Origin of the sequence: Actinomycetospora atypica (assembly GCF_042653685.1) — a bacterium.
Classification (GTDB): domain Bacteria; phylum Actinomycetota; class Actinomycetes; order Mycobacteriales; family Pseudonocardiaceae; genus Actinomycetospora; species Actinomycetospora atypica.
Map to the genome: position 1 here is coordinate 1 of NZ_JBHSIV010000022.1, position 57,671 is coordinate 57,671.

Annotated in this window: 52 protein-coding genes and 1 pseudogene (1 of these 53 running past the window's edge); 42 read left to right on the plus strand and 11 right to left on the minus strand. The window is 74.4% G+C overall.

The window, feature by feature from the left end; genetic code table 11:
• Positions 1 to 625 (minus strand): hypothetical protein (locus ACFPBZ_RS18900; RefSeq protein ID WP_378037649.1); only part of this gene is annotated, 625 nt, incomplete at its 3' end.
• A 42-nt stretch (positions 626 to 667) separates the two neighbouring features.
• Here ACFPBZ_RS18900 and ACFPBZ_RS18905 point away from each other — a divergent pair.
• From ACFPBZ_RS18905 to nusB, 3 genes and pseudogenes are all read left to right on the plus strand, one after another.
• A complete protein-coding gene (locus tag ACFPBZ_RS18905; RefSeq protein ID WP_378037650.1) occupies positions 668 to 1,792 on the plus strand; it encodes a M24 family metallopeptidase in 1,125 nt (374 codons plus the stop codon).
• 49 nt (positions 1,793 to 1,841) lie between these two features.
• A complete protein-coding gene (efp, locus tag ACFPBZ_RS18910; RefSeq protein WP_378037651.1) occupies positions 1,842 to 2,405 on the plus strand; it encodes an elongation factor P in 564 nt (187 codons plus the stop codon).
• Positions 2,405 to 2,833 (plus strand): annotated as a pseudogene (gene nusB, locus ACFPBZ_RS18915) (transcription antitermination factor NusB); the annotation flags it as partial. The gene efp and the pseudogene nusB, both read left to right, overlap by 1 nt.
• 160 nt (positions 2,834 to 2,993) lie before the next feature.
• Here the strand turns inward: nusB and bldD are convergent.
• Complete coding sequence (gene bldD / locus ACFPBZ_RS18920) at positions 2,994 to 3,482, minus strand: transcriptional regulator BldD (protein WP_378037652.1); 489 nt, start codon at positions 3,480 to 3,482, stop codon at positions 2,994 to 2,996.
• Positions 3,483 to 3,825: 343 nt separating this feature from the next.
• Between bldD and pyrR the strand changes: the two genes are divergently transcribed.
• The 25 genes from pyrR to ACFPBZ_RS19045 all read left to right on the plus strand — a co-directional run bounded on the left by pyrR (position 3,826) and on the right by ACFPBZ_RS19045 (position 31,668).
• The gene (gene pyrR / locus ACFPBZ_RS18925; RefSeq protein WP_378037653.1) at positions 3,826 to 4,410 is read left to right on the plus strand and encodes a bifunctional pyr operon transcriptional regulator/uracil phosphoribosyltransferase PyrR; all 585 of its coding nucleotides are present in this window, start codon (positions 3,826 to 3,828) and stop codon (positions 4,408 to 4,410) included.
• 14 nt (positions 4,411 to 4,424) lie between these two features.
• Complete coding sequence (locus tag ACFPBZ_RS18930; RefSeq protein ID WP_378037727.1) at positions 4,425 to 5,381, plus strand: aspartate carbamoyltransferase catalytic subunit; 957 nt, start codon at positions 4,425 to 4,427, stop codon at positions 5,379 to 5,381.
• A complete protein-coding gene (locus ACFPBZ_RS18935) occupies positions 5,378 to 6,673 on the plus strand; it encodes a dihydroorotase (protein WP_378037654.1) in 1,296 nt (431 codons plus the stop codon). Before ACFPBZ_RS18930 ends, ACFPBZ_RS18935 begins: the two co-directional genes overlap by 4 nt.
• A 34-nt stretch (positions 6,674 to 6,707) precedes the next feature.
• Entirely contained in the window at positions 6,708 to 7,820 is a 1,113-nt protein-coding gene (gene carA, locus ACFPBZ_RS18940) for a glutamine-hydrolyzing carbamoyl-phosphate synthase small subunit (protein WP_378037655.1), read from the plus strand.
• Between the two features lie 5 nt (positions 7,821 to 7,825).
• Entirely contained in the window at positions 7,826 to 11,287 is a 3,462-nt protein-coding gene (gene carB / locus ACFPBZ_RS18945; protein WP_378037656.1) for a carbamoyl-phosphate synthase large subunit, read from the plus strand.
• On the plus strand, positions 11,284 to 12,177 hold the full coding sequence (gene pyrF, locus ACFPBZ_RS18950) for an orotidine-5'-phosphate decarboxylase (protein ID WP_378037657.1): 894 nt from the start codon (positions 11,284 to 11,286) through the stop codon (positions 12,175 to 12,177). Before carB ends, pyrF begins: the two co-directional genes overlap by 4 nt.
• 190 nt (positions 12,178 to 12,367) lie before the next feature.
• Positions 12,368 to 12,685: an integration host factor, actinobacterial type gene (gene mihF / locus ACFPBZ_RS18955; RefSeq protein ID WP_378037658.1), complete on the plus strand. Its 318-nt coding sequence runs from the start codon at positions 12,368 to 12,370 to the stop codon at positions 12,683 to 12,685.
• On the plus strand, positions 12,682 to 13,338 hold the full coding sequence (gmk, locus tag ACFPBZ_RS18960) for a guanylate kinase (RefSeq protein WP_378037659.1): 657 nt from the start codon (positions 12,682 to 12,684) through the stop codon (positions 13,336 to 13,338). The genes mihF and gmk overlap by 4 nt, the downstream gene beginning before the upstream one ends.
• Positions 13,335 to 13,619: a DNA-directed RNA polymerase subunit omega gene (gene rpoZ, locus ACFPBZ_RS18965; RefSeq protein ID WP_378037660.1), complete on the plus strand. Its 285-nt coding sequence runs from the start codon at positions 13,335 to 13,337 to the stop codon at positions 13,617 to 13,619. The genes gmk and rpoZ overlap by 4 nt, the downstream gene beginning before the upstream one ends.
• 30 nt (positions 13,620 to 13,649) lie before the next feature.
• Positions 13,650 to 14,873, plus strand: coding sequence for a bifunctional phosphopantothenoylcysteine decarboxylase/phosphopantothenate--cysteine ligase CoaBC (coaBC, locus tag ACFPBZ_RS18970; protein ID WP_378037661.1), 1,224 nt, complete (start codon positions 13,650 to 13,652; stop codon positions 14,871 to 14,873).
• Positions 14,874 to 15,067: 194 nt separating this feature from the next.
• A complete protein-coding gene (metK, locus tag ACFPBZ_RS18975; protein ID WP_378037728.1) occupies positions 15,068 to 16,246 on the plus strand; it encodes a methionine adenosyltransferase in 1,179 nt (392 codons plus the stop codon).
• Positions 16,247 to 16,366: 120 nt separating this feature from the next.
• Positions 16,367 to 18,463 carry a primosomal protein N' gene (locus ACFPBZ_RS18980; protein ID WP_378037662.1) on the plus strand — a complete coding sequence of 699 codons (2,097 nt, stop codon included), beginning with the start codon at positions 16,367 to 16,369 and terminating at the stop codon, positions 18,461 to 18,463.
• Between the two features lie 22 nt (positions 18,464 to 18,485).
• Entirely contained in the window at positions 18,486 to 19,055 is a 570-nt protein-coding gene (gene def / locus ACFPBZ_RS18985; protein WP_378037663.1) for a peptide deformylase, read from the plus strand.
• Positions 19,055 to 19,978 (plus strand): methionyl-tRNA formyltransferase, encoded by a 924-nt coding sequence (locus ACFPBZ_RS18990; protein ID WP_378037664.1) that lies wholly within the window; start codon positions 19,055 to 19,057, stop codon positions 19,976 to 19,978. The genes def and ACFPBZ_RS18990 overlap by 1 nt, the downstream gene beginning before the upstream one ends.
• On the plus strand, positions 19,975 to 21,447 hold the full coding sequence (locus tag ACFPBZ_RS18995) for an RsmB/NOP family class I SAM-dependent RNA methyltransferase (protein WP_378037665.1): 1,473 nt from the start codon (positions 19,975 to 19,977) through the stop codon (positions 21,445 to 21,447). Before ACFPBZ_RS18990 ends, ACFPBZ_RS18995 begins: the two co-directional genes overlap by 4 nt.
• Positions 21,448 to 21,531: 84 nt before the next feature.
• Positions 21,532 to 22,197 (plus strand): ribulose-phosphate 3-epimerase, encoded by a 666-nt coding sequence (gene rpe / locus ACFPBZ_RS19000; RefSeq protein ID WP_378037729.1) that lies wholly within the window; start codon positions 21,532 to 21,534, stop codon positions 22,195 to 22,197.
• Between the two features lie 119 nt (positions 22,198 to 22,316).
• The gene (locus ACFPBZ_RS19005) at positions 22,317 to 22,985 is read left to right on the plus strand and encodes a riboflavin synthase (protein ID WP_378037666.1); all 669 of its coding nucleotides are present in this window, start codon (positions 22,317 to 22,319) and stop codon (positions 22,983 to 22,985) included.
• Positions 22,982 to 24,253 carry a bifunctional 3,4-dihydroxy-2-butanone-4-phosphate synthase/GTP cyclohydrolase II gene (locus ACFPBZ_RS19010; protein WP_378037667.1) on the plus strand — a complete coding sequence of 424 codons (1,272 nt, stop codon included), beginning with the start codon at positions 22,982 to 22,984 and terminating at the stop codon, positions 24,251 to 24,253. Before ACFPBZ_RS19005 ends, ACFPBZ_RS19010 begins: the two co-directional genes overlap by 4 nt.
• On the plus strand, positions 24,250 to 24,756 hold the full coding sequence (ribH, locus tag ACFPBZ_RS19015) for a 6,7-dimethyl-8-ribityllumazine synthase (protein ID WP_378037668.1): 507 nt from the start codon (positions 24,250 to 24,252) through the stop codon (positions 24,754 to 24,756). Before ACFPBZ_RS19010 ends, ribH begins: the two co-directional genes overlap by 4 nt.
• Positions 24,753 to 25,262 carry a PH domain-containing protein gene (locus ACFPBZ_RS19020; RefSeq protein ID WP_378037669.1) on the plus strand — a complete coding sequence of 170 codons (510 nt, stop codon included), beginning with the start codon at positions 24,753 to 24,755 and terminating at the stop codon, positions 25,260 to 25,262. Before ribH ends, ACFPBZ_RS19020 begins: the two co-directional genes overlap by 4 nt.
• Positions 25,262 to 26,275: a quinone-dependent dihydroorotate dehydrogenase gene (locus tag ACFPBZ_RS19025; protein ID WP_378037670.1), complete on the plus strand. Its 1,014-nt coding sequence runs from the start codon at positions 25,262 to 25,264 to the stop codon at positions 26,273 to 26,275. The genes ACFPBZ_RS19020 and ACFPBZ_RS19025 overlap by 1 nt, the downstream gene beginning before the upstream one ends.
• 50 nt (positions 26,276 to 26,325) lie before the next feature.
• Positions 26,326 to 27,036, plus strand: coding sequence for an HAD family hydrolase (locus tag ACFPBZ_RS19030; protein ID WP_378037671.1), 711 nt, complete (start codon positions 26,326 to 26,328; stop codon positions 27,034 to 27,036).
• Between the two features lie 138 nt (positions 27,037 to 27,174).
• A complete protein-coding gene (locus ACFPBZ_RS19035; protein WP_378037672.1) occupies positions 27,175 to 27,666 on the plus strand; it encodes a Rieske (2Fe-2S) protein in 492 nt (163 codons plus the stop codon).
• 26 nt (positions 27,667 to 27,692) lie between these two features.
• Positions 27,693 to 30,803: a DEAD/DEAH box helicase gene (locus ACFPBZ_RS19040; RefSeq protein ID WP_378037673.1), complete on the plus strand. Its 3,111-nt coding sequence runs from the start codon at positions 27,693 to 27,695 to the stop codon at positions 30,801 to 30,803.
• The gene (locus ACFPBZ_RS19045; protein WP_378037674.1) at positions 30,793 to 31,668 is read left to right on the plus strand and encodes an SWIM zinc finger family protein; all 876 of its coding nucleotides are present in this window, start codon (positions 30,793 to 30,795) and stop codon (positions 31,666 to 31,668) included. Before ACFPBZ_RS19040 ends, ACFPBZ_RS19045 begins: the two co-directional genes overlap by 11 nt.
• Before the next feature lie 9 nt (positions 31,669 to 31,677).
• Here the strand turns inward: ACFPBZ_RS19045 and eat are convergent, their stop codons facing one another.
• Positions 31,678 to 33,135 carry an ethanolamine permease gene (gene eat / locus ACFPBZ_RS19050; protein WP_378037675.1) on the minus strand — a complete coding sequence of 486 codons (1,458 nt, stop codon included), beginning with the start codon at positions 33,133 to 33,135 and terminating at the stop codon, positions 31,678 to 31,680.
• Between the two features lie 116 nt (positions 33,136 to 33,251).
• On the opposite strand from eat, the gene ACFPBZ_RS19055 reads away from it, so the two are divergent.
• From ACFPBZ_RS19055 to ACFPBZ_RS19110, 12 genes are all read left to right on the plus strand, one after another.
• A complete protein-coding gene (locus ACFPBZ_RS19055) occupies positions 33,252 to 33,977 on the plus strand; it encodes a PIG-L deacetylase family protein (protein ID WP_378037676.1) in 726 nt (241 codons plus the stop codon).
• 1,077 nt (positions 33,978 to 35,054) lie between these two features.
• Positions 35,055 to 35,612 (plus strand): MarR family transcriptional regulator, encoded by a 558-nt coding sequence (locus tag ACFPBZ_RS19060; protein WP_378037677.1) that lies wholly within the window; start codon positions 35,055 to 35,057, stop codon positions 35,610 to 35,612.
• Positions 35,613 to 35,724: 112 nt separating this feature from the next.
• Entirely contained in the window at positions 35,725 to 37,779 is a 2,055-nt protein-coding gene (uvrC, locus tag ACFPBZ_RS19065) for an excinuclease ABC subunit UvrC (RefSeq protein ID WP_378037678.1), read from the plus strand.
• Complete coding sequence (gene rapZ, locus ACFPBZ_RS19070) at positions 37,776 to 38,687, plus strand: RNase adapter RapZ (protein ID WP_378037679.1); 912 nt, start codon at positions 37,776 to 37,778, stop codon at positions 38,685 to 38,687. Before uvrC ends, rapZ begins: the two co-directional genes overlap by 4 nt.
• A 65-nt stretch (positions 38,688 to 38,752) precedes the next feature.
• On the plus strand, positions 38,753 to 39,895 hold the full coding sequence (locus tag ACFPBZ_RS19075) for a gluconeogenesis factor YvcK family protein (RefSeq protein WP_378037730.1): 1,143 nt from the start codon (positions 38,753 to 38,755) through the stop codon (positions 39,893 to 39,895).
• A complete protein-coding gene (gene whiA / locus ACFPBZ_RS19080) occupies positions 39,886 to 40,896 on the plus strand; it encodes a DNA-binding protein WhiA (RefSeq protein WP_378037680.1) in 1,011 nt (336 codons plus the stop codon). The genes ACFPBZ_RS19075 and whiA overlap by 10 nt, the downstream gene beginning before the upstream one ends.
• Before the next feature lie 174 nt (positions 40,897 to 41,070).
• On the plus strand, positions 41,071 to 42,087 hold the full coding sequence (gap, locus tag ACFPBZ_RS19085) for a type I glyceraldehyde-3-phosphate dehydrogenase (protein ID WP_378037681.1): 1,017 nt from the start codon (positions 41,071 to 41,073) through the stop codon (positions 42,085 to 42,087).
• The gene (locus ACFPBZ_RS19090; RefSeq protein ID WP_378037682.1) at positions 42,087 to 43,295 is read left to right on the plus strand and encodes a phosphoglycerate kinase; all 1,209 of its coding nucleotides are present in this window, start codon (positions 42,087 to 42,089) and stop codon (positions 43,293 to 43,295) included. Before gap ends, ACFPBZ_RS19090 begins: the two co-directional genes overlap by 1 nt.
• Entirely contained in the window at positions 43,295 to 44,077 is a 783-nt protein-coding gene (gene tpiA, locus ACFPBZ_RS19095; protein ID WP_378037683.1) for a triose-phosphate isomerase, read from the plus strand. Before ACFPBZ_RS19090 ends, tpiA begins: the two co-directional genes overlap by 1 nt.
• 211 nt (positions 44,078 to 44,288) lie before the next feature.
• Positions 44,289 to 44,525 carry a preprotein translocase subunit SecG gene (gene secG, locus ACFPBZ_RS19100; RefSeq protein WP_018333624.1) on the plus strand — a complete coding sequence of 79 codons (237 nt, stop codon included), beginning with the start codon at positions 44,289 to 44,291 and terminating at the stop codon, positions 44,523 to 44,525.
• 54 nt (positions 44,526 to 44,579) lie between these two features.
• Positions 44,580 to 44,924 carry an RNA polymerase-binding protein RbpA gene (locus tag ACFPBZ_RS19105; protein ID WP_378037684.1) on the plus strand — a complete coding sequence of 115 codons (345 nt, stop codon included), beginning with the start codon at positions 44,580 to 44,582 and terminating at the stop codon, positions 44,922 to 44,924.
• 36 nt (positions 44,925 to 44,960) lie between these two features.
• Positions 44,961 to 46,238 carry a TrpB-like pyridoxal phosphate-dependent enzyme gene (locus ACFPBZ_RS19110; RefSeq protein ID WP_378037685.1) on the plus strand — a complete coding sequence of 426 codons (1,278 nt, stop codon included), beginning with the start codon at positions 44,961 to 44,963 and terminating at the stop codon, positions 46,236 to 46,238.
• A 10-nt stretch (positions 46,239 to 46,248) separates the two neighbouring features.
• On the opposite strand, the gene ACFPBZ_RS19115 is transcribed toward ACFPBZ_RS19110, so the two are convergent.
• A complete protein-coding gene (locus tag ACFPBZ_RS19115; RefSeq protein ID WP_378037686.1) occupies positions 46,249 to 46,740 on the minus strand; it encodes an Lrp/AsnC family transcriptional regulator in 492 nt (163 codons plus the stop codon).
• A 65-nt stretch (positions 46,741 to 46,805) separates the two neighbouring features.
• A complete protein-coding gene (gene yczR / locus ACFPBZ_RS19120; protein ID WP_378037687.1) occupies positions 46,806 to 48,281 on the minus strand; it encodes a MocR-like transcription factor YczR in 1,476 nt (491 codons plus the stop codon).
• 137 nt (positions 48,282 to 48,418) lie between these two features.
• Here yczR and ACFPBZ_RS19125 point away from each other — a divergent pair, with 137 nt between their 5' ends.
• Positions 48,419 to 48,712: a hypothetical protein gene (locus ACFPBZ_RS19125; protein WP_378037688.1), complete on the plus strand. Its 294-nt coding sequence runs from the start codon at positions 48,419 to 48,421 to the stop codon at positions 48,710 to 48,712.
• A gap of 57 nt (positions 48,713 to 48,769) precedes the next feature.
• On the opposite strand, the gene pgl is transcribed toward ACFPBZ_RS19125, so the two are convergent.
• Genes pgl through tkt form a run of 6 tightly spaced genes read right to left on the minus strand, consistent with a single transcriptional unit; the run spans position 48,770 to position 56,962 of the window.
• The gene (gene pgl / locus ACFPBZ_RS19130; protein ID WP_378037689.1) at positions 48,770 to 49,549 is read right to left on the minus strand and encodes a 6-phosphogluconolactonase; all 780 of its coding nucleotides are present in this window, start codon (positions 49,547 to 49,549) and stop codon (positions 48,770 to 48,772) included.
• Positions 49,546 to 50,502, minus strand: coding sequence for a glucose-6-phosphate dehydrogenase assembly protein OpcA (locus tag ACFPBZ_RS19135; protein ID WP_378037690.1), 957 nt, complete (start codon positions 50,500 to 50,502; stop codon positions 49,546 to 49,548). The genes pgl and ACFPBZ_RS19135 overlap by 4 nt, the downstream gene beginning before the upstream one ends.
• On the minus strand, positions 50,499 to 52,049 hold the full coding sequence (gene zwf, locus ACFPBZ_RS19140; RefSeq protein WP_378037691.1) for a glucose-6-phosphate dehydrogenase: 1,551 nt from the start codon (positions 52,047 to 52,049) through the stop codon (positions 50,499 to 50,501). The genes ACFPBZ_RS19135 and zwf overlap by 4 nt, the downstream gene beginning before the upstream one ends.
• A complete protein-coding gene (locus ACFPBZ_RS19145; protein WP_378037692.1) occupies positions 52,046 to 53,740 on the minus strand; it encodes a glucose-6-phosphate isomerase in 1,695 nt (564 codons plus the stop codon). The genes zwf and ACFPBZ_RS19145 overlap by 4 nt, the downstream gene beginning before the upstream one ends.
• Positions 53,737 to 54,855, minus strand: coding sequence for a transaldolase (tal, locus tag ACFPBZ_RS19150; RefSeq protein ID WP_378037693.1), 1,119 nt, complete (start codon positions 54,853 to 54,855; stop codon positions 53,737 to 53,739). Before tal ends, ACFPBZ_RS19145 begins: the two co-directional genes overlap by 4 nt.
• 28 nt (positions 54,856 to 54,883) lie before the next feature.
• A complete protein-coding gene (gene tkt / locus ACFPBZ_RS19155) occupies positions 54,884 to 56,962 on the minus strand; it encodes a transketolase (RefSeq protein ID WP_378037731.1) in 2,079 nt (692 codons plus the stop codon).
• Positions 56,963 to 57,478: 516 nt separating this feature from the next.
• On the opposite strand from tkt, the gene ACFPBZ_RS19160 reads away from it, so the two are divergent.
• On the plus strand, positions 57,479 to 57,671 hold the 5' portion of the coding sequence (locus tag ACFPBZ_RS19160; protein WP_378037732.1) for a heme o synthase. It continues 695 nt past the right edge of the window; 193 of the gene's 888 nt are visible here — the first part of the coding sequence; its start codon is at positions 57,479 to 57,481; the stop codon falls past the right edge of the window.

The window sequence follows — 57,671 nt, forward strand, 5'->3', positions numbered from 1 at the left end:
CGGCGGCGGCCTCGCGGCGTGCCCGGGCGGGCGACACCGGGGCGGGCGACGGGGACCGGGGCGGCGCCGGGCGACCGCGCCGGGCGCGGCGCGAGGCGACCTTCTCCGTCGTCGACTCCGGGAGCACCGGGGGAGCGGCGGGCGCACCGGCCACCGTCGTGGGCGCCGCCGGGGCGTCCTCGGCCGCGAGGTCGACGTCGGCGGCCGGGTCCTGGTCGGCCCGTGGGTCGTCGGAGCGGCGCAGCGAGAGCCAGCCGAAGCGCGCGCCCAGGGCCGTCGAGACCAGGACGAGCAGGATGGTGAAGGAGGCCCGCCCGACGAGCGCCGCCCCCAGGTCCTCCACGCCGGTCGCGTCCACGAACAGGGCGAGCAGGATCCACGTGAGCAGGCCCGCGCCCGGCCCGGCGGCCAGGGACGCCTTCACCCACGTCCACTCCGGCGGGATGCGGTCGGCGATCACCTCGGCCCCGGCCCACACCAGGCCCACGAGCAGCAGCAGACCGAGCAGCAGCACGGTCCACAGCAGCGAGAGCGACACGTACCGCGACGACAGGGCGACGAAGACCGTCTGTCCCACGCCGTAGAGCAGCGTCATGATCAGAGCACGCAGCACCCAGGGTCGCACGTCGGCCACCGTACGGTGCGGCGCATCACTACCCTCGCCAGGGTGACCGTGAGCCGCCCGCGCCCGCATCCGGCCGGGATCCGTCGTCGGGAGGCCCTGCGGGTGCTGCTGCGCGGCGCGGGGCTCGACGCGCTGCTGGTGACCGACCTCGTCAACGTCCGCTACCTGTGCGGGTTCACCGGCTCCAACGCCGCCCTGCTGGTCCACGCCGGCGACGACGCCGCGGCCGAGGACCGCACGGTCCTCGCGACCGACGGCCGCTACCGCACCCAGGCCGGGGCCGAGGCGCCCGACCTGCCCCTGCTGGTCGAGCGGGCGTGCGGCCCGGCGCTGCTGGCGGCCGCGGCGGCGGGCCGGGTCGGGTTCGACAGCGCCCAGGTCACCGTCGACGGGCTCGACGTCCTCACCGCGGCGACCGACGGGAGCGGCGTCGAGCTCGCCCGCGCCGCGGGTCTCGTCGAGCGCCTGCGCGCGGTGAAGGACGCCGCCGAGATCGACGCGCTGCGCCTCGCGTGCGCCGCCGCCGACGCCGCGCTCGCCGGGGCGATCGCCGACGGCGTGCTCGCGCCGGGCCGCACCGAGCGCGACGTCGCCCGCGAGCTCGAGGACCGCATGGTCACCCACGGGGCGTCCGGGCCGAGCTTCGAGACCATCGTCGCGGCCGGGGGGAACTCGGCGATCCCGCACCACCACCCCTCCGACGCGCCGCTGGCCGCGGGCGACCTCGTGACGATGGACTTCGGGGCGCTGGTCGACGGCTACCACTCGGACATGACGCGCACCGTGCTCCTGGGCCCCGGCGCCGACTGGCAGCGCGAGCTCTACGCCCTGGTCGACGAGGCCGCGGCGGCCGGCCGCGCGGCCGTCGCGGCGGGCGTGCCGACCGCCGACGTCGACGCCGCCGCCCGGGCGGTCATCACCGACGCCGGCTTCGGCGAGCAGTTCGTGCACCCCGTCGGGCACGGGGTCGGACTGGTCATCCACGAGGCTCCGGCGATGTCCGCGACCGCGACCGCTACGCTGGAGACGGGCATGACGGTCACCGTCGAGCCGGGCGTGTACCTCCCCGGCCGGGGCGGTGTGCGGATCGAGGACACGGTGGTGGTCACCGGTTCCGGCGCCGACACGCTGACCGCGTCGACGCGGGATCTGCTGGTCCTGGGCTGACGGGTGCCCCGCAGACCACACCATCACGAGCGCAGGAGACGACGCGGCAGTGGCGACGACGAACGACCTGAAGAACGGCCTGGTGCTGAAGATCGACGGCAACCTCTGGGCCGTCACCGAGTTCCAGCACGTCAAGCCGGGCAAGGGCGGCGCCTTCGTCCGGACCACGCTGAAGAACGTCATGACCGGCAAGGTCGTCGACAAGACGTTCAACGCCGGCACGAAGGTCGAGACCGCGAGCGTCGACCGCCGCGACATGACCTTCCTCTACCGCGACGGCGACGACTTCATCTTCATGGACGCCAGCGACTACGAGCAGATCCCGGTGCCCGCGGCCACGGTGGGCGACTCGTCGCGGTTCCTCCTGGAGAACCAGGAGGTCCAGGTGTCCTTCAACGAGGGCGCACCGCTGTTCATCGAGCTGCCGGCCTCGGTCGAGCTGCAGATCACGCACACCGACCCCGGCCTGCAGGGCGACCGCTCCACCGGCGGCACCAAGCCCGCCACGGTGTCCACCGGCGCCGAGATCCAGGTCCCGCTGTTCCTCGAGACCGGCACCGTGGTCAAGGTCGACACCCGCGACGGTCGTTATCTCGGCCGCGTGTCGAGCTAGTGCCCTCGAAGCAGGTCCCGACCCGCAAGGGGTCCCGCTCCAAGGCCCGCAAGCGGGCCCTCGACATCCTCTTCGAGTCCGAGGCCCGGGCCGAGGACCCGCTCGACGTGCTGCGCCGCCGGGTCGCGGGCTCGGACGCGCCCCCGGTCTCGGACTTCGCGGCCACCCTCGTCGAGGGCGTCGTGGAACACCGCGACCACATCGACGGCTCGCTGGGCGAGCTGGCCCACGGCTGGTCGGTCGAGCGGATGGCGGCGGTCGACCGCGCGATCCTGCGGATCGGGGCCTTCGAGATCCTGTTCACCGACGACGTCGACGACGCCGTGGCCATCGACGAGGCGATCCTGCTCGCCCGCGAGCTCTCGACCGACGACTCGCCGCGCTTCGTCAACGGGGTGCTGGCCGCCCTGGCGTCGGGGGAGCGGGTGGCGGTCGCGGCCCCGGCGCGCGAGCGCGTCGACCTGCCGCCCGACGTGGAGCTCGCCCCGGACGAGATGCAGCCCGCCCCAAACGGGGCCGACACCCCGGAATGACGGAAGGGCACCTCCCGACGGGAGGTGCCCTTCGTCGCGGCGTGGGGGTCGGGCCTCAGTCCTCGCGGGCGACCCGCGCCTCGGGGGGCAGCACGCCCCACTCGACGAGCTGCTCGGACAGGTCGCCCGGCGTCATGTCGTAGATGATCGCGAGGGAGCGCAGGTCCTCGTTGCGGATCGAGAGGACCTTGCCGTTGTAGTCGCCGCGCTGGCTCTGGATCGCCGCGGCGTAGCGGGCGAGCGGGCCGGCCTTCTCCGCGGGCAGCGCCTGGAGCCGCTCCAGGTTGATGACGATCTTGGCGGCCGGCTCGGACCCCGACGGGATCCGACCCTCGGGCAGCAGCTCGGCCACCGGCACGCCGTAGAAGTCGGCCAGCTCGGCGAGCTTCTGCACCGTCACGGCGCGGTCGCCGCGCTCGTAGGAGCCGACCACCACGGCCTTCCAACGACCGCCCGACTTCTGCTCGACACCATGCAGGGAGAGACCCTGCTGCTGCCGGATTCCCCGTAGCTTGGCGCCGAGCGCCTTCGCGTAGTCGCCCATCTGGCGGCACCCCGTTCCCGCGCTTCGGCCGTCGGTCTCCCGACACAGCCATGCTGTAGTCGATACGGAGAGTAATGATGCGCCCTCGGCGATCACCAGGTCAAGCCGGGCCCGTCAACCTCCCCTCCCGGAGTGGCCTGCGGCACCGTGTCACGGCCGTCTCCTCCGGTGGTGCAGCCACGAACGCCCCCCGTGATCGATCGGGTGCGCAGCGCCTGCCGACGAGGGGTCGGCGCTCGCTCGGCCGACGCGATCGGTCGCACAGGGTGGCTGATAGTGTCGGTACCGACCAGATCGACGTCCTTTAAGAGCCGTCCCGCGAGGCGGAGAAGGAGGTCCCCGAGTGCCCACGCGGCGCCGGGGTGGTCCGGGGCCGGAGGACCCGACGAACGCCGAGGGTGAGCGAGAGCTGCTCTCGTCGGCGGACGTCGCGCGCACCGTGGCACGGATCGCCCACGAAATCCTCGAGAAGACCGCGGACTCCGGAGCACCCGTCGTGCTCCTCGGACTCCCCACCCGCGGTATCCACCTCGCCCGCCGGCTCGCCGAGCGCATCACGGCGATCGACCCCGCCACCACGGTGGCGGTCGGCACGCTCGACCCGACGCTCTACCGCGACGACCTCCGGATGCAGCCCACGCGGGCCCTGGAGGAGACCGACATCCCGGCCGGCGGGATCGACGACGTCACCGTGGTGCTCGTCGACGACGTCCTGATGTCCGGGCGCACCGTGCGCGCCGCGCTCGACGCCCTGCGCGACCACGGCCGCCCGCGTGCGGTGCAGCTCGCCGTCCTCGTCGACCGCGGGCACCGCGAGCTGCCGATCCGGGCCGACTACGTGGGCAAGAACGTCCCGACGAACCGCGCGGAGGACGTCGCCGTGTCCCTCGTCGAGTCCGACGGCGCCGACGGGGTGGCGATCCGATGAGCGCGCCCATCGGCCTGCGCCACCTGCTGTCCACCGAGGGCCTGCGCCGCGACCAGGCCGACGCGCTGCTGGCCACCGCCGCGAACATGGAGCAGGCGCTCACCGGCCGGGCCGTGCGCAAGCTGCCCACGCTGCGCGGCCGCACGGTCGTCACGCTGTTCTACGAGAACTCGACGCGCACCCGGGTGTCCTTCGAGGTCGCGGGCAAGTGGATGAGCGCCGACACCATCAACGTGAGCGCCTCCGGGTCGAGCGTCGGCAAGGGGGAGTCGCTGCGCGACACCGCCGCCACCCTCGCCGCCGCCGGGGCCGACGCGGTGGTGGTCCGCCATCCCTCCTCGGGCGCCCCGCACCGCATCGCGGGCTGGCTCGACCGCGTCGGGCACTCGCACACCGACGGGCACGTGGCCGTGGTGAACGCGGGCGACGGCACCCACGAGCACCCCACCCAGGCCCTGCTCGACGCCGCCACGCTGCGTCGCCGGCTGGGGGAGGACCTCACCGGGCGGCGGGTCGCGATCGTCGGCGACGTGCTGCACAGCCGGGTCGCACGGTCGAACGCGCACCTGCTGGCCACCCTGGGCGCCGAGGTCACGCTGGTCGCGCCCCCGACGCTGCTGCCGGTGGGGGTCGACGCGTGGCCGGTGTCGGTCACCCACGACCTCGACGCCCACCTCGCCACCGGTCCCGACGCGGTGATGATGCTGCGCGTGCAGGCCGAGCGGATGCACGGCGGCTTCTTCCCGAGCTCGCGGGAGTACGCGGTGCGCTTCGGGCTCTCGCAGCGCCGCGCCGACACGCTGGCCGACCACGCGGTCGTCCTGCACCCGGGCCCCGCCGTGCGCGGGATGGAGATCGCGTCCTCGGTGGCCGACTCGGCCCGCGCCGCGATCGCCGAGCAGGTCACCGCCGGGGTGCACGTGCGGATGGCGGTCCTGTACCACCTGTTGGCCGGGGAGGACGTGGCATGAGCACGACGACAAGGATCGCGAACGTCCGGCCCTACGGCGAGGACCCGACCGACCTCTACGTCTGCGACGGCGTGCTCGTGGACCCGGTCGCCGACCCCGACGAGACGGTCGACGCGGACGGCCTGATCGCCCTGCCGGGCCTGGTCGACCTCCACACCCACCTGCGCGAGCCGGGCGGCGAGGAGGCCGAGACGGTCGCCACCGGCTCGGCCGCGGCCGCCCTCGGTGGCTACACCGCGGTGTTCGCGATGCCGAACACGAACCCGGCGCAGGACTCGCCGGTCGTCGTCGAGCACGTCTGGCGCCGCGGCCGCGAGGTCGGGCTGGTCGACGTGCACCCGGTGGGCGCGGTGACCGTCGGGCTCGGCGGGGAACGCCTCGCGGAGATGGGGATGATGGCCGCCTCGCCCGCGGGCGTGCGGATGTTCTCCGACGACGGCCGCTGCGTGAACGACCCGCTGCTGATGCGCCGTGCCCTCGAGTACGCGCGCTCGCTCGACGCGGTGGTGGCCCAGCACGCCGAGGACCACCGGCTGACGGTCGGGGCGCAGGCCCACGAGGGCCCGGTGGCGGCCCGGCTGGGCCTCACGGGGTGGCCGGCGAGCGCCGAGGAGTCGATCGTCGCGCGCGACGCGATGCTCGCCGCGGCCGCCGGCGCCCGCCTGCACATCTGCCACGTCTCGACGGCCGGCTCGGTGGAGGTGCTGCGCTGGGCGCGGGAATCCCTGCTCCCGGGCACGTCGGCCCGGGTGTCGGCGGAGGTCACGCCGCACCACCTGCTTCTCACCGACACCGCGGCCGAGGACTACGACCCGGTGCACAAGGTCAACCCGCCGCTGCGCCCCGAGGCCGACACGCTCGCGCTGCGCCGGGCGCTCGCGGACGGCGTGATCGACTGCGTGGCGACCGACCACGCGCCGCACGCCGTGGAGGCGAAGGACTGCGAGTGGGCGAGCGCCCGGCCGGGCATGCTCGGGCTGCAGACGGCGCTGTCGGTGGTCGCCGCCACCATGGTGGCGACGGGGATGCTCGACTGGCGCGGCGTGGCGCGGGTGTGCAGCGAGGTGCCGGCCGCGATCGCGGGGCTGGGCGACCAGGGCCGCCCGATCGCCGTGGGCGAGCCCGCGACGCTCACGCTGGTCGACCCCGACGCGCGGTGGACGGTGCGCGGGGCCGAGCTCGCGAGCATCGCGGACAACACCCCCTACGAGGGGATGGAACTACCCGCCTCGGTGGTGCACACCATGCTGCGAGGACGATGGACGGTGCGTGACGGAAAGGTGAGCGAGTGAGTACGGGAGACGCAGCGGAGCGGGAGCTCGACCGATGACCGGGGAAGCCCTGCTGGTCCTCGAGGACGGCACGATCCACCGGGGCGAGACCTTCGGAGCTGGTGGCCGCACCCTCGGCGAGGCGGTCTTCACCACCGGGATGACCGGCTACCAGGAGACCCTCACCGACCCCAGCTACCACCGCCAGATCGTCGTCGCGACCGCGCCGCACATCGGCAACACCGGCTGGAACGACGAGGACGACGAGTCCTCGCGCATCCACGTCGCGGGCTACGTGGTGCGCGACCCGGCGCGGGCGCCCTCGAACTGGCGGTCGCGCCGCAGCCTCACCGAGGAGCTCGAGCGCCAGGGCATCGTCGGCGTGGCCGGGGTCGACACCCGCGCGGTGACCCGCCGGCTGCGTGAGTCGGGCGCCATGCGCGCCGGGCTCTTCTCCGGTGACGGGCTGGGCACCGAGCGCGAGATGCTCGAGGCGGTCCGCGACAGCCCGGAGATGACCGGGGCCGACCTCGCCGGCCAGGTCAGCACCACCGCGCCCTACGTGGTCCCGGCCGCGGGGGAGCGCCGCTTCTCGGTCGCGGCCCTCGACCTCGGCATCAAGTCGAACACCCCGCGCATGCTCGCCGAGCGGGGGATCGAGACCCGCGTGGTGCCCTCGTCGGCCTCGATCGACGAGCTCCTCGAGGGCGACCCCGACGGGGTCTTCCTCTCCAACGGGCCCGGCGACCCCGCCACCGCCGACCACGCGGTGGCGCTCACGTCGGCGGTCCTCGAGCGCGGCGTGCCGCTGTTCGGCATCTGCTTCGGCAACCAGATCCTCGGCCGGGCGCTGGGGCTGGGCACCTTCAAGCTCCGCTACGGGCACCGCGGCATCAACATCCCGGTCATCGACCACACCACCGGGACCGTCGCGATCACCAGTCAGAACCACGGCTTCGCGCTCGCCGGCACACCCGGTGAGCACGTCGACTCCCCGCACGGCCGGGTGCACCTCTCGCACGGCTGTCCGAATGACGACGTCGTCGAGGGCGTGACCTGTCTCTCGGTTCCCGCGTTCTCCGTGCAGTACCACCCGGAGGCGGCTGCCGGTCCGCACGACGCCGCGGACCTGTTCGACCGCTTCGCAGCCCTGATGGGAGGGCGCTGACACTCATGCCGCGCCGCGAGGACATCCACCACGTCCTGGTGATCGGTTCGGGACCGATCGTGATCGGACAGGCCTCCGAGTTCGACTACTCGGGCACCCAGGCCTGCCGGGTGTTGCGCGAGGAGGGCCTGCGGGTCTCCCTCGTCAACTCCAACCCGGCCACGATCATGACCGACCCCGAGTTCGCCGACGCCACCTACGTGGAGCCGATCGACGTCGAGCACGTCACGAAGGTCATCGAGGCCGAGCGGCCCGACGCCCTGCTCGCGACCCTCGGCGGGCAGACCGCGCTGAACACCGCGATCGCCCTGCACGACGCCGGGGTGCTGGCGCGCTACGGCGTCGAGCTGATCGGCGCCGACGTCGACGCCATCCAGCGCGGCGAGGACCGGCTCAAGTTCAAGGACATCGTCCGCTCCGTCGGCGGCGACGTCCCGCGCTCCGAGGTCTGCCACTCGATGGAGGAGGTCCGCGCCACCGTCGCCGACCTCGGGCTCCCCGTGGTGATCCGGCCGAGCTTCACCATGGGCGGGCTCGGGTCGGGCCTGGCCTACACCGACGAGGAGCTCGAGCGGCTCGCCGGCACCGGCCTGGCCGCGAGCCCCGTGCACGAGGTCCTCATCGAGGAGTCGGTGCTCGGGTGGAAGGAGTTCGAGCTCGAGCTCATGCGCGACCACCGCGACAACGTGGTCGTCATCTGCTCGATCGAGAACGTCGACCCGATGGGCGTGCACACCGGCGACTCGGTGACCGTGGCGCCCGCGATGACCCTGACCGACCGCGAGTACCAGCTGATGCGCGACATGGGCATCAAGGTGCTGCGCGAGGTCGGCGTCGAGACCGGCGGCTGCAACATCCAGTTCGCGGTGCACCCGGAGACCGGGCGCCTCGTCGTCATCGAGATGAACCCGCGCGTCTCGCGGTCGAGCGCCCTGGCCTCCAAGGCCACCGGCTTCCCGATCGCCAAGATCGCCGCGCGCCTCGCCGTCGGCTACAGCCTCGACGAGATCACCAACGACATCACCGGCGAGACCCCGGCGAGCTTCGAGCCGACCCTCGACTACGTCGTGGTCAAGATCCCGCGCTTCGCGTTCGAGAAGTTCCCGGGCGCCGACCCCACCCTCACGACGACGATGAAGTCGGTCGGCGAGGCGATGGCGCTCGGCCGGAGCTTCCCCGAGGCGCTCAACAAGGCCCTGCGCTCCACCGAGACGAAGGACGCGGGCTTCGGCACGCGGCCCGACCCCGAGGGCATGAGCGCGGCCGACGCGCTCAAGCAGGCCGCCCTGCCCCGCGACGGCCGGCTCTACGCCGTCGAGCGGGCGCTGCGCCTCGGGGCGAGCGTCGCCGAGGTCAGCGAGGCCTCGAGCATCGACCCGTGGTTCGTCGAGCAGATCGAGGGCATCGTCGCGCTCCGCCGCGAGCTCGCCGACGCGCCGGTGCTCGACGCCGCCCTGCTGCGCCGGGCCAAGCGGGCCGGGCTGTCCGACCTGCAGATCGCGACGGTGCGCCCGGAGCTCGCCGGGGAGGCCGGCGTGCGCGGGCTGCGCCACCGGCTCGGGGTGCGGCCGGTCTACAAGACCGTCGACACCTGCGCCGCCGAGTTCGCGGCCCGCACGCCGTACCACTACTCGGCCTACGAGTCCGACCCCGCGGCCGAGTCCGAGGTGACCCCGCAGACCGAGCGGCCCAAGGTGATCATCCTGGGCTCGGGGCCGAACCGGATCGGGCAGGGCATCGAGTTCGACTACTCGTGCGTGCACGCGGCGTTCTCGCTGCGCTCGGCGGGCTTCGAGACCGTGATGCTCAACTGCAACCCCGAGACGGTCTCCACCGACTACGACACGGCCGACCGCCTCTACTTCGAGCCGCTGACCGAGGAGGACGTCCTCGAGGTCGTCCACGCGGAGCGGCTCTCCAGCGGGGTCGGCGACGCCACGCGCCGCCCCGACGGGACGTGGACCCCCGGTCTCGCGGGCGTCGTCGTGCAGCTCGGCGGGCAGACCCCGCTGAAGCTGGCGGCCGCCCTCGAGACCGCGGGCGTGCCGATCGTCGGGACCCCGCCCGCCGCGATCGACCTCGCCGAGGAGCGCGGCGCGTTCGGGGAGGTCCTGCACGACGCCGGCCTGCCCGCCCCGCCCTACGGCACCGCGACGTCGTTCCGGGGCGCCCGCGAGATCGCCGCCGAGATCGGCTACCCGGTGCTCGTGCGGCCGTCGTACGTGCTCGGCGGGCGCGGCATGGAGATCGTCTACGACGACGAGACCCTCGCCGACTACATCGCGCGCGCCACCGAGGTCACGCCCGACCACCCGGTGCTCGTCGACCGGTTCCTCGACGACGCCATCGAGATCGACGTCGACGCGCTGTGCGACGCCACCGGCGAGGTCTACCTCGGCGGGGTCATGGAGCACATCGAGGAGGCCGGGGTCCACTCCGGCGACTCCTCCTGCACGCTGCCGCCGATCACCCTCGGCCTCTCCGACATGGAGGTGGTCCGGACCTCGACGACGGCGCTGGCCCGCCGCCTGGGCGTGCTCGGCCTGATGAACGTCCAGTACGCCCTGAAGGACGAGACGCTCTACGTCCTCGAGGCCAACCCGCGCGCCAGCCGCACGGTCCCGTTCGTCTCGAAGGCCACCGGGGTCCCGCTCGCGAGCGCCGCCGCGCGGGTGATGCTCGGCGCGACGGTCTCCGAGCTGCGCCACGAGGGGCTCCTCCCGTCCTCCGGCGACGGCGGGCACCTCCCGCGCCACCACCCGGTGGCGGTCAAGGAGGCCGTGCTGCCCTTCCACCGGTTCCGGCGTCCCGACGGCCGCGGGGTCGACTCGCTGCTCGGCCCGGAGATGAAGTCGACCGGCGAGGTCATGGGCATCGACGTGGCGTTCTCCACGGCGTTCGCGAAGGCGCAGGCGGCGGCCTCGGGGCCGCTGCCCACCTCGGGCCGGGTGTTCGTCTCCGTGGCCAACCGCGACAAGCGGGCCCTGATCTTCCCGGTCAAGCGCCTCGCCGACCTCGGCTACGAGATCCTCGCGACGGAGGGCACGGCCAGCGTGCTCGAGCGCAACGGGATCCCGTGCGAGGTGGTCCGCAAGCACTTCGAGGGGCCCGACAACATCGTGGACACCATCCTCGCCGGCGGCGTCGACATGATCATCAACACGCCGGTGGGGCACACCGGCCCGCGCATCGACGGCTACGAGATTCGGGCGGCCGCGCTCACCGTCGGCATCCCGTGCCTGACGACGGTGCAGGGCGCCGCCGCGGCCGTGCAGGGCATCGAGGCGGTCATCCGCCGCGAGATCACGGTGACCCCGCTGCAGGTGCTCCACGAGCGGCTGGCGAAGGCGCGGGCGAGCGAAGCGACGGGGCAGGGTCTGACGGCGAGCGAAGCGACGGGGCAGGGTCTGACGGCGAGCGAAGCGACGGGCTTCTCGGGGGCCACGACGGAGGCGGAGACCGCGTGACCGCCCCCCGGGCCGGCCTGGGGGAGCGGCTCGCCCTCGCAGTGGGGAAGTACGGCCCCCTGTGCGTCGGCATCGACCCGCACCCCGGGCTCCTGGCCCGCTGGGGCCACGAGGACGACGCCGCGGGGGTGGAGCGCTTCGGCCGGGACGCCGTGGCGGCGCTCGCCGGCCACGTGGCCGTGGTGAAGCCGCAGGTGGCGCTGTTCGAGGTGCACGGCAGCGGCGGGATGCGGGCCCTCGAGCGGGTGCTCGCCGACGCCCGCGACGCCGGGCTGCTCACGATCGCCGACGCCAAGCGGGGCGACATCGGCTCGACGATGACGGCCTACGCCAAGGCGTGGCTGGCCGACAGCTCGCCGCTCGCGGCGGACGCCGTGACCCTCTCGCCCTACCTCGGGGTCGGCTCGCTGACCCCGGCGCTCGACCTGGCCGCCGCCACCGGCCGCGGGGTGTTCGTGCTTGCCCGCACGTCGAACCCGGAGGCCCCGTCGGTGCAGTCCGCGCAGACGTGGACGACCGGGCGGGGCATGCGGGAGGTGGCGCAGGGCGTCGTCGACGCCTGCGCGGAGGCCAACGCCTCGACGGGCCGCGCCCTCGCGGGCGTGGTGGTCGGGGCGACCGCGGGCACCACGGGCCGCGAGCACGGGCTCGACCTCACCCGCCTCGGCGGCCCGGTCCTCGTGCCGGGCCTGGGGGCCCAGGGCGCCACCCCGGACGATCTCGCCGGGGCGTTCGGCGCGGGACAGGTCGGCGGGGGACCGGTCGTCCCGTCGAGCTCCCGGGAGGTCCTGGCCGTCGGCCCCGACCCCGCGGCGCTGCGCGACACCGCCGCGGCGCTGAACGGCACGCTGCGCGACCTCGGTCTCGCGGCCGGGCCGGTCGGCGCGTGAGGGACGCCGACGATCTCCGCCCGCGGCCCTCGGGGGAGCCCGGGAGGGTTCACACGCCCGACACCCGAGGACTGTGGACTCCGACCGCAGACGGTACGTTCGCCAGCGACGGAGGCCGCCGCACCGCAGGGTGCGGACGCCCGACGGGCATCACAGCTGCATCATCCGATCTCGTGAACCGGAGGAGACCGTGGCACTTCCCGAGCTGACCGAGGAGCAGCGGGCGGCGGCGTTGGAGAAGGCCGCCGCCGCCCGCCGCGCCCGCGCCGAGCTCAAGGAGCGGCTCAAGCGGGGCGGCACCACCCTGGGTGACGTGCTCGAGCAGGCCGATTCCGACGAGGTGCTCGGCAAGATGAAGGTCTCGGCGCTGCTCGAGGCGCTGCCGGGCGTGGGCAAGGTGCGCGCCCAGCAGATCATGGAGCGCCTCGAGATCGCCCCGAGCCGCCGCCTGCGGGGGCTCGGCGACCGCCAGCGCAAGGCGCTGCTCTCGGAGTTCGACGGCGAGTGAGCGGGTCCGCCGGCCGTCGCGGTCGCCTCGTGGTCCTCGCCGGACCGTCGGGCGTCGGCAAGAGCACCGTCGTCGCCGAACTGCGACGGATGGCGGCCCCGCTGTGGTTCAGCGTCTCGGCCACCACCCGGGCCGCCCGGCCCGGTGAGGTGGACGGACGCGAGTACCACTTCGTCACCGAGGACGACTTCGACCGCATGGTGGCGTCCGGGGACATGCTCGAGTGGGCCTCGATCCACCGGGGTCTGCACCGCTCGGGCACCCCGGCCGCACCGGTCGAGGCGCGTCTCGCCGCCGGCGACCCGGTGCTCCTCGAGCTCGACCTCGCGGGCGCCCGGGCGGTGCGCGAGCGGCGCCCGGACGCGCTGCTCGTGTTCCTCGAGCCGCCGTCGTGGGACGTCCTGGTCGACCGGTTGACCGGCCGCGGGACCGAGGCGCAGGACGTCATCGACCGCCGGCTCGCCACCGCACGGGTCGAGCTCGAGGCCCGCCGCGAGTTCGACGTGGGCCTCGTGAACCACGACGTCCGGGAGACCGCGCGGCGGTTGGTAGACTTGGCCCACCCCGGTGACGGCCCCACCTGCGAGAACGCGGGCGCGGGAGCCCCGGGCACCCATTCAGCAGGACCCAGATCAGCAGGAGACAGTGGATGAGCATCACCACGAGCCGCGTCACCGGCGGATTCCTCGAGCAGCCCGAGGGCATCACCAACCCGCCCATCGACGAGCTGCTCGAGACCGTCAGCTCGAAGTACGCGCTGGTGATCTACGCCGCCAAGCGGGCCCGCCAGATCAACGACTACTACGCCCAGCTGGGCGAGGGCCTGCTCGAGTACGTCGGCCCGCTCGTCGAGCCGGGCCCGCGCGAGAAGCCCCTCTCGATCGCGATGCGCGAGATCCACGCCCACCTGCTCGAGCACACCGAGGGCGAGTAGCCAGGGCCACCGACCGGGCACCCGGCCGCCATGGCTGAGATCGTCCTCGGGGTCGCGGGCGGCATCGCCGCCTACAAGGCGTGCGAACTGCTCCGCCGGCTCCGCGAGGCGGGCCACCAGGTCCAGGTGGTGGCCACGCCCAACGCCCTGACCTTCGTCGGGGCCGCCACGTTCGAGGCGCTCTCCGGACGCGAGGTGCTCTCCGGGGTCTTCGAGCACGTGCCCGAGGTCACCCACGTGGCGCTCGGGCGCCGCGCCGACCTCGTCGTGTGCGCCCCCGCCACCGCCGACCTGCTCGCGCGGATGGCGGCGGGCCGCGCCGACGACCTGCTGACCTCGACCCTGCTCACCGCGCGGTGCCCGGTGCTGGCGGCCCCCGCGATGCACACCGAGATGTGGGACCACCCGGCCACGGTCGACAACGTCGCCACCCTGCGCCGCCGGGGCACGATCGTCCTCGAGCCCGCCTCGGGGCGGCTCACCGGCGCCGACTCCGGCCCGGGGCGCCTGCCCGAGCCCGTCGAGATCGCGGAGCTCGCGCGGCTGCTGCTCGAGGAGCCGGCGGCCCTGCCGCGCGACCTCGAGGGCCGCCGCGTCGTCGTGTCCGCGGGCGGCACCGCCGAGCCCCTCGACCCGGTGCGCACCCTGGGCAACCGCTCGTCGGGCCGGCAGGGCTACGCCCTGGCCCGGGTCGCCGCCCAGCGCGGCGCGCACGTGACCCTCGTGGCCGGGAGCACCGCCGACCTCGCCCCGCCGGCCGCCGTCGACCTCGTCCGCGTGCGCACCACCGAGGAGATGCGCACCGCCGTCCTCGACGCCGGCAAGGGCGCGGAGGTCGTCGTGATGGCGGCCGCGGTCGCCGACTTCCGCCCGCTCGACGTCGCCGGGTTCAAGATCAAGAAGACCGACGCCGAGCCGGAAGCGATCCGTCTCACACGCAACCCCGACATCCTGCGCGAGCTCGTGGCCGAGCAGGTGCCCGGCCGGCTCGTCGTGGGCTTCGCCGCCGAGACCGGGGACGCCGAGCACGACGTGCTGTCCTTCGGGCGCGCGAAGCTCGCCCGCAAGGGCTGCGACCTCCTCGTCGTGAACGCCGTCGGCGCAGGCGGGGACGGTCGTCACAGCGCGTTCGAGGGGTCCGACAACGAGGGCTGGCTGCTCGGCGCGGACGGGTCGTCGACGCCGCTGCCGATGGGGTCGAAGGCCGCGCTCGCGGCCCGCGTCTGGGACGCCGTCGGCGCCCGCCTGTCGTAACCCCGGGTCGCAGGCCGTCACGCAAGGTAGCCGTTTCTGCCCGCGACGCCATTCTCACACCTGGTCACCGCGCACAACCGAACTGTGACGCGCCTGGCAACGTCGCCGGTCAGCGGCCTACCCGCTCGGAGCCGAGCCGCTACGGTAGGCCGGTCCCACTGTCGAGGCAGGGAGAGATCGTGCCCGCTAGGCGTTTGTTCACCTCCGAGTCCGTCACCGAGGGCCACCCGGACAAGATCTGTGACGCCATCTCCGACGGAATCCTGGACGCGCTGCTGGCGCAGGATCCGAAGAGCCGCGTCGCCGTCGAGACCATGGTGACCACCGGCCAGGTGCACGTCGCCGGAGAGGTCACCACCAACGCGCAGGTCAACTACGTCGACATCGTCCGCAAGACGATCCTCGACATCGGCTACGACTCGTCGGCCAAGGGCTTCGACGGGGAGACCTGCGGCGTGTCGATCTCGATCGGCGCGCAGAGCGCCGACATCGCGCAGGGCGTCGACACCGGCTACGAGTCGCGCGTCGAGGGCAACACCGACGAGATCGCGAAGCAGGGCGCGGGCGACCAGGGCCTGATGTTCGGCTACGCGGACGCCGACACCCCCGAGCTCATGCCGCTGCCGATCGGGCTCGCCCACCGGCTCGCGCGCAAGCTCACCGCGGTCCGCCGCGACGGGACGCTGCCCTACCTGCGTCCCGACGGGAAGACCCAGGTCACGATCGCGTACGACGGCGACAAGCCGGTCGCGGTCGACACCGTGGTCCTGTCCACCCAGCACGCCGCGGACATCGACCTCGACGAGATGCTCACGCCCGACATCACCGCCAAGGTGATCCGGCCCGTGCTCGACGGCATCGACCTCGACTCGTCGAACACCCGCATCCTGATCAACCCGACCGGTCGCTTCGTCCTCGGCGGCCCGATGGGCGACGCCGGCCTCACCGGCCGCAAGATCATCGTCGACACCTACGGCGGCTACGCCCGCCACGGCGGCGGTGCCTTCTCCGGCAAGGACCCGTCGAAGGTCGACCGCTCCGCCGCGTACGCGGGCCGCTGGGTGGCGAAGAACGTCGTCGCCGCCGGTCTCGCCCGGCGCGCCGAGGTCCAGCTCGCCTACGCGATCGGCAAGGCCGAGCCCGTGGGCGTGTTCCTGGAGACCTTCGGCACCGCCACGGTCGACCCGGAGAAGATCGAGAAGGCCATCCACGAGGTGTTCGACCTGCGCCCCGGTGCGATCGTGCGCGACCTCGAGCTGCTGCGCCCGATCTACCAGCCGACCGCCGCGTACGGCCACTTCGGCCGCGACGACCTCGACCTGCCCTGGGAGCGCACCGACCGCGCCGACCAGCTCAAGTCGATCGTCGGCTGACACCCGGCACTCCAGCACGACCGGCCCGGCCCCCCGTGTGGGGGCCGGGCCGTCGTCGTCGTCGGGCGGATCCCCGGATCCCCGCCCGCGCCGACGGTGCCCTCTGATAGACCGGCGGTCATGGGTGGATCACCGGGGGAGGACGTCGCGCTCCCCGGCATGCCCCGGGTCGCGAGGCCCCGCAAGCCGCCCAAGCACAACGAGCGCCTCCCCGCGGAGGTCGACTCCGTGGCGACGGTCGCGGTCGACGTGCCGCTGCCCCACCTCGACCGGCCGTTCGACTACCGCGTCCCGGTCCAGCTCGACGAGGCCGCCGCCGTCGGGACGCGCGTGCGCGTGCGGTTCGCGGGGCGGATGGTCGACGGCTTCGTCCTCGCCCGCTCCGCCACCACCGAGCACACCGGGCCGCTCGGCTGGCTCGACAAGGTCGTCTCGCCCGAGCCGGTGCTCTCGCCCGAGCTCGCCGCGCTGTGTCGAACCGTCGCCGACCGCTACGCCGGCACGTTCGCCGATGTCCTGCGCCTCGCGGTGCCGCCGCGGCACGCCCGCGTCGAGGCCGAGACCCTGCCCGCCGAGGCCCCCGGATCCCTTCCCGACGAGAGCCCGGCGCCGGGGGGCGACGGCTGGTCGCCCTACCCGCGGGGCCCCGCGTTCCTCGACGCCCTGGCCCGCCACCAGCCCGCCCACGCCGTGTGGCAGGCCCTGCCCGGCGACGACTGGGCGCGCCGGCTCGCCGAGGCCGTCCGCGCGGCCGTCGACGCCGGCCGCGGCGAGGTGGTCGTCGTGCCCGACCGCCGCGACCTCGACCGCCTGCACGCCGCCTGCCTCGACGTCCTCGGCGAGGCCCACGTGGCCGCGCTCGCCGCCGACCTCGGGCCCGCCGAGCGCTACCGCCGCTGGCTGTCGGTCGCCCGCGGCCACAAGCGCCTCGCCATCGGGACGCGGGCCGCGGCCTTCGCCCCCGTCCACGACCCCGGCCTGCTCGCGATCTGGGACGACGGCGACGACTCCCACGCCGAGCCCCGCGCCCCCTACCCGCACGCCCGCGACGTCCTCATCGCCCGCGCGCACGGCAGCGGCGCGGCCCTGCTCGTCGGCGGCATCACCCGTACCGCCGAGGCCGAGGTGCTCGTGCGCACCGGGTGGGCGCACCCCGTGGCCGCCGAGCGGAGCACGGTCCGCGAGCGCGCCCCGCGGGTCACCTCGATCGGGGAGGACGACCGGCAGCTGCTGCGCGACCCCACCGCCCGAGCCGCCCGGGTCCCCTCGGTCGCGTTCGAGGCCGCCCGCGCCGCCCTCGCGGCCCACCACCCGGTGCTCGTGCAGGTCCCGCGACGCGGCTACCTGCCCGCGATCGCCTGCGCCCAGTGCCGCGAACCCGCCCGGTGCCGGCACTGCCACGGCCCGCTCGGCATCCCCGCGGGCACGGGGGACGTGCCCGCGCCCCCCACGTGCCGCTGGTGCGGGCGTCCGGCGACGAACTACCGCTGCCCGGCCTGCGCGTCGCCCCGGCTGCGGGCCACCGTGGTCGGGGCCGGGCGCACCTCCGAGGAGCTCGGCCGGGCGTTCCCGCAGACCGTGGTCCGCAGCTCCGGCGGGGGCTCGCCGATCCTCGACACCGTGGGCCCGGCCCCGGCGATCGTCGTGGCGACCCCGGGCGCCGAGCCGGTGGCCGAGGGCGGCTACGGGGCGGCGCTGCTGCTCGACGGCGCGGCCCTGCTGGCCCGCCCCGAGCTGCGCGCCGCCGAGGACACGGTCCGCCGGTGGTTCGCCGCGGCCGCCCTGGTGCGGCCCGGGCCGCAGGGCGGGCGCGTGGTGGTGGTCGCCGAGTCGAGCGTCGCGGCCGTGCAGGCCCTCGTGCGCTGGGACCCCGCGGGCCACGCGGGCGCCGAGCTCGACGCGCGGACAGAGCTGGGGCTGCCGCCCGCCGTGCGGATGGCCGCCCTCGACGGCGAGCCCGAGGCATTGCGCGACCTGCTCGCCACCGCCGCCCTGCCCGAGGGCGCGGAGGTGCTGGGCCCCGTCGAGCTCCCGCCGAGCACCCGGCTGCCCGGCGCGGACGACCGCACCGAGCGCGCGGAGCGCTCGCTGGTCCGGGTGCCCCGCCGCGCCGGGCGCGACCTCGCGGGGGCCCTGGGCGCCGCGCAGAAGGTCCGCTCGGCCCGCAAGGAGCGCGAGCCGGTCCGCGTCCTGCTCGACCCGCACGACCCGATGTGACCGCTCCGTAGGATGGACGACCGTGACCGTCCAGCCCGTCCGCTACTTCGGAGACCCCGTCCTGCGTGAGCGCGCCCTCGAGGTGGTCACGTTCGACAAGGAACTGCGCTCGCTCGTCGCCGACCTCGACGAGACCATGCGCGAGCAGGGCGGGGCCGGCCTCGCCGCCCCGCAGATCGGGGTCGGCCTGCGCGTGTTCACCTACCGCGTCGGCGAGGACCAGCACGGGCACCTGGTCAACCCCACCTGGACCGTGCTCGACGACACCGAGCAGACCGGGCCCGAGGGGTGCCTGTCGATCCCGGGCCACCGCTGGGACTGCACCCGCTACGACAACGTGGTCGCCCGCGGGTGGGACATGTACGGCGAGCCGGTGGAGATCGAGGGCACCGCGATGCTGGCCCGCGCGATCCAGCACGAGACCGACCACCTCGACGGCGTGCTCTTCCTCGACCGGCTCGACCCGGCCACCCGCAAGGCGGCGATGGCGGAGATCCGCCAGGCCCCGTGGTTCGACCCCACCGCGCCGCCGCGGATCAAGCAGGACCCGCACGCCGGCGCCAACCCGCTGCTGCGCGGGGCGCACGGCTGATGCGACTCGTCTTCGCGGGCACTCCCGAGCCCGCCGTGCCGGCGCTGCAGCGGCTGCTCGAGGGCCCGCACGAGGTCGTCGCGGTGATCACCCGCCCCGACGCCCCCGCCGGGCGCAAGCGGCGGCTGCAGCGCTCCCCGGTCGGGACGCTCGCCGACGAGGCCGGGGTCGAGGTCCTCACCCCGGCGAAGGCGTCCGACCCGGAGTTCCTCGACCGGTTGCGGGCCCTCGCCCCCGACTGCGCCCCGGTGGTCGCCTACGGCAACCTCCTGCGCCCCGCCGCCCTGGCGATCCCGGTCCACGGCTGGGTGAACCTGCACTTCTCGCTGCTGCCGGCCTGGCGCGGCGCCGCCCCCGTGCAGGCGGCGATCCGCGCGGGCGACGAGATCACGGGCGCCAGCACGTTCCGGCTCGAGGAGGGCATGGACACCGGGCCCGTCTACGGCACCGTCACCGAGCCGATCGCCGACGACGACACCGCGGGCGCCCTGCTCGGGCGCCTCGCCCTCTCGGGGGCGGGTCTGCTCGCGGCCACCCTCGACGGCATCGCCGACGGCACCCTGGTCCCCGTGCCCCAGCCCGCCGAGGGCGTCTCCCTGGCGCCCAAGGTCACCGTCGACGACGCCCGCGTCCGCTGGACCGACCCGCCGCTGGCGATCGACCGGCACGTGCGGTCGGTGACCCCGGCACCGGGGGCCTGGACGGAGTTCCGCGGGGCACGCATCAAGATCGGGCCCGTGACCACCACCGGGTTCGACGACCTCCCACCGGGCGGGATCCACGTGGAGCGCAAGCGGGTGCTCGTCGGGACCGCCGCCGCGCCCGTGGTGCTCGGCACCGTGCAGCCCGCGGGGAAGCCCCCGATGGCCGCCGTCGACTGGAGCCGCGGCGCGCAGCCGACGGCGGGGGAGCTCTTCTCGTGACCGACAGCTCCGTGCCGCCCGGCGGCCACCGCTCCGGGCGCGGCCCCCGCCGGAAGCCCGACCGCCCGCACCGCTCCGGACCCCCGCGCGGGCGCTCCGGCCCGCAGCGCCCGCCGTCGGGCGACCCCGCCCGCGAGGCCGCGCTCGACACGCTGCGCGCGGTCCGCGAGGACGACGCCTACGCCAACCTCACGCTGCCGAAGCTGCTGCGCGAGCGCCGCGTCTCGGGGCGCGACGCCGCGCTGGCCACCGACCTCGCCTACGGCGCCTCCCGCGCCCGCGGCCTGCTCGACGCCGTCCTCGGCGCCTGCGTCGACCGGCCGCTCGACCGGCTCGACGGCGTGGTCCTCGACGCCCTGCGCCTCGGCGCCCAGCAGCTGCTGCGGACCCGCATCCCGGCGCACGCCGCGGTCGGGGCGACCGTCGAGCTGGTGCGCAGCCGGGCCGGGTCGAAGCCCACCGGCTTCGTCAACGCCGTGCTGCGCAAGGTCTCCGAGCACGACGAGGCCGGCTGGGTCGCCCGGCTCGCGCCCGACGGGGACGACGACCCGGTGGGCCACCTCGCGTTCGCCCACGCCCACCCGCGCTGGATCGCCGAGGTGTTCGCCCGGGCCCTGGGGAGCCGCGGCGAGGAGGAGCTGGGGGCGGCGCTGGCCGCCGACGACTCCCGCCCCGCGGTCCACCTCGCCGCCCGCCCCGGGGAGATCAGCGCCGAGGAGCTCGCCGCGGTCACCGGCGGCGACGAGGCCCCGTACTCGCCCTACGGCGTCCTGCTCACCGAGGGCGGCGACCCGGGCGACCTCGAGCCGGTCCGCGAGGGGCTGGCCGTGGTCCAGGACGAGGGCAGCCAGCTGGTCGCCGTCGCCGCCGCGTCCGCGCCGCTCGAGGGCCGCGACGAGCACTGGCTCGACCTGTGCGCGGGCCCCGGAGGCAAGGCCGTGATGCTCGGCGCGCTCGCCGCGATCGAGGGCGCGACCGTCGACGCCGTCGACCGCGCCCCGCACCGCGCGGCCCTCGTCGAGAAGGCCTGCTCGGGGCTCCCGGTCCGGGTGCACACCGGCGACGCCCGGACGATCGCGCTGCCCGAGGCCGCCTACGACCGCGTGCTCGTCGACGCGCCCTGCACCGGGCTCGGCGCGCTGCGCCGCCGGCCCGAGGCGCGGTGGCGGCGCCAGCCGGAGGGCGTGGACGAGCTGACCACCCTGCAGCGCGAGCTCCTGACCAACGGGATCGAGCGCACCCGCCCCGGCGGGGTCGTCACCTACGCGACCTGCTCGCCGCACCCGGCCGAGACCGTCGAGGTGGTGCGGGCGGTCGCCGAGGCCACCGGCGCCGAGATCCTCGACACGGCCGCGCTGATGCCGCAGGTGCCCGGGGCCGCCGCCGAGGGCGGGCCGGGCGTCCAGCTCTGGCCGCACCGCCACGGCACCGACGCGATGTACTGCGCGACCCTGCGCGTCCCTGGCTGACGCCACCCGTGCGTGCGTTCCCGTGTCCCACCACGGAAACGCGCGCACACCCGGTACGACACACTGTGCGGCGTGCCCGCCCCGCTGATCGCACCGAGCATCCTGTCCGCCGACTTCGCGCGCCTCGCCGACGAGGCCGCCGCCGTGGCCGGGTCGGACTGGCTGCACGTCGACGTCATGGACGCCCACTTCGTGCCGAACCTGACGCTGGGCCTGCCGGTGGTCGAGAGCCTGCTCAAGGCCACCGACATCCCGCTCGACTGCCACCTGATGATCGACGACCCCGACCGGTGGGCCCCGCCGTACGCCGAGGCCGGCGCCCACAACGTCACCGTGCACGCCGAGGCCGCGCACGACCCCCGCAAGCTCGCGAAGGACCTCCGGGCCGCCGGGGCGCTGGCCGGGCTGTCGATCAAGCCGAACACCCCCCTCGACGACTGGATCGAGGTGCTCCGCGACTACGACACGCTGCTGGTCATGAGCGTCGAGCCCGGGTTCGGCGGGCAGAGCTTCATGCCCGAGGTGCTCGACAAGGTGCGCACCGCGCGCCGCCTCGTCGACACCGGGCACCTCACCGTGCTCGTCGAGATCGACGGCGGGATCAGCGCCGACACCGTGGAGCAGGCCGCCGAGGCCGGCGTCGACTGCTTCGTCGCGGGGAGCGCGGTCTACGGCGCCGACGACCCGGCGCGCGCCGTCGCGGCGCTGCGCGACCAGGCGGCGGCGAGGTCTCCCCACCGGACCGGCTGACCGGGCGAGTGGCCTGTCTCACCGACGCACCGGCGCGTCGTCCCCGGCGGTCCGAGGATGATGCAGGCAGCGGCGGTGGTTGAGTCCGGTAACCATCTCCTCGAGAAAGGGAGCGGTCGTTGTTCACGGGAATCGTGGAAGAGGTCGGCGAGATCGTCGACGTCACGCCCCTCGAGGATTCCGCCCGCCTGCGCATCCGCGGCCCGCTGGTGGTCTCCGACGCGCGGCCCGGCGACTCGATCGCGGTGAACGGCGTCTGTCTCACGGTGGTGGAGCCCGACGCCGAGGGCTTCGCGGTCGACGTCATCGGCGAGACGCTGCGCCGCTCCAGCCTCGCGCAGGCCGCCCCGGGCGTCCCCGTCAACCTGGAGCGCGCCCTCGCGGCCGGCGCCCGGCTCGGCGGCCACATCGTCCAGGGCCACGTCGACGGCACCGCGCAGGTCGCCGGGGTCGACGCCTCCGAGCACTGGACCTCGGTGCGCTTCAGTACGCCCCGCGACCCGGGCGGGGGCGTCGGGCTCGCCCGCTACATCGTCGAGAAGGGCTCGATCGCCGTCGACGGCGTGAGCCTCACGGTCACCGGGGTCGACGACGACGGCTTCTCCGTCGGGCTCATCCCGACGACGCTGCAGGAGACCACGCTCGGCTCGCGCGAGGTGGGGTCCACGGTGAACCTGGAGGTGGACGTCGTGGCCAAGTACGTCGAGCGCCTGCTCGGGACGCGGGGGGCCGCCCAGGACGGCGCCGCCGGAGTCGCCAGCACCACGGGATCGGGGTCGGGACAATGATGCACGTGGACGGGTTCGAGCACATCGAGCGGGCGATCGCCGACATCGCCGACGGCAAGGCCGTCGTCGTGGTCGACGACGAGGACCGCGAGAACGAGGGCGACCTCATCTTCGCCGCCGAGAAGGCGACGCCGGAGCTGGTCTCCTTCATGATCCGCTACACCTCCGGCTACATCTGCGTGCCGCTGACCGCCGAGGCCTGCGACCGCCTCGACCTGCCGCCGGCCCACTCGATCAACCAGGACCGCCACGGCACCGCCTACACGGTCTCGGTCGACGCCCGCGAGGGCATCGGCACCGGCATCTCGGGCATCGACCGCGCCAAGACGATCCAGGTCCTCGCGAACCCGACCTCGACCGCCACGGACCTCTCCCGGCCCGGGCACGTGGTCCCGCTGCGGGCCCGCGACGGCGGGGTGCTGCGCCGGCCCGGGCACACCGAGGCGGCCGTCGACCTCGCCCGCCTGGCCGGCCTCGAGCCCGCCGGCGCCATCTGCGAGATCGTGTCGCAGAAGGACGACGGCGACATGGCGCGCTACGAGGAGCTCGCGGTGTTCGCCGACGAGCACGACCTCGCGCTCATCACGATCAAGGACCTCATCGCGTACCGCCGCCGCTCCGAGCGCCAGGTCGCCCAGGTCGCGCACGCGAAGATCCCCACCGACCACGGCGAGTTCGTGGCCTACGGGTACGACTCGCTGCTCGACGGCATCGAGCACGTCGCTCTCGTCTACGGCGAGCTCGGCGACGGCGAGGACGTGCTCGTCCGCGTCCACTCCGAGTGCCTCACCGGCGACGTCCTGCGCTCGCGGCGCTGCGACTGCGGGCCGCAGCTCGACGCCGCGATGGCCGCCGTCGCCGCCGAGGGCCGCGGCGTCGTGCTCTACGTCCGCGGGCACGAGGGACGCGGCATCGGCCTGATCCACAAGCTGCAGGCCTACCAGCTGCAGGACGCCGGGGCCGACACGGTCGACGCCAACCTCGCCCTCGGCATGCCCGCCGACGCGCGCGACTACGGCACGGGCGCCCAGATCCTCGCCGACCTCGGCATCAAGAGCATGCGGCTGCTGACGAACAACCCGGAGAAGCGCGCGGGTCTCGAGGGCTACGGCCTCACGATCATCGACCGCGTCGCCCTGCCGGCCCGCGCCACCCCCGAGAACCTGCGCTACCTGCGCACCAAGCGCGACCGCATGGGTCACGACCTCGAGGGACTCGACGCCTACGAGGACGGCCTCGTGGCGCAGCAGGGGGGATCGTCCACGTGAGCACCCAGGGACGCCCGGACATCACCGCGCCCGACGCCACCGGCCTGCGGCTCGGCATCGCGGCCACCCGATGGAACGCCGAGATCGTCGAGACGATGCTCGAGCGGGCGCTGCTCGCGGCCGAGCGCGCCGGCGTCGTCGAGCCCACCGTGGTGCGCGTCGCGGGCGCGATGGAGCTGCCGGTCGTGTGCCAGGGCCTCGCGGCCGGGCACGACGCGGTCGTCGGGCTGGGCGTGGTCATCCGCGGCGCCACGCCGCACTTCGACTACGTCTGCGACGCCGTGACCGCCGGGCTGCTGCGCGTCGGCCTCGACGAGCGCACCCCGGTCGGCAACGGCGTGCTCACCACCGAGAACCTCGACCAGGCCTGGGAACGGGCCGGGACGCCGCAGTCGACCGAGGACAAGGGCTTCGAGGCGGTCGTCGCCGCGCTCGACGCCGCCCTCACGCTCGGCGAGCTGCGCGAGGGGAGCCGGCGCTCTCCCGTGGGGTTCTCCCGGTGAGCCGCCCCGGGGAGCCCGCCGACGGCGGGATGCTCGGCCCCGTCGTCGTCCCGCCGGAGGGCCTCGACCTCGGGCCCGTCGAGCTGGAGGTCCGGCCCCGCCGCATCCGCTGGGTCGCCTGGATCCTGGCGATCCTGCTGTTCGCGTTCTTCGCCTCCGGCGCCCTGCTCGTCTACGTCGGCTCCGCCGGGTTCAACTTCCGGCCCGCCGACCAGGTCGCCATGGTCGTCCTCGGGCTCATCCTCGCCGGGTGTGCGCTGCTGTTCACCCGTCCGCGGCTACGCGCCGGGTCGGGCGGCGTCGAGGTCCGCGCGACGCTGCTGACCCGCCGGGTGGCGTGGGCCGACGTCGTCGCGATCAGCTTCCCCGACGGCGCGCAGTTCGCCCGGCTCGACCTGCCCGACGACGAGTACCTCGTGGTCTCGGCGATCCAGGCGGTGGACAAGCAGCTCGCCGCCGACGGCATCAGCCGGCTCCGGGCGCTGCAGGCGAAGTACACGCCCTGATGGCGGTCTACGACTCGCTCTTCCGCCACGTCGCCGTCCGGGTCCCGGCCGAGCGCACCCACCGCATCGGGCTCCGCGCACTCGCCGCCGCCACGCCGGTCCTGCCCGAACGTGCACCCGACCCCTCGCTGGCCGTCACGGCGATGGGCCTCGAGTTCCCCTCGCCGCTGGGCGTCGCCGCCGGGTACGACAAGGACGCCGAGGGCGTCCGCGGCCTCGCCCGGCTCGGCTTCGGCGCCGTCGAGATCGGCACCGTCACCGCCCGCCCGCAGCCCGGCAACCCCCGCCCGCGCCTGTTCCGCCTTCCCGACGACCGCGCGCTCGTCAACCGCATGGGGTTCAACAACGCCGGGGCCGACGCCGTCGCCGAACGGCTCGCCTCGTTGCGGGCCGCGGGGCCGCTGGGCACGGTGCTCGGGGTCAACATCGGGAAGTCGAAGGCGGCCGCCGGTCCCGACCAGACCGTCGCCGACTACCGCTACTCCGCGCGCGTCCTCGGGCCGTACGCCGACTACGTCGTCGTCAACGTCTCCTCCCCGAACACCCCGGGCCTGCGCGACCTCCAGGGCGTCGACGCCCTCGAGCCGCTGCTCTCCGCGGTCCGCGCCGAGATCGGGGCGACGCCGCTGCTCGTCAAGATCACCGCGGACCTCGACGACGACGGCGTGGACGCGGTCGCCGACCTCGCCGTCGGTCTCGGGCTCGACGGCGTCGTCGCGACCAACACCACCGTCGCCCGCACCGGGCTCGCCTCCGCCCCGGCCGCCGTCGAGGCCGCCGGGACCGGGGGGCTCTCCGGGGCGCCGCTGGTGGAGCCCGCCCGCGCCGTGCTCGCCCGGCTCGTCGCCCGCGTCGGCGGCCGCCTGACGATCGTCTCGGTCGGCGGGATCTCCGACGCGGCGGAGGCCCGGCGCCGGCTCGAGGCGGGCGCGACGCTGGTCCAGGCCTACACCGGCTTCGTCTACGGTGGCCCCGCGTGGCCCTCGCGGGTCAACGCGGAGCTGGCCGCCTGACGACGGCCTCGTCGGGCCGGGGCACCCCGCACCGGGCACGATGGGCCCCCGTGACCGCCCCCCAGCCCGAGACCGTCGCGCAGCCCGCGCCGCCCCGCCGCCCGGAGGTCGTGCTCTTCGACCTCTTCGAGACCTGCCTGCAGCTCGAGGGCCTGCGCCCCCGGTTCGTCGCGCTGGGCCGCCCGGGGCACGAACTCGAGCTGTTCTTCGCGCGCCTGCTGCACCAGGGGATGGCGCTGACGCTGGCCGGTGACGCCCCCGCGTTCCGCGTCGTCGCCACCGACATGCTGCGGCGCACCAGCGGGCGCGACCTCACCGACGACCAGGTCGCGAGCGTCCTCGACGGGTTCCGCGAGCTGCCCGTGCACGACGACGTCCGGGCGGCGTTCGAGCTGCTGCGCGACGCCGGGGTCCCCGCCTACGGCTTCACCCACGGCTCGGCGGAGACCGCGAGCACCGCGCTCGGGAACGCCGGGGTGCGGGACCTGCTCACCGACGTCTTCTCCAGCGAGGAGATCGCCTCGTTCAAGCCCCCGCGCCGCGTCTACGACTTCGCGGTCCAGCGGGTCGGCGGGGACGCCGCGCGCACCGCCCTCGTCGCGGTGCACTCGTGGGACGTCCACGGGGCGCTGGCCGCGGGCCTCGTCGGCGGGTTCTGCGAGCGGCTCGAGGGCCGGATCCCCGACGCCGTGCTGCGCCCGCACGTCAGCGCGGAGGCGCTCGACGACGTCATCGCCGGCCTGCTCGCCCTTCCGGAGTAGCGTCCGCTGCGCCACCTGACGTATCTCGCGCCCTCCTGACCCGCGCCGCACGTCGGTCGAGGACGATCAGGACGATCGGCGCGCCCACCCCGCGCCCCGCCCGCATCCGTCGCACCCAGCCCACGGAGGTCCCTCCCCGTGTCCACCACGCCCGACGTCCCCGCCGCCCCCGGCACCGGACTCACCCGCCGCCGTGCGCTCTGCGGCATCGTCGTCGCCCTCGCCGCCCCCGGTGTCCTCGCCGCCTGCTCGTCGGGCGCGGAGGCCCCCGCCCCGTCCCCGGCCCCCGCCGGCGGCGGCCAGGCGCCGCCGGCGACCGGCGGCACCACCGCGGCCCCGCCCGCCGGCACCCCGGTCTCGGCGATCCCGGTCGGCGGCGGGACGGTCGTCGAGGGGCCGAACGGCCCGGTCGTGCTCACGCAGCCCCAGGCCGGCGTCATCAAGGCCTTCGACGCCACCTGCCCCCACCAGGGCACCCCCGTCGACGCGCCCGAGGGCGGCACCATCACCTGCCCCAACCACGGCAGCCAGTTCGACGCCACGAGCGGCGCGCTGAAGAAGGGCCCGGCGCAGAGCGGGCTGACCCCGGTCGCGACGACGGTCGTGGGCGGCCAGGTGCAGTTCGCCTGACCGGCGAGCGGTAGGGGAGGGCTGACGTGCTCGCGCTGCACGCCGCGTGGTCGCCGGGCCGGGGGCTCTGCCTCTGGGCCGAGGACCCCGCGCGGGTCGCGGGTCCCGCGTCGCGGAGCCGCGCCCGGGGCGCGCGCCCGCACCCCTTCGCCGCCGACCACGCCCAGCTCGGCGCCGTCGAGACCGTGCACGGCGCGGGCGGGCCCGAGGGCCAGGCGGTGCTGCACCTGCCCTCCACCGGCGGGCCGACCGCCACCGGCCGTCTGCCCGTGCCCTCCCCGGCGCTCGACGGGGCCGGTGACGGCGCTGTCGGCGGGCTCGCGCCCTGGACCGTGCCCGTCCTCGAGCTCGACCCCGGCGCCCTGCGGCGCTCCGAGCCGCTGCCGGGGGAGGGCGAGGAACTCGCGGTGCTGCGCGCGCTGGCGGGCTTCGCGGCCGACCTCGTCGCCCGCGGCCGCGTCCTGCCCGCGCCCGACCCGGAGCACGACGAGCACGCCCTCGGCTGGCGCCCCGTGCTCCAGGGCCGCGACCTCGTCGCCGCCGACGCGTTCGCCGCCGCCCTCCCGCCCGCGGTCCGCGCGGAGGCCCTCGACGGCCGTCCGCTCGCCGAGGGCGCGGGGCCCGACCCGGCCGACGTCGTCACCGAGGCCCTGGCCGCCTTCGTCGACGCGGAGGCCCGCAGCCGCCTCGCCGGCGAGGAGCTCGCCCCCGGCCTGCTCACCGCCGCCGCCACCGGGGCCCTCGACGAGGGCCTCGCCCGCTGGGAGGTCGTCGGCGCCCCGCACGCCGGGCCGGCGCGGGGGACGTTCCGGCTCACCGAGGTGGTGGTCGACGACCTCGGCCACGCCGTGGAGGGCGAGCCCCGCTTCTGGCTCGAGTTCTCGGTGCAGTCGGCCCAGGACCCGAGCCTGCGGGTCACCGCGGAGTCGATCTGGCGCGACGCCGGGGCGCTGCGCCGCTGGCTCGACGACCCCAGCGAGCTGCTGCTCGCCGAGCTCGGCCGCGCCGCGACGATCTACCCGGAGCTCACCGACGCCCTGCGGGTGCCGCGCCCCACCGGCCTCGAGCTCGACCGGGAGGGCACCCACCACTTCCTGCTCCACGTCGCGGCCGCCCTGGGCCGGGCCGGGTTCGGGGTGCTGCTGCCCAGCTGGTGGTCCCAGCCGTCCCGGCTCGGCCTCACCGCGAACGCCTCGGGCGCCACGGGACCCGACGGCGTCGTCGCGAAGCCCGGCCGGCTGCGCCGCGAGGAGCTCGTCGGGTTCGCGTGGCGGCTCGCGGTCGACGGCGAGGCGCTCTCCGACGAGGAGATGCGCGCCCTCGTCCACGCGAAGGCCCCGCTGGTGCACCTGCGCGGCCGCTGGGTCGCCCTCGACCCCGAGCGGCTGCGCGCCGGCCTCGAGTTCCTCGACCGGGCCCCCGCCGAGGCCACCGTCGGCGACGTCATCGCCCTGCACACGAGCTACCACGACGACCTCCCGCCCGAGTGGGCGGCGCCGCTGCCGGTCGAGGAGGTCTCCGCCGCGGGCCCGCTGGGCGACCTGCTGGCCGGGGCCGCCGAGTCGCACCTCGAGCTCCTCGACGACCCGCCCGCCCTCGAGGCCACCCTGCGGCCCTACCAGCGCCGCGGGGTCTCCTGGCTCGCGTTCCTCGCCGGGCTGCGCGTCGGCGGGGTCCTCGCCGACGACATGGGCCTCGGCAAGACGCTGCAGGTCCTCGCCCTCGAGGCCCACGAGCGCGGCGGCACCGGGGACGGCGGGACCGAGGACGACAGGGCGCTGGCGCCCACGCTGCTCGTCGCGCCCACCTCGGTCGTCGGGAACTGGCAGCGGGAGGCGGCGCGCTTCGCGCCCGGGCTGCGGGTGGTGGTGCACCACGGGGCCGGGCGGGCCAGGGGCGACCTGACGGCGCTGCTGGCGGACGCCGACCTCGTCGTGACCTCCTACGGGACGCTGACCCGCGACGTCGAGGAGCTGGGGGAGCGGCGCTACCACCGGCTCGTCCTCGACGAGGCCCAGCTGGTGAAGAACAACCGGTCCCGGGCCGCCCGCGCGGTGCGCCTGATCCGCGCCGACCACCGGCTCGCCCTGACCGGCACGCCCGTGGAGAACCGGCTCGCCGAGCTCTGGTCGATCATGGACGCGGTCAACCCCGGCCTGCTCGGCACCGTCACCGCGTTCCGCGACCGCTACGCCGTGCCGATCGAGCGCCACGGCCGCAGCGACGTCGCCAAGCGCCTGCAGACCGCGGTCCGCCCGTTCCTGCTGCGGCGGGTCAAGACCGACCGCAGCGTCGTCGACGACCTCCCCGACAAGATCGAGACCGTCGAGCGCTGCACGCTGACCGCGGAGCAGGCCTCGCTCTACCAGGTGGTCGTCGACGAGATGACCGAGTCGCTGCACGGCCTCGAGACCTCCGGCAAGGACATCGAGCGCCGCGGGAAGGTCCTCGCCGCGCTGACCAAGCTCAAGCAGGTGTGCGACCACCCGGCCCTGCTGCTGCACGACGGCTCCGGGCTGGGCCGACGGTCGGGCAAGCTCGCGCGGGTCGAGGAGATCGTCGCCGAGATCCTGGCCGCGGGGGAGAAGGCGCTGCTGTTCACGCAGTTCACCGAGTTCGGCGACATGCTCGCGCCGCACCTGGCCGCCCGGTTCGGGGTCGAGGTGCAGTGGCTGCACGGCGGGACGTCGCGCACGGCCCGCGACCGGATGGTCGAGGCCTTCCAGGCCGAGGACGGGAGCGGGCCGCCGCTCTTCCTGCTCTCGCTCAAGGCCGGCGGCACCGGGCTCACCCTCACGGCCGCGCAGCACGTCGTCCACCTCGACCGCTGGTGGAACCCCGCCGTCGAGGACCAGGCGACCGACCGCGCCTTCCGCATCGGGCAGAAGCGCACCGTGCAGGTCCGCAAGCTCGTCTGCTCGGGCACGGTGGAGGAGCGCATCGACGACCTCATCGAGGGCAAGCGGATTCTCGCCGGCCAGGTGATCGGCGACGGCGGCGACGACCCCGACTGGCTCACCGGGCTCTCCACCGCCGAGCTGCGCCGCATGGTCGCCCTCGACCCCGGGGCCACCGCCGACGAGCCCGACGAGCCCGACGAGCCCGACGACGAGGACCCCGCCGACGATGCCGCCTAGACGCCGACGCTCGGAGCCGTTCCGGGAGAAGTTCGCCGAGCCGGAGCCCGCCCGGCCCGCGTTCGAGGAGTACGGCAAGCGGATCGCCGTCGAGGACGGGCTCACCGCGAGGAGTCGCCGCGGGGCGATCGGCGAGTCGTGGTGGTCGGGACGCTTCCTCGCGGTCCTCGAGAAGCTCGGGGTGGGCGGCCGGCTCACCCGCGGCAAGACGTACGCGCGCCAGGGTCAGGTGGTCGACCTGGCGATCGACCCGGGCGAGGTCGTCGCGACCGTGCAGGGCTCGCGCGCCGAGCCCTACCGCGCGCGCATCGGGATCACGACCTTCGCCGAGGAGGCCTGGGAGGCCGTCGAGGACGCCTTCGCCCGCGACTCCTGGTACGCCGCCTCCCTGCTCGGCGGCACCGTGCCCGACGACCTCGAGGACGTGTTCGCCTCCGTCGGACTCTCGCTGTTCCCCACCGGCGCCCGCGAGATGCCGATGGACTGCTCGTGCCCCGACTGGTCGGTGCCGTGCAAGCACCTCGCCGCCGTCGCCTACCTCGTCGCGGAGCGGTTCGACGACGACCCGTTCCTCATCCTGCGCTGGCGCGGCCGCGACCGGGCCACCCTGCTCGCGGGCATCCGCGACCGGCGCGACGACGCCGCCCCCGCCGTGACCGCCCTGGCCGACGTCACCGACCGCTTCTTCGTCGCCGGCGGGCCCCTGCCCGACGTGAGCCCCGACCCCGCGTCGGGCCCGGGCCGCTCCGAGGCCCTGCTCGACGAGATGCCCCCGCTGGGCGTGGCGGTCGACCTCCCCGACGGGGACACCGCCGACGCCCGCGAGGCGCTCCGCCCGCTCTACCGGCGCCTCGGCGGCCGGTAGCGGTCGAGGTCAGGTCCGGTCGAGGTCCTTCTCGGCCGCCGCGAGCGCCGCGAACTCCTCGTCGGGCGCCGATGCGACCAGGTGGTGGCGGCTGTAGAGGGCGAAGTAGGCCATGAACAGCGCGAACGCCCCGAGGGCCAGCGACGCGGCAATCGGGTCGACGAGGAACGTCGCGATCACCGCGAGCACGGCGATCACGAGCGCGAAGCCCGTGGTCACGGTCCCGCCCGGCGTCCGGTACGGCCGCGGCATCTCGGGCTCGCGGCGGCGCAGCACGATGTGGCTGACCATCATCAGCACGTAGGACAGCGCCGCCCCGAACACCGCGGTGTTGAGCAGCACCGCGCCCTGGCCGGTGAGCGAGAGCAGGAACCCGACGAGGCCCGGCGCCAGCAGCGCGAGTGTCGGCGCCTTGCGGGAGTTCGTCACCGACAGCACCCGCGGCAGGTAGCCCGCCCGCGAGAGCGCGAACGTCTGGCGCGAGTAGGCGTAGATGATCGAGAAGAAGCTCGCGATCAGGCCCGCCAGCCCGATGTAGTTCACGACGACGCCCACGGTCGAGTCGCCGAGCGCCTCCACCAGCGGGTTCCCCGAGGCCGAGAGGGCCTGCGCGCCGAGCGCCCCGGTGGCCAGCACGAGCACCGCCGCCCCGGTCACCAGCAGCACGAGCATCGCCGCGACGATGCCGCGCGGCACCGAACGCGCGGGGTCGCGCGCCTCCTCCGCGGCCAGCGGCACGCCCTCGAGGGCGAGGAAGAACCAGATCGCGAAGGGCACGGCCGACCAGACGCCGAGGTAGCCGAACGGCAGGAACGACGACGCCCCGACGGCGTCGGTGGGGGCGATGTCGACGAGCTTCGCGGGGTCGAACAGGGTCGCCGCCCCGATCGCGAACACCACCAGCCCGACGAGCGCGATCGCCGTGATCACGAACATCACCTTCAGCGCCTCGCCGGCCCCGGAGAGGTGGATGCCGATGAAGATCGCGTAGGCGGCGAGGTAGACCCACCAGCCGTCGGTGATCCCGAACAGGCCGAGCGACTCGACGTAGGCCCCGATGAACGTCGCGATCGCCGCCGGGGCGATGGCGTACTCGATGAGGATGGCCGTGCCGGTGGCGAACCCGCCCCACGGCCCGAGGGCCCGGCGGGCGAACGTGTACCCGCCGCCGGCGGTCGGCAAGGCGCTCGAGAGCTCCGCCATGCCGAGGACCATCGCGAAGTACATCGCGGCGATGACGACGCCCGCGATCGCGAGGCCCCCGAATCCACCCTCGGCCAGCCCGAAGTTCCAGCCCGAGTAGTCCCCGGAGATGACGTAGCTGACGCCGAGCCCCGCGAGCAGCACCCAGCCCGCGGCGCCGGTGCGCAGCTGGCGCTTCGCGAGGTACTCCTCGGAGCTGCCGGACCCGGGCGACCCGGATCCCGTCGTCGGGGCTGCCCGGTCCGAGCCGCTCTCCACCGCCATGGCGCACCTGTCCTGGATGTCGTGTAAGGCCCCCGTGTGCCCGAACGGTAGGTCCGAACCGGCCGTCTGCACAGCAGGTCGGAGGTCAATCCCGTGTAACGGGTAGAAACGACCACGTGGCTCGCATCCTCATGATCGTCGCGCACCCCGACGACATCGATTTCGGCAGCGGCGGCTCGGTGGCCCGGTGGGTGGCCGAGGGGAACACCGTCGACTACTGCATCTGCACCGACGGCGACGCCGGCGGGTTCGACGAGGCCGTGGGCCGGATCGAGATGGCCGAGCTGCGCCGCAAGGAGCAGCGCGCCGCGGCCGACGTGCTCGGCGCCGGGGAGATCGACTGGCTCGGCCACCCCGACGGCCGCCTCTACGTCACCCACGACCTCCGCCGCGACATCTCCCGCTCCATCCGCCGCCGCCGCCCCGACCGCGTGGTCATCCAGTCGCCCACCCGCAATCTGCGCAGCACCTACGGCAGCCACCCCGACCACATCGCCGCCGGCGAGGCCGCCATGTGCGCGGTCTACCCCGACGCCCGCAACCCCTTCGCCCACCCCGAGCTCCTCGCCGACGAGGGCCTCGAGGCCTGGACGGTGGGGGAGACCTACGTGGCCAACCCGGGCGACGGCGCCGACGTCTACCTCGACGTCACCGACTACATGGACCGCAAGGTCGAGGCCCTGCGCGCCCACGAGTCGCAGACCGGCCACATGACCGACCTCGCCGAGCGCATGCAGATGTGGGGCTACTCCCAGGCCAAGGCCGCGGGCCTCTGCGACGACGGCACCCCGCCCGCCGAGCGCCGCTTCGCCGAGGGATTCCTGGTCCTCGACACGAAGTGACCCCGTGCCGGGACGGGCGCTGAGGGTCCCCCGGACGACCCTGCACGCCTACTCGGGCACGCTCTCGTGCGAGCGCCACCCACCGCCCCGAGTCGCCCCGGCGTGCGTCCTGGGGTGGGCGGACACCGCAGTCGGTCACCGTTTGCGGGACGCACACGGCCAGCCAGGATCCACCCCGGCCCCGGACACCCGTCGCGCCACGCATACGGCCACCCCAGAACCACCACAGGTCCGGACGCCCGTTGCGCCACGCACACGGCCAGCCCGGGACCGCCCTAGCCCCGGGCACCCGTTGCGCCACACACACGGCCACCCCGGGACCGCCTAGCCCCGACGCCCGTTGCGCCACGCACACGGCCACCCCGGGACCGCCTAGCCCCGACGCCCGTTGCGCCACACACACGGCCACCCCGGGACCGCCCCAGCCCCGACGCCCGTTGCGCCACGCACACGGCTGGTGGGCCCGGCCTGCCTCCGGGACCTCGTTGCGTGCCGCAACACGAGCGCGGCGGTAAATCGACGAGCGCGACCGTGTGCGTCGCGCAACGCAGTCTCAGCGACACGTCGATGCGCGCAGCCGTGTGCGTCCCGCAACGCGTCGCCAGGGGCAGGTCGATCAACCCAGCCGTGTGCGTGCCGCAATGCCATGCCGGCGGGTCTGACCGCGTGCGTCGCGCAACGCGTCGCCAGAGGCAAGTCGATCAACCCAGCCGTGTGCCTGCCGCAACGCCATGCCGGCGGGTCTGACCGCGTGCGTCGCGCAACGCCTCGCCAGCGGCACCTCGATCGACCCAGCCGTATGCGTCCCGCAACGCCGTGGCGGCGGCAGGCCGGCGGGTCTGATTGTGCGCGTCGCGCAACGCGGTCCCGGCGGTACGTCGATGCGCCCGGCCGGGTTTGTCGCGCAACGCCCCGCCAGAGGCAAGTCGATCAACCCGGCCGTGTGCGTGCCGCAACGCCCCGCCAGAGGCAGGTCGATCAATTCAACCGTGTGCGTCCCGCAACGCCAGGAGCGGCGTTCGGACCCTTTCGCCCAACCCGCACCTGGGCGGCGCGCGGACTTCCTACCGTCGCGACATGCCCGACATCTCGATCGTCCCCTGGCTCAGCCCCTGGGGACCTGAACGGGACCCGGCGTGCGCCCACCTCGCCGACCGGGTCCTCCACGCCCTCCTCCCGGTGATGACCGGGCTGCACCGCGCGAACGCGGTGGAACTGGGTCTCGATTCCGCCGAGATGGCGATCGTCGAGGTCCTGGGCGTCGTCCCGGCGCTGCGTCTCGCCGCCCTCGCCGAGCGCGTCGCCCTGAGCCACGCCGGGACGTCCCGGGCCGCGGCCCGGCTCGAGGACCGGATGTGGGTCGAGCGCACGGACGTCGCCAGGGGCTACCTGGAGGTCGCGAGGGCCGAGGGGACGGCGGAGGTCGTCGCCGCCTCCCTGCAGGACGTCCGCAGCCCGCTGGCCGCCGCCGCGTCCTCCCTGACCGACGGCGAGCGCGCCACGGTGCTCGCGTTCCTCGAGGAGGTGATCGAGATCGTGTCGGTCCGGACCCGCGCCCGGGACGATCGCCGACGGCTCCGGACGCTGACGAGACGGCGTCGGGAGTGGGCCCGCGAGCCTGTGGTGCTCGACTGACGAGACAGCGGATGGCAAGTGTCTCGACGAGGGACACGCCGAACGACACGCCGACACCACCCGCATGGGTGCACGCCGACACGCTGAGGCGACGCGCCTACGCTGGACCTCGATGGCCGACCCGAGCACGTATCGCCCCGCCCCGGGAACCATCCCGGAAGCTCCGGGTGTCTACCGGTTCTCGGACGAATCCGGCCGCGTGATCTACGTCGGCAAGGCCAAGAGCCTGCGCAGCCGCCTCAACTCCTACTTCGCGGATCTGTCGGGGCTGCACCCCCGGACGCGGCGCATGGTGACGACGGCGGCGTCGGTCCAGTGGACCGTGGTCGGCACCGAGGTCGAGGCCCTCCAGCTCGAGTACAACTGGATCAAGGAGTACGACCCGCAGTTCAACGTCCGCTACCGCGACGACAAGACCTACCCGGTCCTCGCGGTGACGCTGAACGAGGAGTTCCCGCAGCTCAAGGTCTACCGCGGGCCGCGCCGCAAGGGCGTGCGCTACTTCGGGCCCTACGCCCACGCGTGGGCCATCCGCGAGACGCTGAAGCTGCTCACGCGGGTCTTCCCGGCGCGGGTGTGCTCGCCGGGGGTGTTCAAGCGCCACGGGCAGATCGGGCGCCCGTGCATGTTCGGCTACATCGGCAAGTGCGCCGCGCCGTGCGTGGGCCGGGTGTCGGCCGAGGAGCACCGCGAGATCGTCCTCGACTTCTGCGAGTTCCTCGCCGGGCACACCGACCAGCTGATCAACCGCATCGAGAAGCAGATGCACACGGCGGCCGCGGAGATGGACTTCGAGCGGGCGGCGCGGCTGCGCGACGACGCCGGGGCGCTGCGGCGGGTCGTCGAGAAGCAGGCGGTGGTGCTCGGCGACGGCACCGACGCCGACGTCGTCGCGTTCGCGCTCGACCCGCTCGAGGCCGCGGTCCAGGTCTTCCACGTGCGGGGCGGGCGCGTCCGGGGCCAGCGCGGCTGGGTGGTGGAGCGCGGCGAGGAGGACTCGCTGGAGGTGCTCGTCGGGCAGTTCCTGGCGCAGTTCTACGGCGAGCAGGCCGCTCTGGCCGGGTCGGCCGACGACGCCACGCAGCCGGTGCCGCGCGAGGTGCTGGTGCCGGCGATGCCCGAGGACCACGCGGTGCTCACCCAGTGGCTCTCCGACCTGCGGGGCAGCCGGGTGAGCCTGCGGACGGCGCAGCGCGGGGACAAGCGGGCGCTCGCCGAGACGGTCGAGCGCAACGCGAAGGAGTCGCTCACCCAGCACAAGCTCAAGCGGGCCGGCGACCTCACCGCGCGCAGCGCCGCGCTGGAGGAGATCCAGGAGTACCTCGAGCTCGACTCGGCGCCGCTGCGCATCGAGTGCACCGACGTGAGCCACGTCCAGGGCTCGGACGTGGTCGCGAGCCTCGTCGTCTTCGAGGACGGGCTGCCGAAGAAGGCCGACTACCGGCGCTTCTCGATCCGCGGTGGCTCCGAGGGCGGCGACGTCGCGGCCATCGCCGAGGTGGTGCGCCGCCGGTTCCAGCGCTACCTGCGCGAGTCCGCGGAGGAGAACGAGCACGACCCGACCTCGACCTCGTGCTCGGGGGAGACCGCCGACGGCTCGCCCATGACCGGGGAGATCGACCCGGCGGCGCTGGACGGCCCGCTGCCCGGGATCGACCCCACCACGGGCCGGCCGCGCAAGTTCGCCTACGCGCCCAACCTGCTCGTCGTCGACGGCGGCGCCCCGCAGGTGGCGGCGGCCGCCGAGGTGCTCTCCGAGCTCGGGATCACCGACGTCGCGGTGTGCGGCCTGGCCAAGCGCCTGGAGGAGGTGTGGCTGCCGGGCGAGGAGATGCCGGCGATCCTGCCGCGCACCTCCGAGGCGCTCTACCTGCTGCAGCGCATCCGCGACGAGGCCCACCGCTTCGCGATCACCTACCACCGCCAGAAGCGGTCGACCCGCATGACGACCTCCGAGCTCGACGGCGTGCCCGGGCTCGGCGCGAGCCGCAAGACGGCGCTGATCAAGCACTTCGGGTCGGTCCGGAAGCTGCGGGCGGCCACCGTCGAACAGATCACCGAGGTGCCCGGCGTGGGTCGGCGCACCGCCGAGGCCGTGCTGACGGCCCTGCACGCCGACGACGGAGCGAAGCGGAGCTCGACCATCGACACGGGGGAGGCGTCGTGACCACCGGGGGGACCGCGGGAGCGGACGGGGGACCGCCGCACGGCGGGGTCGAGGTCGCGATCGTCACCGGGGTGTCCGGGGCAGGGCGCAGCACCGCCGCGAAGGTGCTCGAGGACCTGGGCTGGTTCGTCGTCGACAACCTGCCGCCGGAACTGCTCGAGACGGTCGTCGACCTGGGCGCCCGCTCGCAGGGCCAGGTGACGCGCATCGCCGTCGTCATGGACGTGCGCAGCCGGGCGTTCACCGCCGACCTCGGCACGGCCATCAAGGAGCTCGACACCCGGGGCGCGCGCCCGCGGGTGCTGTTCCTCGACGCCGACGACGCGGTCCTGATCCGCCGCTTCGAGTCGAACCGGCGCTCGCACCCGCTGCAGGGCGACGGCCGGCTGGTCGACGGGATCGACGCCGAGCGCGAGCTGCTGGCCCCGCTGCGCGACCTCGCCGACCTCGTCGTCGACACCTCCACCCGCTCGGTGCACGAGCTGCGGAAGGCGATCGAGGCGGCGTTCGACGAGAGCGCCCGCGAGGTCACCTCCAGCGTCACGGTGCTCTCCTTCGGCTACAAGCACGGCCTGCCGCAGGACGCCGACCTCGTCGTGGACGTGCGGTTCCTGCCGAACCCGCACTGGATCCCCGAGCTGCGGGAGCACAACGGCCGGGAGGCCGTGGTCAGCGACTACGTGCTCTCCCAGGAGGGCGCCCAGGAGTTCGTCGACCGCTACCTGGAGCTGCTGCGCATCGTCGGGGTGGGCTACCGCCGCGAGGGCAAGCGCTACCTGACGGTCGCGGTGGGCTGCACCGGCGGCAAGCACCGCAGCGTGGCGATCGCCGAGGAGCTCGCCCGCCGGATGGCCGGCGAGGACGGGGTGCGGGTGACCGTGTCGCACCGGGACGTGGGGCGCGAGTGAGCGCCGGCGACGGCCCCCGCGGCACCAACGGGCGCGGGTCCAACGGCCACGGCGCGCACGCCCCGCTGCCGGCCGACGGCGGCCCCGGCTCCCCGTTCTCCGCGACCGCGCTGGGCGGCGGGCACGGCCTGCACGTGACGCTGCGGGCCCTGCGGCGGCTGACCGACGCGGTGACCGCAGTGGTCACGGTCGGCGACGACGGCGGATCGTCGGGCCGGATCCGTCGCGAGCTCGACATCCTCCCGCTGGGCGACCTGCGGATGGCGCTCGACGCCCTCGCCGAGCGCGACCACCTCGGCCCCGCCGACCCGGGCACGGCGCGGCGGCTCTTCGAGCACCGCTTCGGCGGGTCGGGCGCGCTCGCGGGCCACGCCGTCGGCAACCTGGTGCTGGCCGGGCTGCTCGACGTGCTTGGCGACCCGGTGGCCGCGCTCGACGAGGCCGGCCGGATGCTCGGGGTGCGCGGCCGGGTGCTGCCGATGAGCCCGCTGCCGGTCGACCTCGAGGCCGACGTGACCGGGCTGGGGCTCTCGGAGTCCCAGCAGTCCGAGGACGACGTCGCGCACCGCATCCGCGGGCAGGTCGCGGTGGCGACGACGCCGGGCCAGGTCCGGCAGGTCCGCCTGGTCCCGCGCCGCCCGAAGGCGTGCGCCGAGGCCGTGGAGGCGATCCGCACCGCCGACGTCGTGACGCTCGGGCCCGGGTCGTGGTTCACGAGCGTCATGCCGCACCTGCTGGTGCCGGAGCTGTTCACCGCGCTCACCGAGACCGAGGCGCGCCGGGTCCTCGTCCTGAACCTGGCGCCGCAGCCGGGGGAGACGGCCGGGTTCTCGCCCGAGCAACACCTCGACGCGCTCGCCGAGCACGCCCCGCGACTGCGGCTCGACGTGGTGATCGCCGACCCGGACGCCGTCCCGGAGCCCGACCGGCTCCGCCGCGGCGCCGAGGCGTTCGGCGCCACCACCCTGTTCACGGCCGTCGGCGAGTCCGGCGGCGCCCCGCGCCACGACCCCGTGGCCCTGGCCGGGGCCCTGCGCGAAGCGGCGGGCAGTGCCGCCTCGCGCGACCGCGTTCCCGACGACGAGTGGGACGCGCGCGTGGAGACCTGGGGGAGAGCGGGCCGTCGTCGGTTCGGTGGGGGAGACGTGTTCTTCACCCCGACCCGCGACACGTACCGCCACGAGGAGGAGGACCTACGGTGGCCATGACCGCAGCGGTGAAGGACGAACTCAGCCGCCTCGCCGTCACGAAGACCTGCTGCCGCCGCGCCGAGGTGTCGGCGCTGCTGCGGTTCGGGGGCGGGCTGCACATCGTCAACGGGCGCGTGGTGGTCGAGGCGGAGCTCGACACCGGCAACGTCGCCCGACGGCTGCGGCGCGAGATCCACGAGCTCTACGGCCACCAGCCGGAGGTGCACGTGCTCTCGCAGGGCAACCTGCGCAAGGGCACCCGGTACGTGGTGCGGGTGGCCGCCGACGGCGACTCCCTCGCGCGCCAGACCGGGCTGCTCGACCCGCGCGGACGACCGGTGCGGGGTCTCCCGCCCCAGGTGGTCTCGGGCGGCGTGTGCGACGCCGAGGCGGCGTGGCGCGGGGCGTTCCTCGCGCACGGCTCGCTGACCGAGCCCGGCCGCAGCTCCGCCCTGGAGATCACGTGCCCCGGGATGGAGGCGGCGATGGCGCTGGTCGGCGCCGCCCGCCGGCTCGGGGTGGCGGCGAAGGCCCGCGAGGTGCGCGGCGCCGACCGCGTGGTGGTCCGCGACGGCGACGCGATCGGCGCGCTGCTCACCCGGATCGGCGCGCACTCGTCGGTGCTGCAGTGGGAGGAGCGCCGGATGCGCCGCGAGGTGCGCGCGACGGCGAACCGCCTGGCCAATTTCGACGACGCCAACCTGCGCCGCTCGGTGAAGGCCGCCGTGACCGCGTCGGCGCGGGTGAACCGGGCGCTGGAGCTGCTCGGCGACGAGGTGCCCGACCACCTGATCATGGCCGGCCGGCTGCGGGTGGAGCACGAGCAGGCCTCGCTGGAGGAGCTCGGGCAGCTCGCGGAGCCCCCCATGACGAAGGACGCGGTCGCCGGGCGCATCCGGCGCCTGCTCGCGATGGCCGACAAGAAGGCCAAGGACATGCGCGTGCCCGACACCTCCGCCGCCGTCACCGAGGAGATGGAGGACGAGATGGACACGGTGGGCGCGGGCAGCGAACGCTGACCGATCCCGCCCCGGCGACCACGCGGTCGTCGGGAAGGAGCGTGTGAAGCGCTTACGTGTGAGGCGTTCGCGATGGTGCGGCCCCACCGGGCCCTTCGTTAGGGTCGTCCCTGCCAGCGGGAACTCCCGCGCCGGGCAATCCCCGGACACCACGAGAGACGGGACATCGCCGACGTGACCATCAAGATCGGCATCAACGGCTTCGGTCGGATCGGCCGCAACGTCTTCCGCGCGCTCGAGGCCCAGCGCGCCGCCGGTACCGCCGACATCGAGGTCCTGGCGGTCAACGACATCAGCGACAACAAGACCCTCGCGCACCTGCTGCGCTACGACTCGGTGCACGGCCGATTCGACGGCACGGTGGAGTACACCGACTCCGCGCTGATCGTCAACGGCCACGAGGTCAAGGCGTTCGCCGAGCGCGACCCCGCCGACCTGCCCTGGGGCGACCTGGGCGTCGACATCGTCATCGAGTCCTCGGGCATCTTCACCGACGCCGACTCGGCCGGGAAGCACCTCAAGGCCGGCGCCAAGAAGGTCGTCATCTCCGCGCCCGCCAAGGGCGAGGACCTGACCGTCGTCATGGGCATCAACGACAAGGCCTACGACGGGTCGCAGAACATCCTGTCCAACGCCTCCTGCACCACCAACTGCGTGGCGCCGATGGCGAAGGTCCTGCACGACGCCTTCGGCCTGCAGACCGGCTTCATGACGACGGTGCACGCCTACACCGGCGACCAGCGCGTCCACGACGCCCCGCACAAGGACCTGCGCCGCGCCCGCGCCGCCGCGGTGAACATCATCCCGACGACGACCGGTGCGGCCCAGGCGACCGCGCTCGCGCTGCCGGAGCTGGAGGGCAAGCTCAACGGCGTCGCGATGCGCGTGCCGGTGCCCGACGGCTCGGTGACCGACCTGACCGCGACGCTCGACCAGGAGGTCACCGTCGAGCAGGTCAACGAGGCCTTCAGGAAGGCCGCCGAGGGCGAGCTCAAGGGCGTCCTCGTCTACACCGAGGACCCGATCGTCTCCACCGACATCGTCGGCCAGCCCGCCTCGTGCACCTTCGACTCGGGCATGACGAAGGTCCTCAACGGCAACACCGTGAAGATCATCGGCTGGTACGACAACGAGTGGGGCTACTCGAACCGCGTCGTCGACCTGACCACGCTGGTGGGTTCGAAGCTCTGATGCAGACCCTCGACGACCTCCTCGCGGAGGGGGTCCAGGACCGCTTCGTGCTCCTGCGGGCCGACTTCAACGTCCCGCTCGACGGCTACTCGATCACCGACGACGGCCGCATCCGCGCGGCCCTCCCGACGATCACGCGGCTCGTCGGGGGCGGCGCCAAGGTCCTCGTCATGGCCCACCTGGGCCGGATCAAGGACCCCGAGCCGCTGGGCCGCGACAAGCGCTCGAGCCTGTCCCCGGTCGCGGGGAAGCTCGGGCAGCTGCTCGACCAGCGGGTGTCGCTGGCCGAGGACGTCGTCGGGCAGTCCGCCCGCGACGTGGCCGCCTCGCTCACCGCCGGCGGCGTCGCGCTCCTCGCGAACGTGCGGTGCGAGCCGCGCGAGACCGGCTCCGCGTCCGAGCGCGACGCGCTGGCGACGGAGCTCGCCGAGCTCGTGCCCGGCGGGGCGTTCGTGTCGGACGGCTTCGGGGTGGTCCACCGCGAGCAGGCGTCGGTCTACGAGATCGCCCGCAAGCTCCCGGCCTACGGCGGCGACCTCGTCGCCCGCGAGACCGAGGTGCTGCGGCGCCTCACCGGCGACCCGGCCCGGCCGTACGTGGTGATCCTCGGCGGCTCGAAGGTGTCGGACAAGCTCGCGGTGCTGACCAACCTGCTGCCGCGCGTCGACACCCTGCTGGTCGGCGGGGCGATGTGCTTCACCTTCCTCGCCGCCGAGGGGAACGACGTGGGCGGCTCCAAGGTCGAGGCCGACCAGGTCGACACCTGCCGGGAGCTGCTCGCGCAGTACCCGGACACGCTGGTGCTCCCGGTCGACGTCGTCGCGGCGAGCGAGTTCTCCGCCGACGCCGACACCCGCGAGGTGCAGGTCTCGGACATCCCCGAGGGCTGGATGGGGCTCGACGTCGGCCCGGGCACGGTCCGGTTGTTCGGCGAGAAGCTCGCCGACGCCGCCACGGTGTTCTGGAACGGCCCGATGGGCGTGTTCGAGATGGAGCCGTTCGCGGCGGGCACCCGGGGCGTCGCGGAGGCGGTCGCCGACAGCCCGGCGTTCAGCGTCATCGGCGGTGGCGACTCCGCCTCGGCGATCCGGGCAGCGGGGCTCGACGAGGAGCGCTTCGGCCACATCTCGACCGGCGGCGGCGCGTCGCTGGAGTTCCTGGAGGGCAAGGACCTCCCGGGCATCGCCGTGCTCGAGGAGGGGTCCTGATGGCCCGGAAACCGCTCATCGCCGGCAACTGGAAGATGAACCTGAACCACCTCGAGGCCATCGGGACGGTCCAGAAGCTCTTCTTCGCACTGCCGACCAAGTACTTCGACCACGTCGACGTGGCGGTGTGCCCGCCGTTCACGGACCTGCGCAGCGTGCAGACCCTGGTCGACTCCGACGACATGCCGATCACCTACGGCGGTCAGGACCTGTCGCCGGAGGAGTCGGGCGCGTTCACCGGGGACATCTCGGGGGCGATGCTCGCGAAGCTCGGCTGCACGTGGGTGGTGGTGGGGCACTCCGAGCGGCGCACGATCCACGGCGAGGACGACGCGCTGGTCAACCGGAAGGTCTCCGCGGCGCTGAAGCACTCGCTCACCCCGATCCTCTGCCTCGGCGAGGGGGAGGACGTCCGGGAGAGCGGCGCCCACGTCGGGCACTGCACCGCCCAGCTCGACGGGGCGCTCGCGGGGCTCTCCGGCGACGAGGTCGCGCGGATCGTGATCGCCTACGAGCCGGTGTGGGCGATCGGCACCGGGAAGACGGCCACCACGCAGGACGCGCAGGAGGTCTGCCACGCGCTCCGGGCGCGGCTGCGCGAGCTGCACGGCGGCGCGGTGGCCGACGCGGTGCGCATCCTCTACGGCGGCTCGGTGAAGTCGGGCAACGTCAAGGAGCTCGTCGCGCAGGCCGACATCGACGGCGCGCTCGTCGGCGGGGCCTCGCTCGACCCCGAGGGCTTCGCCGAGCTGTGCGCGCTCGCCGCGGGCGGCCCGCTGTAGTCCCTGCTCGGACGACGGGCCCCTCCTGACGAGGAGGGGCCCGTCGTCGTTCCGGGCCCGTGACCCGATCGGGCGATGATCGTTGGGCCCGGTGAGCAGCAGTCCCACCCCGGGCTCTCCCGTCGGAGGGGCCGGGTAGTGTGACGCACGAACTCCCGCCCCGCACGACGAGGCGGGACCACCCCCGAAGGCGGAGGTCACGGAGCCCGAGATGCGACTGTTCCTCGAGATCCTGCTCATCGTGTCCAGCGTCCTGCTGGTCCTGCTGGTGCTGCTGCACCGCGGTCGGGGCGGTGGTCTCTCGTCGCTGTTCGGCGGCGGCGTGCAGTCGAGTCTCGCGGGCTCCAGCGTGGTCGAGAAGAACCTCGACCGGCTCACCCTGTTCGTCGGCGCGATCTGGTTGATCGCGATCGTCGGGACGGGCCTGCTCATCAAGATCGAAGGCTGACGACCGGCCCGGACGCGTCGACCGGGCTCGTGACGATGCGGAGGTATCGCCGACATGGCCACTGGTAACGCGATCCGGGGAACCCGGGTCGGGTCCGGTCCGACGGGGGAGTCCGAGCGGGGCGAGAGCGCCAAGCGGACCGTGGTCTCGTTCTGGTGCTCGAACGGCCACGAGACCCAGCCGTCGTTCGCGCACGACGCCGAGCTCCCCAGCACGTGGGACTGCCCCCGCTGCGGCCTGCCGGCGAACACCGACATGAAGAACCCGCCGCCCGCGCGGCGCACCGAGCCGTACAAGACGCACCTGGCGTACGTGAAGGAGCGGCGCTCCGACGCCGACGGCGAGGCGCTCCTCGAGGAGGCCCTCTCCAAGCTCCGGGCCCGTCGCGGCGAGAACTGATGTTGACCCGGCCCTGATCTTTGGCAGGGTGACGGCGTGTCCACCGCCGAAGTCACCGACACCCGCTTCTCGCTGAGCCAGGCCGACATCCCGTCGGCCTGGTTCAACGTCGCCCCGCACCTGTCGAGCCCCCTCGACCCGCCGCTGCACCCCGCCACGCGGGAGCCGGTGGGGCCCGCCGACCTCGCGCCGCTGTTCGCGGAGGAGCTGATCGGCCAGGAGATGTCGGCCGACCCGTGGATCGACATCCCGGGTGAGGTGCTCGACGTCCTGCGCCTGTGGCGGCCCACCCCCCTGGTCCGCGCCCGTCGCCTGGAGGCGGCCCTGGGGACCACGGCCCGGATCTACTTCAAGGACGAGTCGGTGTCGCCCGCCGGCTCGCACAAGCCGAACTCGGCGGTGCCGCAGGCGTTCTACAACGCCCGCGAGGGCATCAAGCGGCTCGCGACGGAGACCGGCGCGGGGCAGTGGGGCACCGCGCTCTCGTTCGCGTGCGCGCAGTACGACCTCGAGTGCGCCGTCTACATGGTCCGCAGGAGCTTCGAGCAGAAGCCCTACCGCAAGGTCATCATGGAGACGTGGGGCGGCACGGTCGTCCCGTCCCCGATCGACGACCCCGACAACGCCGGCTCGCTCGGCGCCGCGATCTCCGACGCCGTCCGCGACGCCGTGGGCCGCGACGACACTCACTACGCGCTCGGCTCGGTGCTCAACCACGTCCTGCTGCACCAGACGGTGATCGGGCTCGAGGCGCAGCAGCAGCTCGCGATGGCGGGGGAGACCCGGCCTGACGTGGTGATCGCACCGTGCGGCGGTGGGTCGAACCTCGGCGGGATCGCCCTGCCGTTCCTGCCCGACCCGGCCGTCCGGCTGCTCGCCGCCGAGCCGGCCTCGTGCCCCACGCTCACGCAGGGCACCTACGAGTACGACTTCGGCGACACCGCCGGGCTCACGCCGATGATGAACATGTACACCCTCGGCGCCGACTTCATGCCGCCCGGCATCCACGCGGGCGGCCTGCGCTACCACGGCGACTCGCCGATCGTCTCCAAGCTGGTGCACGAGGGCCGGATGGAGGCGGTCGCGCACCGGCAGCGGGCGGTGTTCGAGGCGAACGTGCTGTTCGCGCGGGTGGAGGGCAAGCTCCCGGCGCCCGAGGCCGGGCACGGGATCGCGTCGGTTATCGCCGAGGCGAAGGACGCCACGGCCAAGGGCGAGGACCGGGTCATCCTGTTCAACTACTGCGGGCACGGCCTGCTCGACCTGGCCGCCTACCAGGAGTACCTCGCGGGCGACCTGGCCGAGGAGCCGTAGGCGACCGCCCTCAGCCCAACCCGACCGGCCGGGGTTCCACCAGCGACGTCTTGATCACCGACGTCACCGTGGAGCCCCGGTCGGTCCACTGCTCCAGCACGCGGTCGAGGTCGCCGACGTCGCGGACCTGGATCCGGACGAGCAGGCAGTCCTCCCCGGTGATCCGGTGCGCCTCGGTGACCTCGGGGGCCCGCCCGACGAGCTGCTCGAGGGACTTCCCCTGCCCCATCGCGGGCCGCACGCGCACCCAGGCACCGATGGGGTAGCCGACCGCCGCCGGGTCGACGTCGAGGCGGTAGCCGCGGATGACACCGCTGCGCTCCAGGCGCTGCACCCGCTCGGTGACCGCCGGCGCCGACATCCCGACGACCCGCCCCAGCGCGCTCATCGACAGCCGCGGGTCGTCGACGAGGGCCCGCAGGATGGCCCGGTTGACGTCGTCGAGCAGGCCCTTGTCGTTCTCCAGGTGGGACCGGCCCTGGCGTTCGAGAACTGTCGTCATCGGGCCATCATCGCCGTGACATGCCCATGTCGTCCAGGCCCCGGACCTTCCAGACTGGAGGCATGTCAGACGACGGTGCCGAGGCCGACCGGCAGGGCCGCGGGCGAGCCCCAGGCCGCCGCGAGCCGGTCGACGGCGTCGTCGAGCACGTCGACGGGGTGGGTGAAGGGCAGGCGCAGGAAGTTCTCGAACGCCCCGCCGGTGCCGAACCGGGGCCCCGCCGCCAGGTGGAGGCCGTGGCGGGCGGCCGTGTCGACCAGCGCGCTCGAGCGTGGGGCGCCGAGGTCGATCCACAGGCTGAACCCGCCGCTCGGGCGTTGGACGGTCCACTCGGGGAACTCCCGGTGCACGGCCGCCAGGAGGTGGTCGCGGCGCGCCGCCATGGCCGCCCGCCGGTCGTCCAGGAGATCGTCGAGCCGGGCGAGCAGGCCCGTCGCGACGAGCTGCTCGAGGACCGGCGAGGCGATGTCGTCGGAGGCCCGGCTGGTGGCGATCCGGCGCAGCACCGCCCGCGGGCCCCGCAACCAGCCGATCCGCACGCCACCCCACACGGTCTTGCTCAGCGACCCGATCGTCAGGACCGGGGCCTCCCCGGCCACGGCCGCCCAGGCCCCCAGCGGCGGCCCGACGGGCTCGTCGAGCCACATGTCGCGCAGGCAGTCGTCGACCACCAGGGGCACCCCGTGGCGGCGGGCCGCGGCGACGACCGCGCCGCGCGTCTCGGCGTCCATCACGGCGCCGGTCGGGTTGTGGTGGTCGGGGATCAGGTAGGCCAGCGCCGGCGCCGACTCCCGCAGGGCCGCGGCGAAGCTGCCGACGTCCCAGCGGGTGCGGCCCGCCCCGTCCCGGTCGAGCGCCACGGGCACCGGCCGCGCGGAGGCGTGCCGGACGAGGTCGACGGCGCCGGGGTAGGTGGGCTGCTCGAGCAGCACCCGGTCGCCGGGGCGCACCAGGGCCCGCACGACGAGCGCGTGGGCGTGCTGGGCACCGCCGGTCACCATGACCTCGTCGGGCGCGGTCGGCAGTCCCTGCGCGCTCAGGCGGTCGGCGATCGCGGCGCGCAGGGACGGGAGTCCGAGCAGCTCGTAGCCGGGCCCGACGAGGTGGGTGGGCAGCACGGCGAGCGCGTCCTGCGTCGCGGCGACCATCGCCTCCGCAGGGGCGGCCGGGGCGGCGTGCGCCAGGTCGATGACGCCGACCGGGAGGTCGGGCGCCACGACGAAGGCCCCCGACGGGGCGAAGGGCGACGCCGTCGACCGGCGGGTGCTCGCGGGCAGGGCCGTCCAGGTCCCGGAGCCCCGGCGCCGGGCGAGGTGGCCGCTCTCGCGGAGCTCGCCGTAGGCCGCCGCGACCGTGCCCCGCCCCACCCCGAGCGCCAGCGCCAGCTCCCGCTCGCTCGGCACGCGCGTGCCCACCGCGAGCCGGCCGTCGCCGAGCATCGTGCGGATGCGGCCGGCCAGGGCCGCGTACCCCACGCGGTCGTCCCCGGCGATCCCGCCGAGGTGCCGGACGAGGGCCGAGCCGGTGATCTGGTCGTCCACGACGCACCTGCCACTTCCTGCCACGTGACGAGCCACTCGGAACGAAGTGGCTCTGTCAGGACGTTCGATCAGTAGCCACTCTAGAGCCAGTAGCCACTCAGCAGCCACATCCCCTGCCACACCACACGGAGAATCCCATGATCGCGTTCGGCATCGTCGTCGTCCTCGTCCTCGTCGCGGTGGCCCGCTACGGCGCGGACACCCGCTTCGAGGCAACCGACCACCGCGACCCCGCCCTGCCGCGGGGCCCGCAGCACGCCCACACCCCGGCCTCGGACCTGCGCCGGCTCGGCGGCGTCGCCCGCCGGCTCACCGCGCAGCGCCAGCTCTGGGCCGCCTACGACGCGCAGCTGCGCCCCTGGGAGACGCAGCGCAGCGGAGCTCGACCCGTCGGGTGGGAGACCCGGCGCGGCCTCCGCCCGGTCGCCTAGCACCCGGACACACGACGAGGGGGCCACCGCAGCTGCGGTGGCCCCCTCGTGTGCTCTCTACAGCTGGCCGGCCGCCTCGCGGTCGAGCAGCCACATCGTCCGCTCGCTCCCGGCCAGCCCGGCCAGCGGGATCTCGACCTCGCCCGCCCCGTGGGCGGCCTTCCCGAGCGCCTCGGCCTTGCCCGGGCCGGTGGCCACCAGCCACACCTCGCGGGCCGACCGGGCGGCCGCGAGGGTCAGCGAGATCCGGGTCGGCGGCGGCTTCGGGCAGTCGCGCACCGCGACCACCCCGGCCGCCGTGGCGTGCACGGCGGGGGAGTCGGGGAAGATCGACAGCGTGTGGCCCTCGGGGCCGCAGCCGGCGAGCAGCACGTCGAACGCCGGGATGCCCGGGACGCCCTCCCCGAGCCGGGCGGCGGCCTCGGTGAGCACCTGCGCGTAGGCCTCCGCCCCGGCGTCCGGGTCGGCGGAGTCCTCCGACTCGAGTGCCGACGGACCCGGCGTCGAGGACGCCATCGGGTGCACGCGCGCCGGGTCGACGTCGACCCGGTCGAGCAGCGCCGCCCGGGCCTGGGCGTCGTTGCGCTCGGCGTCGCCCGCGGGGACGAAGCGCTCGTCGCCCCAGAAGACCTCGACGGCCGACCAGTCGACGGAGTCGCGGTCGGCCGAGGCGGCGACGGCCTCGAGCATCGCGATGCCGATGCCCCCGCCGGTGAGCACCACCGACGCGACCCCCCGGGCCGCCTGGGCCTCCCGGAGCGCCGCGAGCAGCCGCGACGCGCCCTCGGCGGCGACCGCCTCGTCGTCGGGAAGGGTGACGACCTCGGGCCCGCTCATGCGCGGGCCTTCGTCCGGGACGACGACCGTCGTCCGCCCCCGGACCGCGGGATGGCGGCGAGCGCCTCCTCGAAGATCTCGTCGCGGTCGAGGCGCCGGAGCTCCTCGGCCAGGCACTCCCGCGCGGTGCGCCGGGACAGGGCGACCCGGCGGACGGGCTGGCCCGGCTGGGTGAGCCGGGCCGTCTTGGAGTCGAGCCGCCGGAGCTCGACGTTGCCCGAGGGCCGGATCAGCCGGACCGCGCCGACGTGGCCCCCGGGGACCTCGACGGTGGAGCGGGTGACCGGCACGTCGAGCCGGGAGGAGAGCCACCCGGCCAGCAGGTCGGCCGAGGCCGACTCGGCGACCCCGTCGACCTCGGCGCGCGTGATGTCCTCGTACGGCGGCTCGTCGAGCGCCGCGGTGAGCAGGGCACGCCAGGAGGTGATCCGGCTCCAGGCGATGTCGGTGTCACCGGGCCGGTAGTGGTTGCCGAGGCGCACCAGGGTGCGCGAGGGCGACTTCGTGGTCGAGACGTCGGTGATGCGACGGCCGGCCACGGAGCCCACCGGGTCCTCCGACGGCGAGACCGGCGGCTCGCCGGGCCACCAGGTGACGATCGGGGCGTCGGGCAGCAGCAGCGGCACGATGATCGAGCCGCCCTGGTCGGCCAGGGGCCCGTACATCCGCAGGACGATGACCTCGCTCGCCCCGGCGTCGCCGCCGATGCGGATCTGGGCGTCGAGCCGGGAGGCCGCCCGCCGGATGCCGCGGGCGAGCACCAGGACGCGGCACGGGTGCTCGCGCGAGGCGTCGTTCGCGGCCTGGATGGCCTGCTCGGCCTCGGGGCCGTCCTCGGTGGAGATCACGAGCGTGAGGACGCGCCCGAGGGCGACGGCCCCCGCGGACTCGCGCAGCTCCACCATCTTGCGGTTGACCGCCGAGGTGTCGGTCGACGGCAGGTCGACGATCATGGACGTCTCCAGACGCGGCCGGTGCGGGAGAGCAGCTCGTCGGCCGAGGGGGGGCCCCAGGTGCCGGCGGCGTACGCGTCGGGGGAGCCCTCCCGGTGCCACTGCTCGATGACCGGGTCGAGGATCCTCCAGGAGAGCTCGACCTCGGCGTTGGTGGGGAACAGCGACGGCTCACCGAGCAGGACGTCGAGCAGCAGGCGCTCGTAGGCCTCGGGGGAGGCCTCGGTGAACGCCGTGCCGTACCCGAAGTCCATGGTCACGTCGCGGACCTCCATGCCCGACCCGGGCACCTTGGACCCGAACCGGAGCGTGACGCCCTCGTCGGGCTGGACCCGCACCACCAGGGCGTTCTGACCGAGCTCCTCGGTCATCGTCTGGTCGAACGGCAGGTGCGGCGCCCGCTTGAACACCACCGCGATCTCGGTGACCCGGCGCCCGAGGCGCTTGCCCGTGCGCAGGTAGAACGGCACCCCGGCCCAGCGCCGCGTGTTCACAGAACAGGTGATCGCGGCGTAGGTCTCGGTGACCGAGTCGGTGGGGAAGCCCTCCTCCTGCTGCAGGCCGCGGACCTCGCGGCTGCCCTGCCACCCGGCCGTGTACTGGCCGCGCGCGGTGGTCTCGCCCAGGGGCTCGGCGAGCTTCGTCGCGGAGAGGACCTTGATCTTCTCCTCGCGCAGGTCGTCGGGGGAGAACGAGAGGGGCTCCTCCATCGCGGTGAGCGCGAGGAGCTGCAGCAGGTGGTTCTGGATGACGTCGCGGGCGGCGCCGATGCCGTCGTAGTAGCCCGCGCGCCCGCCCACCCCGATGTCCTCGGCCATCGTGATCTGCACGTGGTCGACGTGGTGGGCGTTCCAGATCGGCTCGAACAGCTCGTTCGCGAAGCGCAGCGCCAGCAGGTTCTGCACCGTCTCCTTGCCGAGGTAGTGGTCGATGCGGAACACCGACTCCTCGGGGAAGACGTCGTTGACGATCGCGTTGAGCTCCTTGGCGGAGCGCAGGTCGTGGCCGAACGGCTTCTCGATCACCACGCGGCGCCAGGAGTCCTCGTCCGAGTCGGCCAGGCCGGAGCGCGAGAGCTGCTTGCACACCGTCGGGAACGCGTCGGGCGGGACCGAGAGGTAGAACGCGTGGTTGCCGTTGGTGCCGCGCTCGGTGTCGAGCTCGTGCACCGTCTCGGCGAGCCGGTCGAAGGCGTCGTCGTCGTCGAAGGAGCCCTGGACGAACCGCAGGCCCTCCGCGAGCCGGTCCCACACCTCGGACCGGAACGGCGTCCTCGAGTGCTGCTGGACCGCGTCGTGCACGACCTCGGCGAAGTCCTGGTGCTCCCAGTCGCGCCGGGCGAACCCGACCAGGGCGAAGCCCGGGGGCAGGAGCCCCCGGTTCGCCAGGTCGTAGATCGCGGGCATCAGCTTCTTGCGCGCGAGGTCGCCGGTGACGCCGAACAGCACGAGGCCGCTCGGACCGGCGATCCGCGGCAGGCGCTTGTCACGCGCGTCGCGGAGGGGGTTCAGCCAGTCCTGGTCGGCCGCGGGTCCGGCTGGGCTCATCGCGTGACCTCGGTATCCCGGCCCGTCGCTGCGCTCGCCTCGCTGACGGCGTTGGTCAGCGCCACCAGACCCGCCGCCCGGTCGGCCAGGTGCAGCCGCAGGACGGGCCGGCCGTGCGCCGCGATGACCTGGGCGTCGCCGTCGGCCTGCGCGTGCTGGAGCTGGCCGAAGGTGAAGGGCTGGTCGGGGATCGCGAGGTCGTCGGCGACGGACCCCGTGATCTGCAGGAACACCCCGTTCTGGTGCCCGCCCTTGTGGTACTGCCCGGTGGAGTGCAGGAACCGCGGGCCCCACCCGAAGGTGGTCTGCAGTCCGGTGCGCTTCGCGATCTCGGGGCGCAGCACCTCGGCCGAGGCGTCGTCGAGCCGGTCGAGGTAGGCCTGGACCGCGACGTAGCCGTGGTCGGGGGCCTGGGCGATCAGCGCACGGAGGGCGTCGGCGAGGGTCGAGGGCGACCCGAGCCAGTCGCCGCCCAGGCTGCGGACCTCGACGGGGCCGTCGACGAGCGCCGGCTCCACCTCGGCGGCCGAGTCCGAGTCGGACCCGGAGCCGTCGAGCAGCTCGCGGGTGGCCTGCTTGGCCGACTCGACGTCGGGCTGGTCGAACGGGTCGATCCCGATGAGGCGCCCCGCCAGGGCCACCGCGGTCTCCCAGAGCAGGAACTGCGCCCCGAGCGACCCCTCGGTCGCGATCTGGGCGCCCCCGACGGCCGGCCCGAGGGTCACGACCGTCGCGTCGGCGCCGTGGTCGGCGAAGCCGGGGGCGTCGGGGGACTCGACGACCACCGGGAGCAGGCCGATGCCCTGCTTGCCGGTCGACTCCGCGATCAGCTGCTCGGCCCAGTCGCCGAAGCCGATCAGTCCGGAGCCGGAGTCGGCCAGCACGACCTTCTCCGCGCCCGCGTTGTGCGCCGCCGCCAGGGCGGCGCCGAGCAGGATCGCGGGGTTGTCGGCCGAGTCGCGCTGCAGCTCGGGCGCGGCCGCGGCGGCCTCGTCGAGCAGGCCGTCGACGTCGACCCCGGCCAGCGCCGAGGGCACCAGCCCGAAGGCGGTGAGCGCCGAGTAGCGCCCGCCGACCTCGGGATCGGCCTCGATGATCGCGCGGTAGCCCTTGTCGGCCGCGAGGTCGGCGAGCTTGGTGCCCGGGTCGGTCACGACGACCATGCGGGTCGCCGCGTCGATGCCGTTCGCCTCGAACACCTGGGTGAACACGCGTCGCTGGCTGTCGGTCTCGACGGTGCCGCCGGACTTGGAGCTGACGACCAGCACCGTGCGGGAGAGGTCGCCCGCGAGCGCGTCGGAGACCTGGCCCGGGTCGGTGGTGTCGAGCACCGTGATCGGGTGCGCGCCACCGACGGCCGAGCCCGAGCGGGTGTGGCAGATGACCTCGGGGGCGAGCGAGGAGCCGCCCATGCCCGCGAGCACCACCCGGTCGACGCCGTCGGCGTGCAGCTCACCGCGCAGCGCGGTGAGCCGCTCCACCAGGGGCTTCGACGACTCGTACAGCGTCACCCACGACAGCCGCCGCGAGGCCTCGTCCTGCGCGTCGGGGCCCCAGAGCGAGGCGTCCTTCGCGGCGAGCTTGGAGGCCACCTGGTCGCCGACCAGCTTCTCGACGAGCGCCGAGGCGGCGTCGGCGAGCTGCGGGTCGACGAGGGAGACGCTCAGCGGCGCCTCGACGGGCGCGCTCACGACTGCTCCGGGCTGCGCCGGGTGAGCTGCTCACCGAGGGTCTCGAGGAGCTCGGTCCACGCCTTCTCGAACTTCTCGACGCCCTCGTCCTCGATGACCCGGAAGACGTCGCTGACGTCGATGCCGACGCTCGCCAGGGCGGCGAAGACCTCGCCGGCGGCGTCGGCGGTGCCCGACACGGCGTCGCCGTGCAGCTCGCCGTGGTCGGCGAAGGCGTCGAGCGTGGCCTCGGGCATCGTGTTCACGGTGTCGGGCGCGGCCAGCTCGGTGACGTAGAGCGTGTCGGGGTAGGCCTTGTTCTTGACCCCGGTGGAGGCCCACAGCGGGCGCTGGACCTTGGCCCCGGCGCCCTTGAGGGTCGCCCAGCGCTCGTTGCCGAAGGCGTCCTGCCAGGCCTGGTAGGCCAGCCGGGCGTTCGCGATCGCGGCGGTGCCGCGCAGCGCGAGCGCGGCGTCGGTCCCGATCTCGTCGAGGCGCTTGTCGACCTCGGAGTCGACGCGCGAGACGAAGAACGAGGCGACCGAGGCGATCGTCGAGACGTCGTGCCCGTTGGCGCGGGCCTGCTCCATCCCGGCGAGGAACGCGTCGATGACGGCGCGGTAGCGCTCGACGGAGAAGATCAGCGTGACGTTGACGCTGACGCCCTCGGCGAGCACGCGGGTGATGGCCGGCAGGCCCTCGGGCGTCGCCGGGATCTTGATCATCAGGTTGGGCCGGTCGACGGTCTTCCAGAGGTCGAGCGCCTCGACGACCGTCTTCTCGGTGTCGTGCGCGCTGCGCGGGTCGACCTCGAGCGAGACCAGGCCGTCCTTCTGGTCGGTCGAGGAGTACACGCCGCGGAAGATGTCGCAGGCGTGCCGCACGTCGTCGGTGGTGATCTCGCGGACGGCGTCCTCGACCGAGGCGCCGCGACCGGCGAGGTCGTCGAGCTGCTCGGCGTAGTGGTCGGCGTCGGCGAGGGCCGCCTGGAAGATCGACGGGTTGGAGGTGACGCCGACGACGTGCTTCTCGTCGATGAGCGAGGCCAGGTTGCCGCTCATGATGCGCTGGCGGGAGAGGTCGTCGAGCCAGATGGAGACTCCGGCGGCCGAGAGGTCGGCCAGGGGGTTCGTCATGATGTCCTCACACGGGTTGGTTCGCGGGTCACTTCGCGACGCGCGCCAGCGAGCGGCGGGCGGCGTCGACGACGGCCTCGGCGGTGAAACCGAACTTCTCGAACAGGGTGGCGGCGTCGGCACTGGCGCCGAAGTGCTCGATCGAGACGGGCTCGCCGGTGGTGCCGAGCAGCCGGTACCAGGGCTGGGCCACCCCGGCCTCGACCGAGACCCGGGCCGTCACGGCGGCCGGGATCACGCTCTCGCGGTAGGCCTCGTCCTGGTTCTCGAACCAGTCGAGGCACGGCATGGAGACGACCCGGGCGGGGACGCCGTCGGCCTCGAGGGTCTCGCGGGCCGCGACGGCCAGCTGGACCTCGGAGCCGGTGGCGATGAGCACGACCTGCGGGTCGCCGTTCGAGGCGTCCTCGAGGACGTAGCCGCCCTTCGCGACGCCCTCGTAGGACGTCCCCTCGAGCACCGGCACGTTCTGCCGCGTCAGCGCGAGGCCCGCCGGGCCGTGCGGGTTGTCGAGGACCGCGCGGAAGGCGTGCGCGGTCTCGTTGGGGTCGGCCGGGCGGAGCACCGACATGCGGGGGATCGCCCGGAGGCTGGCGAGCTGCTCGATCGGCTGGTGGGTGGGTCCGTCCTCGCCGAGGCCGATCGAGTCGTGGGTCCAGATGTAGGTGGTGTTGAGGTTCATCAGCGCCGCCAGGCGGACCGGGGGCCGCATGTAGTCGGAGAAGATGAGGAAGGTGCCGCCGAAGACGCGGGTGCCGCCGTGCAGCGCGATCCCGTTGAGGATCGAGCCCATGGCGTGCTCGCGGACCCCGAAGTGCAGGACCCGGCCGTAGGGGCTCATCTGCCCCCAGTTGTTCGTCTCCACGGTCGAGGGACCGAAGGACGGCGAGTCGGGGATCGTCGTGTTGTTGCTCTCCGCGAGATCGGCCGACCCGCCCCAGAGCTCGGGCAGCACCGGCCCGACGGCGGTCAGGATCGACTGGAGCGCCTTGCGGGTGGCCAGGGGCTTGTCGTCGAGGCCCCACGTGGGCAGCGAGTCCTCCCAGCCGGCGGGCAGCTCGCGCTTGGCCATCCGGTCGAACAGCTCGCGACGCTCGGGGTTCTGCTCGGCCCACGTGTCGAACTTCGTGGTCCAGGCCTCGTGCGCCTCGCGCCCGCGGTCCTTCACCTTGCGGGCGTGCGCGAGGACCTCGTCGTCGACCTGGAAGCTCTTGTCGGGGTCGAACCCGAGGATCTTCTTGACCGCCGCGACCTCGTCGTCGCCGAGCGCCGCGCCGTGCGCCGCGCCCTTGTTCATCTTCTCCGGCGCGGGATAGCCGATGACGGTGCGCAGCGCGATGAAGCTGGGGCGGCCGGTCTCCGCCTTGGCGTTCTCGATCGCCTCGCGGATGCCGACGACGTTCTCGCCGCCGCGCACCACCTGCGTGTGCCAGCCGTAGGCCTCGTAGCGGGCGACGACGTCCTCGTCGAGCGCCACCGACGTGTCGTCCTCGATGGAGATGTGGTTGTCGTCGTAGAAGACGACGAGGTTGCCGAGCTGCTGACGGCCGGCGATCGAGCTCGCCTCGGCCGTCACGCCCTCCTCGATGTCGCCGTCGGAGGCGATCACGTAGACGTAGTGGTCGAACGGGCTCTCGCCCGGCGCGGCGTCCGGGTCCCAGAGACCGCGCTCGCGGCGGGCCGCCATCGCCATGCCGACGCTCGAGGCCAGGCCCTGGCCGAGCGGGCCCGTGGTGATCTCGACGCCCGTGGTGTAGCCGTGCTCGGGGTGGCCCGGCGTGGCGGAGCCCCACGTGCGGAGCGCCTCGAGGTCGGAGAGCTCCAGGCCGTAGCCCGAGAGGAAGAGCTGGATGTAGAGCGTGAGGCTCGAGTGCCCGGCGGAGAGCACGAACCGGTCGCGGCCCGGCCAGTCGGCGTCGGCCGGGTCGTGGCTCATCGTGTGCTGGAACAGGGTGTACGCCAGTGGCGCGAGCGCCATCGCGGTGCCCGGGTGGCCGTTGCCGACCTTCTGCACCGCGTCGGCCGCGAGGACGCGGACCGTGTCGACCGCGCGCTGGTCGAGGTCCGACCAGTCGTCGGGCCGGTGCGGGGTGGTGAGGGCGGCGATCTCGTCGGGCGATTCACTCGCCGGTCGGGTACTCGCGTCGGTCGTGGTCACGAACTCGCTCTCCCTGTGTCTGACGTCGTGGATCGCGGCAGCGTCGGCCACGACCCGGTTCCGGTTCCCTCGTGTCCTGCGGACCCGGTCCCGTCGACGACGACTGGATCGATCCCGAGAACCTCCTGGGTGCCCATGTTGTCACGATGCATCGACACCCTGGAGCCCGACGGAACCCTGGGCCGGTACTACCCGCTCCCGCGCGCGAGGACACGCCGCGCCTAGGATCGCCGTCGGCTCCCCACCGGACGGCGGGTGACGTGCCCCGCATCCAGCGCTCCCGGCCCGGGGGCGGGCGAGCGCGAGGGTCGCCCGGGGTGCAGACTGCATCGACGACAGCGTGTAGGAGGCGGCCCGCCGGGGCCGCCGGGCGCCGTGAGAGGACCGGGTGATCGGGTGAGCACGGCGGTCGGTCCGTCGCCGACGGGGGCGCGGTCCAGGCTCGGCGGGTACTGGGCCCGCTCCATGGCGACCGTCCGCGCGTACCTCGCGCTGACGAAGGCCCGGATCATCGAGCAGCTGCTCGTGGTCACGGTGCCGGCCATGATGCTCGCGCAGCGCGCGGTGCCCTCGCTCTGGCTCGTCCTCGCGGTGCTCGTCGGCGGCGCGGCCGCGGCGGCCAGCGCGCACGCCCTGAACTGCGTGATCGACGCGGACA

Coding starts and splice junctions, on each gene's coding strand:
- bldD (WP_378037652.1), bottom strand. CDS start 3,482: ATGGGCGACTACGCGAAGGCGCTCGGCGCCAAGCTACGGGGAATCCGG.
- ACFPBZ_RS18935 (WP_378037654.1), top strand. CDS start 5,378: ATGAGCACGACGACAAGGATCGCGAACGTCCGGCCCTACGGCGAGGAC.
- carA (WP_378037655.1), top strand. CDS start 6,708: ATGACCGGGGAAGCCCTGCTGGTCCTCGAGGACGGCACGATCCACCGG.
- carB (WP_378037656.1), top strand. CDS start 7,826: ATGCCGCGCCGCGAGGACATCCACCACGTCCTGGTGATCGGTTCGGGA.
- rpoZ (WP_378037660.1), top strand. CDS start 13,335: ATGAGCATCACCACGAGCCGCGTCACCGGCGGATTCCTCGAGCAGCCC.
- coaBC (WP_378037661.1), top strand. CDS start 13,650: ATGGCTGAGATCGTCCTCGGGGTCGCGGGCGGCATCGCCGCCTACAAG.
- ACFPBZ_RS18980 (WP_378037662.1), top strand. CDS start 16,367: ATGGGTGGATCACCGGGGGAGGACGTCGCGCTCCCCGGCATGCCCCGG.
- ACFPBZ_RS18990 (WP_378037664.1), top strand. CDS start 19,055: ATGCGACTCGTCTTCGCGGGCACTCCCGAGCCCGCCGTGCCGGCGCTG.
- ACFPBZ_RS19010 (WP_378037667.1), top strand. CDS start 22,982: ATGATGCACGTGGACGGGTTCGAGCACATCGAGCGGGCGATCGCCGAC.
- ACFPBZ_RS19025 (WP_378037670.1), top strand. CDS start 25,262: ATGGCGGTCTACGACTCGCTCTTCCGCCACGTCGCCGTCCGGGTCCCG.
- ACFPBZ_RS19045 (WP_378037674.1), top strand. CDS start 30,793: ATGCCGCCTAGACGCCGACGCTCGGAGCCGTTCCGGGAGAAGTTCGCC.
- eat (WP_378037675.1), bottom strand. CDS start 33,135: ATGGCGGTGGAGAGCGGCTCGGACCGGGCAGCCCCGACGACGGGATCC.
- ACFPBZ_RS19060 (WP_378037677.1), top strand. CDS start 35,055: ATGCCCGACATCTCGATCGTCCCCTGGCTCAGCCCCTGGGGACCTGAA.
- uvrC (WP_378037678.1), top strand. CDS start 35,725: ATGGCCGACCCGAGCACGTATCGCCCCGCCCCGGGAACCATCCCGGAA.
- ACFPBZ_RS19090 (WP_378037682.1), top strand. CDS start 42,087: ATGCAGACCCTCGACGACCTCCTCGCGGAGGGGGTCCAGGACCGCTTC.
- tpiA (WP_378037683.1), top strand. CDS start 43,295: ATGGCCCGGAAACCGCTCATCGCCGGCAACTGGAAGATGAACCTGAAC.
- secG (WP_018333624.1), top strand. CDS start 44,289: ATGCGACTGTTCCTCGAGATCCTGCTCATCGTGTCCAGCGTCCTGCTG.
- ACFPBZ_RS19105 (WP_378037684.1), top strand. CDS start 44,580: ATGGCCACTGGTAACGCGATCCGGGGAACCCGGGTCGGGTCCGGTCCG.
- ACFPBZ_RS19115 (WP_378037686.1), bottom strand. CDS start 46,740: ATGACGACAGTTCTCGAACGCCAGGGCCGGTCCCACCTGGAGAACGAC.
- ACFPBZ_RS19125 (WP_378037688.1), top strand. CDS start 48,419: ATGATCGCGTTCGGCATCGTCGTCGTCCTCGTCCTCGTCGCGGTGGCC.
- pgl (WP_378037689.1), bottom strand. CDS start 49,549: ATGAGCGGGCCCGAGGTCGTCACCCTTCCCGACGACGAGGCGGTCGCC.
- ACFPBZ_RS19135 (WP_378037690.1), bottom strand. CDS start 50,502: ATGATCGTCGACCTGCCGTCGACCGACACCTCGGCGGTCAACCGCAAG.
- zwf (WP_378037691.1), bottom strand. CDS start 52,049: ATGAGCCCAGCCGGACCCGCGGCCGACCAGGACTGGCTGAACCCCCTC.
- tal (WP_378037693.1), bottom strand. CDS start 54,855: ATGACGAACCCCCTGGCCGACCTCTCGGCCGCCGGAGTCTCCATCTGG.